42 protein-coding genes (2 of these 42 cut by a window edge) are annotated in these 57,671 nt (G+C 33.3%); 18 read left to right on the forward strand and 24 right to left on the reverse strand.

Annotated elements, in window-relative coordinates; translation table 11 throughout:
- Positions 1-146: the 3' portion of a P-loop NTPase family protein gene (locus LEP1GSC059_RS09005; RefSeq protein ID WP_017213513.1), read on the forward strand. Its footprint begins 805 nt before the window's first position; the window shows 146 of its 951 coding nt (coding positions 806-951); the start codon falls outside the window, past its left edge; the stop codon is at positions 144-146.
- Between the two features lie 127 nt (positions 147-273).
- Here LEP1GSC059_RS09005 and LEP1GSC059_RS09010 read toward each other — a convergent pair whose 3' ends face one another.
- The 3 genes from LEP1GSC059_RS09010 to LEP1GSC059_RS09020 all read right to left on the reverse strand — a co-directional run bounded on the left by LEP1GSC059_RS09010 (position 274) and on the right by LEP1GSC059_RS09020 (position 4,098).
- Positions 274-804 carry a DUF1564 domain-containing protein gene (locus tag LEP1GSC059_RS09010; RefSeq protein WP_017213512.1) on the reverse strand — a complete coding sequence of 177 codons (531 nt, stop codon included), beginning with the start codon at positions 802-804 and terminating at the stop codon, positions 274-276.
- Positions 805-1,225: 421 nt separating this feature from the next.
- Positions 1,226-1,618, reverse strand: coding sequence for a hypothetical protein (locus tag LEP1GSC059_RS09015; protein WP_017213511.1), 393 nt, complete (start codon positions 1,616-1,618; stop codon positions 1,226-1,228).
- Positions 1,619-2,493: 875 nt separating this feature from the next.
- Positions 2,494-4,098, reverse strand: coding sequence for an EAL domain-containing protein (locus tag LEP1GSC059_RS09020; protein ID WP_017213510.1), 1,605 nt, complete (start codon positions 4,096-4,098; stop codon positions 2,494-2,496).
- Positions 4,099-5,222: 1,124 nt separating this feature from the next.
- Between LEP1GSC059_RS09020 and LEP1GSC059_RS09025 the strand changes: the two genes are divergently transcribed.
- Both LEP1GSC059_RS09025 and LEP1GSC059_RS09030 read left to right on the forward strand, forming a co-directional pair.
- A complete protein-coding gene (locus tag LEP1GSC059_RS09025; protein ID WP_020980663.1) occupies positions 5,223-6,329 on the forward strand; it encodes an AraC family transcriptional regulator in 1,107 nt (368 codons plus the stop codon).
- Positions 6,330-6,600: 271 nt separating this feature from the next.
- Positions 6,601-7,746, forward strand: coding sequence for a helix-turn-helix domain-containing protein (locus tag LEP1GSC059_RS09030; protein ID WP_017213508.1), 1,146 nt, complete (start codon positions 6,601-6,603; stop codon positions 7,744-7,746).
- Positions 7,747-8,094: 348 nt separating this feature from the next.
- Here LEP1GSC059_RS09030 and LEP1GSC059_RS09035 read toward each other — a convergent pair whose 3' ends face one another.
- Both LEP1GSC059_RS09035 and LEP1GSC059_RS09040 read right to left on the reverse strand, forming a co-directional pair.
- Complete coding sequence (locus tag LEP1GSC059_RS09035) at positions 8,095-8,664, reverse strand: FlgO family outer membrane protein (RefSeq protein WP_002180084.1); 570 nt, start codon at positions 8,662-8,664, stop codon at positions 8,095-8,097.
- A gap of 209 nt (positions 8,665-8,873) precedes the next feature.
- Positions 8,874-10,100: a TraB/GumN family protein gene (locus LEP1GSC059_RS09040; protein WP_020980688.1), complete on the reverse strand. Its 1,227-nt coding sequence runs from the start codon at positions 10,098-10,100 to the stop codon at positions 8,874-8,876.
- 180 nt (positions 10,101-10,280) lie between these two features.
- Here LEP1GSC059_RS09040 and LEP1GSC059_RS09045 point away from each other — a divergent pair, with 180 nt between their 5' ends.
- From LEP1GSC059_RS09045 to LEP1GSC059_RS09060, 4 genes are all read left to right on the forward strand, one after another.
- Positions 10,281-10,787, forward strand: a complete 507-nt coding sequence (locus tag LEP1GSC059_RS09045; protein WP_002155807.1) for a chemotaxis protein CheD — start codon at positions 10,281-10,283, stop codon at positions 10,785-10,787.
- Positions 10,788-10,792: 5 nt separating this feature from the next.
- Positions 10,793-11,644: an HDOD domain-containing protein gene (locus LEP1GSC059_RS09050; RefSeq protein ID WP_017213507.1), complete on the forward strand. Its 852-nt coding sequence runs from the start codon at positions 10,793-10,795 to the stop codon at positions 11,642-11,644.
- Positions 11,641-12,180, forward strand: coding sequence for a shikimate kinase (locus LEP1GSC059_RS09055; protein WP_017213506.1), 540 nt, complete (start codon positions 11,641-11,643; stop codon positions 12,178-12,180). Before LEP1GSC059_RS09050 ends, LEP1GSC059_RS09055 begins: the two co-directional genes overlap by 4 nt.
- 114 nt (positions 12,181-12,294) lie before the next feature.
- Positions 12,295-13,194, forward strand: a complete 900-nt coding sequence (locus tag LEP1GSC059_RS09060; RefSeq protein WP_020980655.1) for a tyrosine-type recombinase/integrase — start codon at positions 12,295-12,297, stop codon at positions 13,192-13,194.
- A gap of 50 nt (positions 13,195-13,244) precedes the next feature.
- Here LEP1GSC059_RS09060 and LEP1GSC059_RS09065 read toward each other — a convergent pair whose 3' ends face one another.
- From LEP1GSC059_RS09065 to LEP1GSC059_RS09075, 3 genes are read right to left on the reverse strand one after another with little or no spacing between them, the layout of a single operon-like run.
- A complete protein-coding gene (locus LEP1GSC059_RS09065; RefSeq protein WP_017213505.1) occupies positions 13,245-14,057 on the reverse strand; it encodes an SDR family NAD(P)-dependent oxidoreductase in 813 nt (270 codons plus the stop codon).
- Positions 14,058-14,073: 16 nt separating this feature from the next.
- The gene (locus tag LEP1GSC059_RS09070) at positions 14,074-15,171 is read right to left on the reverse strand and encodes an MBL fold metallo-hydrolase (RefSeq protein ID WP_017213504.1); all 1,098 of its coding nucleotides are present in this window, start codon (positions 15,169-15,171) and stop codon (positions 14,074-14,076) included.
- A 53-nt stretch (positions 15,172-15,224) separates the two neighbouring features.
- Entirely contained in the window at positions 15,225-15,593 is a 369-nt protein-coding gene (locus LEP1GSC059_RS09075) for a hypothetical protein (protein ID WP_036027005.1), read from the reverse strand.
- 535 nt (positions 15,594-16,128) lie between these two features.
- Here LEP1GSC059_RS09075 and LEP1GSC059_RS09080 point away from each other — a divergent pair.
- The gene (locus tag LEP1GSC059_RS09080; protein ID WP_017213502.1) at positions 16,129-16,398 is read left to right on the forward strand and encodes a hypothetical protein; all 270 of its coding nucleotides are present in this window, start codon (positions 16,129-16,131) and stop codon (positions 16,396-16,398) included.
- 654 nt (positions 16,399-17,052) lie between these two features.
- On the opposite strand, the gene LEP1GSC059_RS09085 is transcribed toward LEP1GSC059_RS09080, so the two are convergent.
- Entirely contained in the window at positions 17,053-19,206 is a 2,154-nt protein-coding gene (locus tag LEP1GSC059_RS09085) for an adenylate/guanylate cyclase domain-containing protein (RefSeq protein ID WP_002179730.1), read from the reverse strand.
- Positions 19,207-19,374: 168 nt separating this feature from the next.
- Between LEP1GSC059_RS09085 and bcp the strand changes: the two genes are divergently transcribed.
- From bcp to LEP1GSC059_RS09100, 3 genes are all read left to right on the forward strand, one after another.
- The gene (gene bcp, locus LEP1GSC059_RS09090; protein WP_002179995.1) at positions 19,375-19,851 is read left to right on the forward strand and encodes a thioredoxin-dependent thiol peroxidase; all 477 of its coding nucleotides are present in this window, start codon (positions 19,375-19,377) and stop codon (positions 19,849-19,851) included.
- Entirely contained in the window at positions 19,844-21,577 is a 1,734-nt protein-coding gene (locus LEP1GSC059_RS09095; protein ID WP_017213500.1) for a M61 family metallopeptidase, read from the forward strand. The genes bcp and LEP1GSC059_RS09095 overlap by 8 nt, the downstream gene beginning before the upstream one ends.
- Positions 21,578-22,167: 590 nt before the next feature.
- Positions 22,168-23,055: a leucine-rich repeat domain-containing protein gene (locus LEP1GSC059_RS09100; RefSeq protein WP_017213499.1), complete on the forward strand. Its 888-nt coding sequence runs from the start codon at positions 22,168-22,170 to the stop codon at positions 23,053-23,055.
- Between the two features lie 180 nt (positions 23,056-23,235).
- On the opposite strand, the gene LEP1GSC059_RS09105 is transcribed toward LEP1GSC059_RS09100, so the two are convergent.
- From LEP1GSC059_RS09105 to LEP1GSC059_RS09115, 3 genes are all read right to left on the reverse strand, one after another.
- The gene (locus LEP1GSC059_RS09105) at positions 23,236-23,886 is read right to left on the reverse strand and encodes an NADPH-dependent F420 reductase (RefSeq protein ID WP_017213498.1); all 651 of its coding nucleotides are present in this window, start codon (positions 23,884-23,886) and stop codon (positions 23,236-23,238) included.
- Positions 23,887-24,662: 776 nt separating this feature from the next.
- The gene (locus tag LEP1GSC059_RS09110; RefSeq protein ID WP_017213497.1) at positions 24,663-25,682 is read right to left on the reverse strand and encodes a hypothetical protein; all 1,020 of its coding nucleotides are present in this window, start codon (positions 25,680-25,682) and stop codon (positions 24,663-24,665) included.
- Between the two features lie 306 nt (positions 25,683-25,988).
- The gene (locus LEP1GSC059_RS09115; RefSeq protein ID WP_002179815.1) at positions 25,989-26,810 is read right to left on the reverse strand and encodes an acyl-CoA desaturase; all 822 of its coding nucleotides are present in this window, start codon (positions 26,808-26,810) and stop codon (positions 25,989-25,991) included.
- Positions 26,811-28,141: 1,331 nt separating this feature from the next.
- Between LEP1GSC059_RS09115 and LEP1GSC059_RS09120 the strand changes: the two genes are divergently transcribed.
- Entirely contained in the window at positions 28,142-29,365 is a 1,224-nt protein-coding gene (locus LEP1GSC059_RS09120) for a helix-turn-helix domain-containing protein (protein ID WP_002180026.1), read from the forward strand.
- A 1,000-nt stretch (positions 29,366-30,365) separates the two neighbouring features.
- Here the strand turns inward: LEP1GSC059_RS09120 and LEP1GSC059_RS09125 are convergent.
- The 4 genes from LEP1GSC059_RS09125 to LEP1GSC059_RS09140 form a co-directional block, all read right to left on the reverse strand.
- Positions 30,366-30,767, reverse strand: a complete 402-nt coding sequence (locus LEP1GSC059_RS09125) for a hypothetical protein (protein ID WP_017213496.1) — start codon at positions 30,765-30,767, stop codon at positions 30,366-30,368.
- 1,109 nt (positions 30,768-31,876) lie between these two features.
- A complete protein-coding gene (locus LEP1GSC059_RS09130) occupies positions 31,877-33,601 on the reverse strand; it encodes an EAL domain-containing protein (RefSeq protein WP_002180020.1) in 1,725 nt (574 codons plus the stop codon).
- Between the two features lie 518 nt (positions 33,602-34,119).
- Complete coding sequence (locus LEP1GSC059_RS09135) at positions 34,120-35,715, reverse strand: sensor domain-containing diguanylate cyclase (RefSeq protein ID WP_002179976.1); 1,596 nt, start codon at positions 35,713-35,715, stop codon at positions 34,120-34,122.
- 378 nt (positions 35,716-36,093) lie between these two features.
- Positions 36,094-37,656, reverse strand: a complete 1,563-nt coding sequence (locus tag LEP1GSC059_RS09140; protein ID WP_020980702.1) for a sensor domain-containing diguanylate cyclase — start codon at positions 37,654-37,656, stop codon at positions 36,094-36,096.
- 392 nt (positions 37,657-38,048) lie between these two features.
- On the opposite strand from LEP1GSC059_RS09140, the gene LEP1GSC059_RS09145 reads away from it, so the two are divergent.
- Positions 38,049-40,574 carry an ATP-binding protein gene (locus LEP1GSC059_RS09145; RefSeq protein ID WP_020980727.1) on the forward strand — a complete coding sequence of 842 codons (2,526 nt, stop codon included), beginning with the start codon at positions 38,049-38,051 and terminating at the stop codon, positions 40,572-40,574.
- Between the two features lie 297 nt (positions 40,575-40,871).
- Here LEP1GSC059_RS09145 and LEP1GSC059_RS09150 read toward each other — a convergent pair whose 3' ends face one another.
- The 4 genes from LEP1GSC059_RS09150 to LEP1GSC059_RS09170 all read right to left on the reverse strand — a co-directional run bounded on the left by LEP1GSC059_RS09150 (position 40,872) and on the right by LEP1GSC059_RS09170 (position 45,031).
- Entirely contained in the window at positions 40,872-41,573 is a 702-nt protein-coding gene (locus tag LEP1GSC059_RS09150) for a FecR family protein (RefSeq protein ID WP_002179689.1), read from the reverse strand.
- A gap of 42 nt (positions 41,574-41,615) precedes the next feature.
- Positions 41,616-42,023 (reverse strand): hypothetical protein, encoded by a 408-nt coding sequence (locus LEP1GSC059_RS09155; RefSeq protein WP_002180037.1) that lies wholly within the window; start codon positions 42,021-42,023, stop codon positions 41,616-41,618.
- 351 nt (positions 42,024-42,374) lie between these two features.
- Positions 42,375-43,379 carry a patatin-like phospholipase family protein gene (locus LEP1GSC059_RS09160; RefSeq protein WP_002179769.1) on the reverse strand — a complete coding sequence of 335 codons (1,005 nt, stop codon included), beginning with the start codon at positions 43,377-43,379 and terminating at the stop codon, positions 42,375-42,377.
- Positions 43,380-43,633: 254 nt separating this feature from the next.
- Positions 43,634-45,031 carry a high affinity choline transporter 1 gene (locus LEP1GSC059_RS09170; RefSeq protein ID WP_017213493.1) on the reverse strand — a complete coding sequence of 466 codons (1,398 nt, stop codon included), beginning with the start codon at positions 45,029-45,031 and terminating at the stop codon, positions 43,634-43,636.
- Between the two features lie 556 nt (positions 45,032-45,587).
- Between LEP1GSC059_RS09170 and LEP1GSC059_RS09175 the strand changes: the two genes are divergently transcribed.
- The gene (locus LEP1GSC059_RS09175; protein WP_002179902.1) at positions 45,588-45,959 is read left to right on the forward strand and encodes a hypothetical protein; all 372 of its coding nucleotides are present in this window, start codon (positions 45,588-45,590) and stop codon (positions 45,957-45,959) included.
- Positions 45,960-46,295: 336 nt separating this feature from the next.
- On the forward strand, positions 46,296-47,756 hold the full coding sequence (locus tag LEP1GSC059_RS09185) for a CsgG/HfaB family protein (RefSeq protein WP_017213491.1): 1,461 nt from the start codon (positions 46,296-46,298) through the stop codon (positions 47,754-47,756).
- A 221-nt stretch (positions 47,757-47,977) separates the two neighbouring features.
- Here LEP1GSC059_RS09185 and LEP1GSC059_RS09190 read toward each other — a convergent pair whose 3' ends face one another.
- The 4 genes from LEP1GSC059_RS09190 to LEP1GSC059_RS09205 all read right to left on the reverse strand — a co-directional run bounded on the left by LEP1GSC059_RS09190 (position 47,978) and on the right by LEP1GSC059_RS09205 (position 53,004).
- Positions 47,978-48,259: a TIGR04454 family lipoprotein gene (locus tag LEP1GSC059_RS09190; protein WP_000757100.1), complete on the reverse strand. Its 282-nt coding sequence runs from the start codon at positions 48,257-48,259 to the stop codon at positions 47,978-47,980.
- Entirely contained in the window at positions 48,256-50,220 is a 1,965-nt protein-coding gene (locus LEP1GSC059_RS09195; protein ID WP_002179678.1) for a glycoside hydrolase family 5 protein, read from the reverse strand. The genes LEP1GSC059_RS09190 and LEP1GSC059_RS09195 overlap by 4 nt, the downstream gene beginning before the upstream one ends.
- Positions 50,221-50,335: 115 nt before the next feature.
- Positions 50,336-51,214: a patatin-like phospholipase family protein gene (locus LEP1GSC059_RS09200; RefSeq protein ID WP_002180053.1), complete on the reverse strand. Its 879-nt coding sequence runs from the start codon at positions 51,212-51,214 to the stop codon at positions 50,336-50,338.
- Positions 51,215-51,792: 578 nt separating this feature from the next.
- On the reverse strand, positions 51,793-53,004 hold the full coding sequence (locus tag LEP1GSC059_RS09205) for an MFS transporter (protein ID WP_017213490.1): 1,212 nt from the start codon (positions 53,002-53,004) through the stop codon (positions 51,793-51,795).
- A 432-nt stretch (positions 53,005-53,436) separates the two neighbouring features.
- Here LEP1GSC059_RS09205 and LEP1GSC059_RS09210 point away from each other — a divergent pair, with 432 nt between their 5' ends.
- From LEP1GSC059_RS09210 to LEP1GSC059_RS09220, 3 genes are all read left to right on the forward strand, one after another.
- Positions 53,437-54,726 (forward strand): acetyl-CoA hydrolase/transferase family protein, encoded by a 1,290-nt coding sequence (locus LEP1GSC059_RS09210; RefSeq protein ID WP_002179868.1) that lies wholly within the window; start codon positions 53,437-53,439, stop codon positions 54,724-54,726.
- 158 nt (positions 54,727-54,884) lie between these two features.
- On the forward strand, positions 54,885-55,343 hold the full coding sequence (locus LEP1GSC059_RS09215) for an LIC_20196 family exoprotein (RefSeq protein WP_002179694.1): 459 nt from the start codon (positions 54,885-54,887) through the stop codon (positions 55,341-55,343).
- Between the two features lie 12 nt (positions 55,344-55,355).
- Positions 55,356-57,671, forward strand: partial view of a C1 family peptidase gene (locus LEP1GSC059_RS09220; RefSeq protein ID WP_017213489.1) — the 5' portion only. Its footprint extends 78 nt past the window's final position; 2,316 of the gene's 2,394 nt are visible here — the first part of the coding sequence; the start codon lies at positions 55,356-55,358; the stop codon falls past the right edge of the window.

Below are 57,671 nucleotides of genomic sequence, written 5' to 3' on the forward strand. Positions count from 1 at the left end.
CTCTTCAACTGAAAAAATGGATCAAAAGCGAATTCGGCAATTTCGGCTTGAAGACCATCGAAAATCTTCCTTTCCCCTATCCTTCAGACTTTGAAACCTTAGAAGAAATCGCTCTGGAAATGATTCGTAAGAATCTACTACTTTAGTTGATCGTTTCGATTTCTCTTGTGCATAATTTAAATGTAGTCTAAATTTCTTTTAGAAAGTAGTAATTCCTACATCTCTTCTTTTGTTATTAAAATATTAAAATTCTTTCATATAAAATCTGGAAGTCTAAGAATCTAATTCCTGTAAATAGTATGGGTATTTGTCTGTCATCGGGTTTGGTTCAAATTGTAATTCTCTTGAAATGAGATTTTGTCTCCTGTTGATCTTCCAAGTCATTTCGTAAGTCCAGTGAAAGCTAGGAACTCCCCGGTTTAAACTTTTCACAAAAAAATCCTCCTTGTCCTCCAACCAAAGCATGTAATTAAAAAGATAACACCTCGAAACCCCATGAGCCGCCGCCAACACACCTAAGGTCACCCAAACACCAGTATGAACCCGAATACTAAACTTTTTCATTTTGCCAACGTCCCGATTGTATTTGATTTTACCCGCCCGGTTATGAAGACGTTTCATAGAAGCGATCTGCTTAGAATATTTTCTCAATAGAAAAGGAAGTTTGCCCCGAAGTGCTTTTCTTTCCTGAAGATTCAAACGATTCCAATAAACATCTGGAACCAAAAGAGAATCTGTACCAACAGAATCTTCTACCAAAGCAGACTCAATTTTTTGACCGTCGTCCAATAAAAGAATGTCCATACCAGAAACGGTTCTTAGAACTTTCCAAGCGGAATGGTTTATAGAAAAAATTTTGAATCAAACATAGATTTTAATTTAGTATATTCTAAATTCCAAGTCCAAATACACTCTTAACAAAACGTGGTAGTTCCCACAAATTAAGTCACATTACAAATTCTTAAATATTTATTTTTTGTATGAGTTTCAACATTTTAAGAATTGATCCACAAAGTTCAGACCCAAACTTTTTTAGAAAAATGAAATTCCTTACGCCAAACTTACGTTATTTATCCCCTTTCTAGGAAAGACTATATAGTTCTGAGTAAAACTTAAAATATAAAAATTTGGTTTTTAGAAATTGTTATCTTTAGATTTTTAGAGAGGTTTTATTTTAAAAATCGGTTTAAAAAATTTCTTCTTTTTTAACTGAACTTGTAAATACTCAATATCCGTCTTTGATTAAATAATCCAAATGCAATCGAATATCAGATTCATCGTTAGAATTTTCCACAAAATCATCATGTACAACTTTTTCGTTTAAGACCTGAGTCAATTCAGCATCACTTTTGACAAGATATACTCCATTAAAAATCGAATAATTTTCAATCCATAACTCCAATTTTTTAGATTCAGAGAATATAATACATTTATGATTTATGCGTATTGAATCGGAAAGCATCTTTCTAAAATTGGTAAGATTGATAAATTCTTCATTTTCGATTCCATTCAAGTTTAAAATATATAATCCGATAAATTCTTCTAAAATGGATAAAATAATATCTCGAACGTTCAAGATAGAACGGTTATCTACAACCCCTGACAACTTAATCAACATTACTTTGACAGACGCTCCGTGTACGTTGAATATAACGAACTCATTACTAACTTGCATTCGTATTCCTCATGTTTTAAATTTTATACTCTTACGCATAAGAATGCCCAACAAATATCAATAACGGATTCAATACAAAAATTGCCCCTACTCCATTTAAAACTTAATCTGGATACTATAAATTAAATATATAGAATATTCTATTTTTTAAATAATTGAATCTGAAACGAACACAAACCAACTTATCATTTTTGAAAAAATTTAGGTTTGTCCCAGTAAACGGAAACACATTTAAGATTAAATCTGATTCACAGAAAAGTTAATTCTTTCTATGGCGAAACAACTAAAATAATTTCAAAAAATAAAGTGTTTATTGAGACTTTTTTGAAATGAATTTTTAAATTTACCATATTGAAACACTTTCTAAACTTTAATGTATTTTCTAAAACATTTGACATAATTTATAGTTTATAAAATTCCACGAGACCATTCACAGCATTCTATAAAAGGACCACTTTTTTACGATTCGCCTTTTTATACCTACAAAACCCACAACTCATTTAGGATTTTATGTTTTTCTAACTTATCAATTCGAATTTACAATTAGAATTCGAATACTTTACTTTGATAATTTCACAGAACATTTAAATCGAAAAAGATTAATTCTATTTTTATCATTGATTAGAAACATTTCAATTTTAGGATTTATAGATATTCAAAATACAACTGAACAAGCAAAAAAATTTTATGCTGTCTTAATAAGATTGAAGCCTTAAGCTTTTATGATAAAAACTTATCTCAAAGCAAATTTAGATACTCTGTGTTATATATAGTAGTCTGAGAATTTAAATTAGTTTACTAATTTCTAAATTAGAAACTTAGCTTAAGGAGTTAATCTGAAATTGAAAAGAAGATAAATCTGTAATTTGTGTAGGTTTTCCGTAATAAAATCCCTGTAAAAAATTCGCTCCGTAATCAATCGCAATACTTTCCAATTCCGCGTTTTCAATTCCTTCAAAAACCATTTTCTTACCAAGGGAAAAAAGAACCTGAGAAATCGCCTTTAAAACACTTCTTTTACTTTGGTTTGTATCTACTCCGATAATTAAACTTTTATCTAGTTTTACGTAATCACATTCAATTTTTTCAATTCTAGAAAAATTAGAATTCCCGATTCCAAAGTCATCAATTGCAATCTGAAAACCAAAATGTTTTAAAATCGCCATTTGTTCGATGATGAGGGAAGTTTCTTCATAACGACTTTCTGTTATTTCCAAAATGACGGAACTGGGATGTAAATTTAACTGAGAGAAATAGGAAATCAAATTGTCTGCAAATTCAGGATTTTTCAACTGAAACGGTGATATGTTGATCGAAATCATAGGATTGAAAGAAAAAGAATTATTTTTTCGGATCTGAGACAAATCTAAAAGAGCGTTTTGAATTACCCAGGTTCCGATAGAACTGATCAGGCCCGACTCCTCCGCCAAAGGAATAAAAATATCCGGACTGATCATTCCTTTGGCAGAATGATTCCAACGAGAAAGAGCCTCTAAAGAATGTAAACTTTTGTCTTTTGAATTTACGATCGGTTGGTAATACAATAAAAGTTCTTTTTTATGTACCGAATTTCTAAGAGATAAATAAGTTGCGATCAAATTGGAAGAATCATTTTGATTTTGAGTAGCATATCTACTGAAAGGAGAATCGATCACTTTTCTAAGATTTGCCCTTAAACCTTTGAGGATATTGAGAGGACTTACATTCGTTTCGGAGGTATGCAATCCTCCGATGGAAAGTTTTAGATGAAACTCGTGATTGTCTATTTGAATCGTATTTTTCATGTAAGAAATCAAACTAGAAGGAATCCAATTGATGTCTACATCCGGCTTATTGATTTGATACGCAAAAAAAATCTGATTTGTAGAAATTCTAAGACCTACGTTTTGACTATTCGTAATGGTCAAAAATTCAGTATGTAAATCTAAAAAAACTGCTTCATATATTTGAGTTTCATATTTATGAAGAAATGGATGGTTATAAATTTCAATATTGATGAGATAAAAGTACGTTTTTTCTAATTTTAAAGTGCGAACTAAATCATGTTTTAAAGATCGAAATCTTTGAATTCTATTTTTCTCTGAACTGGATAAATTGCGTGTAGTGGATTCTATATGAGCAAATACGTAACCCCCCTTTGTATTGATTTCAAAATTAACTTTGTAGATTCGATCATTTTCGGATCGAACCATAAGTTGAATGTTTCTATCATTCTTAAATCTTCGAAACGTAGAAACATTAGAATTGCCATAATCGATAAATCTTTCCACAGCTTTTTTAAGTTTTGGATCTAAATCTAATAAAGAATTATAATTTGGTTCCGAATAAAGTTGTTTTCCCTCAAGATTATACAACGAATAACTATATGTATCCGATGTAAGAGCTTTATTTTCGGTGTAAAGATCGCTGTACTCAGAAATCATGGACTTTATTATATAGTAAAATTTACCCCTTTCTTTTCATCTTATAATCTAAAGTTCAAAAGAAATTATCCAATCTCAGAAATCTACAGATAAGTTCTATTAAGATTCTTAAACTTGTAACTGAAAGAAAGTAATGTAAGATTGCAAACGACAAATCTTTAGAATCGATTGCTTCAAATTCATATTCAAAAAAGACAAAATTTATTTTATCAAAAACACATCTACATTTGGAAGGATTCTGTTTAAACCGAATGATTCGTTTATTCTACTGCTTATAAAATTTCGCATTTCATAAAAATTACAAGTAACCTTAACGACTATAAACCTGTAAAAGATTTCAAAAGCAAATCGTAATAAAACGATAAAATTAAACTTTATTCTCAAAACGATGAGCCTAAAAAAAGATTTTTAATCTGTAAAATATATAAAGCGAAGAGATCCCATTTTGTATTTTAAAATAGCTTTAAATATTTTCTTGTTACGAATGAAATTAATTAGTTTATTATTTTCAAATCTAGGAAGTAAGATAAATTGACTTGCAAATAAATAAAATTCAAAATAAGTATCCTTGAATTCGACACGATTTAATTTATTTGGCTATGAATCGCCTTAAATAGATAGAAATGATTCTTTTTAATTTCATGAATCAACAGAACGTTAGATACAATTAGACCTTTACTGAATTTGGTGTATCACTTTCGAAAGCTCTAAAGCAATTTTCAAAATACTTAAACCGAAGTAGATAGTGTTTTGAAGACTAATTAAAAAATGAAATGTATTTATTTAAAATTGAATATCCTTATATTATAAATAGAAAAATTTAAAGGTATTTTAATGATAAGTGTTCGAATTTTTTACATAAAAAAGAAACTTTTCATCTACTGAAGCAATCTTTATCTATAAAGTTAATAATCAAAATAAAAGTATCCACGAATATTAAAAATTTCTTTTACAATTTAAATGTCATTTTCACATTCGTATATAAAATGATTCCTTTAAATTGAAATCGAAGTTCAATTTAAAGGAATCTTGGGTGAGCTTGCTTAAATTTTTAATTTAGAGATGCATTTTGATTTTCTCGAAAAAATAAATGTAAGAAAACAAAAAGCGAACAATGGATTATGATGAATATTTTAGATTCGATATTAAATCAAGAGATCTTATTGAGCTTAATAAGATTTGGTGCGGGCTTCGCTTTAGTTTTAGGAATTGGAAATTGGATTCGAGCAAGAAAACAAATCGATTATCTGATATCGTCAGTTTTAATCCTCACTGCAATTTTTCAATTTATAGATGAATCCACGTTAAATATGATTCCCCAAACTTGGCTTCGCAAACTTCTCTTTTTAATCGATATTGTCGCTTTGGCTGCAAGTGGAACCCTTATCTTTTTAATTTCCACTATGAGTTTTAAAAGATATTCTAAACTTCCTTTAATCTATTACTGGAACCTGATCGGCCCTTTGATTCTTAGCCTTCCAATCGCCACTTTTTATGAACAACACGGAAATAAAGAACTCGAATTTTTCCTTTTTGCAGCGGATTTATATGTATTCGTATATTTCGTGATCGCAGTTGCGAACATCTTCATCGATAAAAAATACGAATCTTCCACGATAAGTTTCAAAACAATTCTGAGTTTGGTTATTTTAATTTCTCTTTGTATTCCTCTGGAAATCCTGGGAATCGTCTTTGAAAACAAATCCCTCATTTTACTTTCCAGTGTACACACTACATTTACTGTCATTTTCTATTATTTTCTAACCTTAATTCGTCCCAATTTGTTAGATATAATTTCTTCAGAATCTGGAAAAAACTTTGTTAAACGCTCCCTTTTACACGATGTAGACATAAACGCTCTCGAAAAAAGACTAATCCATATTATCAAAGAAGAAAGAATTTATTTAGACGAAGACATCCGCCTTCCGGATGTTTCAGAAGAACTTGGGATTTCTGTACATCAACTTTCTTTCTTTTTAAACAATCATCTAGGTATGAATTTCAACAATTATATCAATCGATTTAGGGTCGAAGAAGCAAAATCGATGCTTATAAACGACCCTTCTCGATCTGTGGTTTCCGTAGGAATTGCAGTCGGCTTTAATTCAAATTCTTCTTTTTATAAAGCTTTTCTAAAAGAGACCGGAATGTCTCCAAAACAATTTAGAGAAACCCAAACAAAGGTAATCCATTTTCAGTCTTCCTCTACAGATATTCAATTTAGAAATTAAATTTTGTCTATGATTAAATTCGATCTAAGATGGAGTTTTTCAAGGCCTCTTTCTCTGGAAAATTTCAAATTAATAGGACATTCTAAAATAGCATATCTGATATTTATAATTTTCCTATTTCTAAATTATATTTACCGATGACCAGATTCAAAATTGAGCGTTATAATGAAATCAGTGGAAATAAATCGCCTTAGCGGAACGCCATTGCCGCAAAAATTCCATAAAATTGCGGTTTGCGTTTTCAAAAATTTTCTCAAGGGAATTCATTCTAATGTTCAGTGCAAATAGTTTATTCAATGTTATATTCTCTCTATTTTCAGAAATGAACCTGTTCTACGCACATGCGACCGGAGTCGGGATTGGAATCGTGATGGCGATTACGAAACTCTACACCGGAAGAAAAGACGAATTCAGTAAAGCTTATGGAACCATTCTTTTAAGTGTTAGTATCTTTTTAATGGCAAACAATAGAGTAATCTTTCCACAACAAATAGATCCAAGATTATTGAAAGATTCCTTGTTTTTAGGAATTTACTTTGGTTTGGTTTTGTATGCTTCTGCGGCGGTTTTAGTTTGTATGATGTTCATTCTAGATCGTCTTCAAAATCCTTGGTATTACTGTAAGCGACTGACTGCAATCATTCCGCTTGCATTGATCACTGCATTTTTTTTACCCGGCACAGTTTATATCTGTTTTTGTGATTCAATTGCAATTTTAATCACACTCTACACATCTGGTTGGTCCATTTACAAAATCCGTTCTTCTCAAAAGTCGAACGTTTTTTTCAACTTCCCGTTTGTAACACTCATGATTACTTCTTCTTTGGTTTTAGATTTAGTTGGAACTGTAATTCAATCTACAAAGATGCTTATGTTTTCCGAACTCATTCCGGGATTTATGATTGCTTATATTACTTTAATTGAACGTTTTTTCCCAGTACTTTTCGGCAAAGCTTATGGAGAACCCAACAAAGTGTTGATGGATCAAGAACTTATCGATTTTTCGGATGATGATTTACTGGAGTCAGAAGAAGAAATTCAATCTGAATCTACTAGAAACATTTTAGAAGGTGTAGAACTAGAAAAAATTGAAGAGAGAATTAATTCTTTTTTACAAGTAAGAGGTTATGCGGATGAAGAGCTTAGATTGCCCGATTTTGCTTCTTATTTAGGTCTTTCTACTCATCAAGCTTCGTATTATCTCAATAAACACATGTCGATAAAATTCGCAGATTTTTTGAATATGAATCGAATTGAAGACGTTAAGCGAAATCTTCGCAATAAGTCTCACATGAATTTACTTCAGATTGCGTTAGAGTGTGGTTTTAATTCGGCTTCTTCATTTCACAGGGCTTGCGTAAAATTTACCGGTAAGTCTCCAAGAGAATTCAGAAAACTTATCAATTCCGATAATTAAAATTCTATTTTAATTAATAGGGAAATAGTTTCTTAATCGTTAAAAGTTTATTCAGAGTATTCCGATATATTCTAGATTTGTAATAGTTTCCACAAATTACGTTTTTTATCCTTTTTTTAATTTTAAATCTTACCCTTTACGATAAAACTCTTCAAATAAGTTTCCACTTTCAAAAAAACTCTGCCTCATCTAAAAATCAAATTTACAATAAAATAAGGAATCCGTTTCTATTTTATTTACATATATCTTTTTTCGTTTTCTTAAACTGGACGACTTACGTTAAATTATATTTTCAGAATATAGAAATATACGATTAAATCACATAAAAATTTTTACTTGAAAATTCAACTATTGCTGTGACTTTACAGTACGGTATTGATTGTATAAAGAATCGTCTGAATCAAAAACAGATTCTGTCACCGCAAGAATTTCCCCAGATTGCAAAGACACAATTCTCAATTGCAGTAAAAATGATTGATCGTCAAATTGTACCGTTCCTAAAAGTATCAAATCCGCTCCGGATAACCTTCCAATCTCTAAATTTTGATTAGAAAGTACCAATCCCGATTTTTGAAAACTTTGTTCGTCGATCAACCGTCCTAATTGGGATTTTTCCACTAGTAAAATTTTCCCGGGATCGTACATTTTGGTGATAAGCCGTGAGGAAATTGTTGTTCCCAAAGCTGTAATCAGACCGTTTTCATTAAACAAAGGTAAAACAGCTAACTTAAACATATTCTTCTTTTCAGGAGAAAGATTTTTGCTACTAGTTTCAATTTGTTTTTTTAATAAATCAGAAACTTCTTGTAATACAACATCTAACGATTTTAGAATCTTCTTTTTTTCAAAACGATGCCCGTTTGTACATTCAACTAGAAACGACAATAAAAAAAATATAATAAAAATATAATATTTCATTTAAAATATTTTACCGAGGCAACTGATCCCAACCAAATTATATTTCACTAAACCAAAAATGGAAAGTACAAATACAATCCCATTATCGTTTTTATTTTCTTAAGATTCTGCGTTCTCAAGATTTTAGAGTGAATCAATCCTTATACGTTGTCCGTAATTTTAGAACTTACTTTCTGTCAGGAAAGAAAATAATCATAGACTACTACAAATTACATGAGTCCCTTGAGAATCCTAAATAGATCTGCGGTTACTATAAATGTGCCAATACTACTTCCTATCTGAGGAAGCATAAATACTAGAAAAATACGTATGACATTATTTTTCCAATATCCTTTCCAGTGTTCTGAATCCTGTGCAATTTTTTCAAAATCTTCTACTAAAGGTTTACGCAACCAAGACTCACATAACGCAGCAACCCAACCCGGTTTGATAATTGGATTAAAATTACCTATTGGAGCCGCAAGAAAAGCAAGGATTATAGATAAAGGATGAGCAAGTGAAACAATTGCACCTAACGCGGCAAGGCCTCCTTTGACCAAAATCCAACGCAGAACAAATTCTTGTCCTTGTTGTTTCCCTCCGAAATAAAAAACGGTCAAAATCAAACCTAAAAAAATTCCAGGAATTAATAGACCTTTCCAACGATCTAAGATCGTTTTTTCCGGGAGTTCATCCAACTTGGAAATATCTTTTTCTTTTTGGACGTGATTCAGAATTCCTTGTAAGTGACCTGCTCCCACAACTGCAAAAACTTTTTTTCCTTCTTTTGCAGAGTCTCTAATTTTTTGAGCAAGATAAGAATCCCTTTCGTCTATGATTACGTTTTTAATCGACTCATAACGTTTTGGAAGTTGAGAAAAAAGATCTTTGAGAACGTCTTCGGATTTCATCTCTTCTATCTTTTCTTCCGATATGTCCTCTTTTACAAAAAGAGAAGTCAAAAGTGCAGACAGAAGGAACAATCGATTGAAAATTCCTATGTTCCACCAGGCTCTTTTTAAAGTAGTAGAAACTTCACGATCGATTGGTACGATTTTCGCACCTATTTTTTCGCCCTCATCGATCGCCATTCTCATTTCATCTCCTGGACGAATAGAACCCTTACCTAATTTCTTTTGAAACGCCGAAAGGATAAGACTGGAAAGAAGGAGATACATTTTTCTTTCTTTAAAAACTTTGAATATATCCAATTTCTTCCAGTGTTCACTGTCTTTCAGAGAACGTATTCTGGAATCACAAAGTTCGACACAAACCGTATCCGGTTTTTCTTTTCGAATAATCCTTTGAACCTCGTCTATACTTTTCTGGCTGATATGCGCTGTGCCTAGAATTGTTACATTCGTTTTACCTAATTTGAAAGTTTCGAACGGTTCTTGCGATTTTGAAACTTTTTTACGTTCTGATTTCGTTTTAACTTTAAGTGTTGTTTTTGCCATCCCAAAGCAAAATATAAAATCGGGATCCGAGAGTAAAATGAAATTCTATCGTTTTTGAGTTCAAATCCGCCTTCCTAGTATTTAGCACCTCGGATCAACATAAAAAAGTATTGAAGAATTAAAGACCTTCGTATAATGTTTTGTTGCTCTTTTAACACGAAAACGAATACCGGGATTCAAATGCTTACAAAAGGATCTAAAGTAGTTAATGTAGGAATTGCAGATATGCAGGGGGCGCAGTCTCCCGAAATTTTAAGAACCACCTTAGGTTCCTGCATCGGCGTAGTATTTTACGCTCCTGATAAAAAAATAGGAGCCATGGCCCACTTCATGCTTTCTAAAGATCCAAGCGGAAAAGATTCGCAAAAGAATCCTTTCAAATACGCGGAAACCGCAATTCCACTTTTAATCAAAAAAATGAGCGAAATGGGATGTAACTCAGGAGAATATTCGGTAAGACTTTTCGGAGGAGCCTCCATGTTTAAAGGAGTTCAATCCAGTTTTTTACAAAATATCGGAGAACAAAATATTCTTACCGCTAGAGCTATTTTAGAACAAAATAAAATTCCTTTGATCTTAGAGGACGTCGGAGGAAACGACGGTAGAACAATCAGCCTATACTTAGACGACGGAAGGGTTCTTTTAAAAAAAGGCGGGTTTGAAAAGTATCTCTATAAGGTCAGGTAAAGAAAATGAAAGAAAAAATAGACCAACTCTTTTTAAACGACGCTCAACTTCCTAGAATTTCATCCGTAGTTACAAAAGTAATGCAGATGATTCAAAAACAAGACGTTGCGATTCCAGACCTAGCCAAAGAAATTTCAAACGATCCAGGTTTGACCGCAGACGTAATTAAACTTTCTAATTCTGCTTATTATCGAGCTGCAAAACCTATCAAAACCGTACAAGAATCTTTAATGACCTTAGGAATCAAAACGGTAAAAGATATAATACTATTAACCGCAACCAGAGGAATTCTTAAAAAAGATCTCAAAGGTTATCAAGTAGACGCGGAAGATAATTGGATTCATTCTCTTACAGTAGCAGAACTTTCCAAAAGAATCTGTGAGCAAAAAAAACTAAAAGTAGATGCTGACCTTGCTTTTACCGGAGGGCTTTTACACAATATAGGAAAAGTAATTCTTGCGGATTTTTTTCCCTCTGTGATTATCAATCTTAGAGAAGAGTTAAAAACTCATTCCGTATCCTTTGGAGAATTGGAAAAAAAACATTTCGGATATTCTCACGAAGAAGTAGGACAGCAACTATTAGAAAAATGGAATTTTCCAAAAGAACTAATCCACGTTACACGAAATTATAGCCAACCCGAAAATGAAAAGGAATTTCCAGAATTGGTCTCGGTGATTCATGTTTCTCATTCCATTGCGGTAACAGCCGGCGTGGGAATCGACATCGCGGGTTTAAGCATTCCAATTTCCAATAAAGCTTTGCAGATTTTAGAGATCTCGGATTCTGACTTGCAAATGTATTATACGGTTCTTCCAGAAATACAAAAACACATCCGTGAGTTAATCCAGGCTTGAAAAAAAACTTCGCTCTGATCGGCCCCAGAGGAGTCGGAAAATCTAAAATTTCTCGCAAACTTTCTAAAATTACAGGGATACCAGTAGTATCTACCGACATGATCGCAGTCTACGAGATTGGTGGAATGTCAATTCCTGATTTCATCCAAAAGAATGAAGGAGATTGGAGACCATTTCGAGATTTAGAATTTGAAATTCTTACTAAACTTAAAACCTCTCAAGGAATCATCTTAGATTGTGGAGGTGGCATTTTGTTTGATTTGGATACCAAAGGAAAAGAAATCCTAAGTGATCGTAAAACTACTCTTTTAAAATCCATTGCAGTGGTTTTTGGTCTTTCCAGGCCCACAGAAATTTTAGTAGAAAAGATCCAAAGCGATCCTACTCGTCCTCCCTTGAGCGCAATTCAATCTTATCGTACTATCTTAGAAAGTCGTTTACCTCACTATCAAAGCATTTCGGATTATTATTTAGAAATAGATGATCTGAGGGTAGAAGAGATTTGCTCTATAATTCTACAGAAAATTGAATATTGAATTGACACACTTTGGATATATTTGGTTCCCTTTTTTCAAAGCTTTTAGAAAAAGAATATCAAAATCGTATAAAGGCAACTAACGGCCTCAATACAATATGAACAGGGAATTAAGATGTCAGAATTGGAAGTGCCAAAAAAGAACAAACATTCTATCGAAAGACTGATCAAGATAATCCGTCAGCGAAATTATAAAAAAGCTACGGCTTATACTTACATGAAGTATAACTTGGATTTTCTTCACTTTGCGGATAAACCCGCAGAAAAAATCACAGTCAAAGACCTGAATCGTTATATGGATCATTTAAAGAAAAGGAAAGTATCCTCTTCTACGATTCAGATCAACGTAAGTTCCTTAAAAATGTTTTTCGAAGATGTCATGAAGATGAATTTATTCCAGGACTTTCAAAGACCCGTCCGGGAATATAACAATCCCAATGCGATCACCTATAAGGAAATGCAAAATATTTTAAAAACCGCCTCTTCCAATGCGAAACATGAATTGATGTGTGGTCTGGTTTATTTCGGAGGTCTTCGTGTAGGAGAATTGATTTCTCTTCGGTGGGCGTATATAGACACAAAAAGAAAGTCGATTCAAATTAAATCTCCAATTCTTTCTCAATCTAGAACCGTGGAAATTCCAACCGAGTTAGGATTTTTGATTAAGAAGTATGAAAAAGAAGTTGCCAACTCTTCTTCCAACGCATATTTGTTTCCAGGAAAAAGTTTAGGATCTCATACTACTTCTAGAAATGTAGAAAGAATTATTTCTGAAATTGGTAAAAATTCAGGTATTTCAAGTCCCGTTACAGTTTTTACTCTTAGACATAGTAGAGCTTTACATCTAATCGCAGATGGTTCTTCTTTAAATCAGGTGAAGGATTTTTTAGGACACAAAACTCTGGCAAGTACTGAATCTTATTTACCAGTAAAGAAAAACCTAAGAGCTGCCGTCAGAGAAAAATCAAGACAAGACGCTCTTAAAAATATTCGTAAGAAATTTAAAACACATTAAAAAAAATAGATATAGATTCAAGTGAGTTTTCTTCTCAACTTTTCCACTTTCTAACCCTTCTCTTTTACATAAGAAGATTGTTTTTTTAAACCTTTTTTTCGTAATATCGGACCCAAAATAAACGCTGTCGCAGGGAAAAAATTTCCGATCTTTGCAAGAATTCCCCGACTACTTGGAATCAAAACTTCAAGAGGTTTTTTACTTAAAACCTTACCTAAAATGAGTTTAGAAACCTCATCCGCAGTTAAAAATGTATTCCCCGAAAAAGTCATGGAAGCTTGTTCATAATCTTTTTGTAAATCTAACATTGGAGTTTTGATCGCATCCGGACAAACAACGGTTATATGAACATTCTTTTCTTTTAATTCTTGAGCGATAGCAAGAGTAAAACCCCTCACTGCAAATTTTGAAGTAGAATATAAAGAAATTCCAGAAATAGGAGCCACTCCCGCCAAGGAAGCGATGTTTATTATATGCCCGGATCCAATGGCCACCATTCTGGCAGCGGCTTCCCTGGTTCCATACATAACACCCTTTGTGTTGATGTCTATATGACGATCGATATGATTTGTAGGAACCTCGTAAATATAACCCGGTAAAAGATAACCAGCAACGTTCAGAAGTACATCTATCTTTCCCCATTTTTTGATCGCAAGATCCATTACTTTTTTCCAATCGCCAGGAGACGTAACATCTAACTTAGAAACAAGCACTCTATCTTTTTCATTTTTCCAAGGAGCTGCAAACTTTTTAAGTTCTTTCTCATTGATGTCAGTAATCAAAATCGAATGTCCCGCCGCAAATGCTTCCTCGGCTAATTTTTTTCCAAGTCCACCTGCACATCCGGTGATAAATAAAATCATATTCTTTTTTCCTAATTTAGCTTATGGGAGAACCAAAAGACAATTTCCCGAAACTGAATGTGGGAGCTGTCCCAGGAAACAACCAATAACTTGTCATCTCAGAAGACGGCATAACGTTATAAAAATCAGAATTTCTAGAAGATACACCTGCGATTTCTTTTTCTTGAACCATAGAAATGTATTGGTCTAATCCGATTTCGAGAGTATTTCCGTTTAATATGACTTCCATACCGGTCGCTTTTGCAAATCTTTTTACACCTGGAATGTTAGACTTTAACGGAGAATAACTGTCCGCACTCACTCCGTTTTCACTCGAAACAAAAATTCCCTCGGGAGTATGAGCCACAAGAGAATGGTTACCTGCAGTGTGTCCTGGTGTACTAATCAAAGCTACACCTTGGCCGAGTTCAACATCTCCGTCTAACACCAAAATACGGTCACTTGCAACTCCACCGGTTCCATTGGGGCAATACCAATCAGATTGAGGAGGAAGAAGCCCTTGAACCGAATCCCATTCCTTTTTCATAATTAAAAGTTTTGCATTTGGAAAATATCCCCTTTCCCCGTTTGCTCCTAACCATTTACGAATGTCTTGGGTATGTAGATGATCATAGGAAATATAATCGACTTTTTCGGGAGAAATTCCTGCGTCTTGTAAACATTCTTCCACAGTGTTTAAAATAGGAGCGATAATCTTTTTACCGATGGATTGAAACGGTCCAAAACTTCCAGCAAGCCTTTTAAAAAAAGGAGTTTCTGCATTTGCGTCAATATCAGAAGGAGAAAATAAAAGTGTTTTGATTCCATCCGAAGTTTTATACTGAACGATAAACAATCGATTCAGAATGTGCATATACGGAGTTGGAAGACTATAGGCATTCAAAAGCGCATAACGTGTTGGATAAGGAACCCTGACTAAGTCATAGGATCTATAAAATACTACTTGGGAACCAGAAAGCATTTTTTCCCTAAATTTACGGGCCCTTTTACGAACGTCTTCCAGACGATCCACTGGATGTGGTAAATCTCTTGAACCTAAAAAATCGGAAATAGATTTAATTGAAGTATCTTTTTTTATCTTGGAAGCGGTCTTAGTTGTAGATGCTTTTGCCATGTATTTTTGCTCCTTATAGAATTTTGTTATTAAAGAACTTTATTTGAAAAAAATTAAAAAGGTTTATAGATTACGATATAAGTTACAAGAAGTCCTAATAAAGGAAAACCGAACCAAAACGTTTTTCCCAAAGTAGGTTTTTTATAAACTAGAGTCAGAAGTCCACCATAGGCTAACCAGATTATAAATTTTGCAACTACCCAACCGGGCCAAGGCCATATAATTCCAAGCCTTGCAAGCATTCCAAATCCACCTAATAAAATTAAAAAAAGACCAATTCCATGTGTAATTGCTACTATTTTACGATTGTCAAATTCTTTTGTACCACCATTTAACACGTGTAAAGTTACCCCTCCCAGCGCCGTAAAAAGCAGAAAGATTCCAAAAATGTGAATCATTTTATAGATTGTATAAGAAATCATAGACTCGTTTTTCCCCATTCTTAATTGATATGGTCCAGAGAGTTCAAAAACCATGATGTATTTTTTGAAAAACATAGGACCAAACATTTCCTAAGTCATGTCGCACACCAATCTTTATGAAAGAACTGACTTTGGCAACGATTGTTTATGAAAAATATAAACTTTCTTCAAACATATAAAAAATCCAAAGAATTCTAAATCAAAATGTTTTGAAATTCTTATAATTTTGTCTGTCGCCACCTATTTTTTTATATGACCATTTATTTTAAAACACTATGTATTAAAAGCACTAATACTCTAATTATTAACAAAGCTTATTTTCTATAGCTTAAGAAATGAAGAAGTTCTTTAAATTATTTTCACTTCTAATTATTTTTTCTGAAAAGGCGCATAACTTCACATAAAGAAGTCATTCAAACTCAATTAGGTTTATAATTGGCTAAATCAAACATTTGTCAATATGTCAACAAATCCTCAAAAATTATTATCTTGTATTATATTTTCCTTATGAATAAAATTTCTTTAAAAGATTGAAATGCATATTAAAAAAAGTATAATATTCTTAATTACTTTAGCAACAGGCATTGGGGACATCTTCGCACAAAATGTAGACATTACAAATCCTATTTTAAAAGATAAAGACTTTGAAATGTTTTTTCGGATAACAAAAAATAACGTCGATTCTGCAACAGTAAAAAACGCTTTGTTAACTCAAAACTCTTTAGTTTTCAATCGTTCCTTAGGTGGTATTAACTTATTTTTTGTTCCAAAAATGGGAAATTTCAAAGGGAAAGGATTTGAATAGGGAATGGGAATTCAACACGGTTTTTATAAAAGTAATATTTCAGCCTCCTTTGCAAAACTAAAATCAAATAACCTTCAAGATAGCAAATTGACAAATACTTCACTCGCTGTTGAAATAAATTCAATAAGGAACCAGCTCGATAAAATTGAAATAACAAACTACCTCTATAATTCTAATCAATTGAATACTACGAAGATTGGGTTATACAGGTAAAGTTTCTCTTGGTATGAAAGTAAAAATAAATTTCTTTCCAATCTGGGATTTCGTATTGGCGTAAAACTAAATCGTAACTTTACAAGATTGAATTCCTTTTATGAAATTTATTCTTTGGAAAAAACACTAAAAATCTCTACACTACCCGCACCCATTCAAGAAAACTTAACAGATCTGCTTCCTACACAAAAAAAATTGATTATTATGAATTATTTTTAAACGGAATCATAGAATTAAATTATACTTTTGAATTTTCGAATAAACATAAACTATCTCTAAATGTAGAACACTTTCAAAGTATAAAGAATAATGGAAAATATACCTTTGAAGAAAAAACTTTGAAATTCTGCCGTTGTCGGCTCTGAGTCCTTATCTATCTAGTAGAGATATAAGATCGCAAATTTCAATTGCGGCTATTCTTCGTTATTAAAACGAATTCATTTATTTTTCTAGAAGATGTTGTACGCCAACCCAATTACCGATCGGAGGAGATTCAATATATTCCTGACATCTTTTACGATAAAGAATTGGAACAATGTCTTCCGGAAAAACCTTGAGCGCTTGTTCAAAGTTGATCAAAGCTTCTTGAAAGTCGGCAACCTTGTACAAAATGATTCCTCTCGTAATTAAAGATAGAGTCGCATCTTTCAGTTTTCGTACAGAAGGCGCATCCGCTTCATAAATCTCATAGATGATAATCGGATCTGTTTTTCCTTTTACGACTACGGAATCAATTTCACGAATCGCAAGACTATCTGCGATGGTCATTGAAGAAAGTGTACTTTTAGTAATCAATATATCCGCACGGTAGAGATTAGTTAGACTTTCTAAACGAGAAGCTACGTTTACCGTGTCCCCGATAACAGTCGTGTCCAATCTAGATCGACTCCCTACGGTTCCAAGCATTAGATTTCCAGTATTAACTCCAATACCTATCTTTAATCCTTTAAAGTGGGAATCCTTCGCTTGTGCATTAATTGTTTGAACTTTTTTTTTCATTTCGATTGCGGCGAGAATCGCTTTATCCGCAGACGTTTGATGAGAACGAGTATTTTCCCCATCTCCGGAAAACAAAGCAAGAATTCCATCTCCCATAAACTTATCCACAAAACCTTCGTGTTTTTGAACGACCGGTTCCATACTTGCTAAATAGTCGTTGATAAAACGAAAGTTTTCTTCTGGAGTCATCTGTTCTGAAATTGCAGTAAAAGAACGAATATCCGTAAATAAAACGCTCATTTCTTTCAGAACAGAATCTCCTAAATTAACTTCCACCGCGGAATCTTTACCAAGAACGTTTAAAAATTGAATCGGAACAAAACGAAAAAACGCATTTTTTTGTCTCGCTAATTCTAACTTCTGTTGACTGAGTTCTATGTTTAAGTCTTCAGATTGGCGATACAAAGAAATGAATCTGTTGGCTAAAATGGTAGTCAACGCGACTACAAAAAGAAAATAAGCAAACTGAGTAAAACGGATTCCAGATTGAAAGAATATGGAATCGATCACGTCGTAAACCGCAATAAAAACTACGGTAAACATACTAGTCGCAAGAAGAATGGCGTCCTTTTTGCGAAGATAAACCACCTTACTCATGAAATAAAGAAGATAAACAAGAGTGGGAAGTATGGAAATCTGCCAAAGCCTCAGACTTGTCATGGTATAACGAAACGGCTCTACTAACGTAGCCATAGCAATCACTAAGTTTAATATTAGAATTGCAAATAGTACTTTCGAAAACTTTGCTCTTCCATAAAAATAATCTTGCATAAATAAAAGAAATAAAGGAGCCAGAAGGGAAACAGAGGAATATTCAATTCTTGTAATCCAACTAGTATCATAAATTACTTCAAACGCGATATTAGATCTTGAAAGAGAATATAACGCCATAAAGACACTGAAGATTCCGAAATAGAGATTGTATAAATCTTCTCTTCTTTTTACGTAGATCAAAAGATGATAAAGACCAAAAAAGACGTATATCGTATTCAGACAAAGGTTGATTAAGGTAGAAATTTCGCCCGAAAGTTTTTGTTCGGTCGTAAGAGAATAGTCTCCGTCTATATAAAAACCTAGATCCACGTTTTTAGATAAAAACGAAGCGGGAGCGTCTCCAATCAAACGAAACGTCAGAATATTTTCTCCGTATCTCAAAAGACTGGAGTCCACGGGAAGACGGAAACCACGAATCGTTCTTCTTAAAATCATTTCGCGAGAAACATCTAAATGAATTTCTTGAACTAAAGAATGATCATTTAAAAATATTTCCCAATTTTCTCCAATGGATTCTAAATACAAAAAAATCGGTTTATAAACTTTTGTTTTTTGAAAATCAACTTTGATCTGAAATTTGGTTTGTAGAGTATATTCTTTCAAACCGGTTCCAACTGAGGTTTCGAAAATTTCGTTTAAAACAATTGGGAAGTCAGAAATTTTTTTAGATTTCGGAAAGGTAGAATCAATTCCATATAGGTATTCTTTTTGAAAACCTTCGACTGCGATCCAGTTCCCTTTTCTCAAATCGATCGGTTCTTGACTTTCAGCAAGGATCCAGAAAGGTATGATTATACAAAAAAAGAATAGAATCGTTTTCAAAGTTAATGTTTTCCGTTTGAGAAAATGTGGTTTTTAATAGAAAAGTATATAAATTAGAAGTTGATGTTGTCTAATTTTCAACATTTTTATTTAAAAACTTTGGCATGATCTTTCTGCTTTTTTGGAAAATCAATTGTATTCTATATTTTTAATTTGGAGGAAATTGAAATGTCAGATTCATTAGTAGGAACGAATCTTCCCGAGATCAGTTTAGAAAGTACGGAAGGTAAAAGAGTAAAACTTCCGGAAGATATTCAAGGTTCTTGGACCCTTCTCTATTTTTATCCCAAAGATGATACTCCTGGCTGCACTAAACAAGCCTGCAATTATCGAGACAATATGGGAGAATTTAAAAAGATAGGGGCCAAAGTTTACGGAATCAGTCTGGATGCTTTAGATTCTCACGGGCAATTTATCCAAAAGTATTCTTTGAATTTTCCTCTTCTATCTGATCCGGATCATAAACTTAGCGAAGCTTTGGGAGTTTATGGCGATCAAGAATGGAAAGGAAAAGTTTTCAAAGGACTTTCCAGAGATTCCTTTTTAGTTTCTCCGGATGGAAAGATCCAAAAAGTTTGGAGAAAAGTTGACCCGACAACTACGGTGCAAGAAACTCTCCAGGAGATTTCCAAGTCCATTGTATAAACTTCACTTTTTAATTCAGGAATATCAACTTACAGGACACTATCTTCAAGTAGAATTGGAGGTAGAGTCCTCTCAAAATGAAACCATTTTTTGTCTCCCTGTTTGGTCTCCCGGATCTTATATGGTCAGAGACTATTCTAGGCATATTCATAAACTAGAAGCTTTTACTTTTGGAAAAAACGGAAAGAATCTAGAAATTTCACAAATCGGCTTGGACTCTTGGAAAATTAAAGGCGAAGAGAAATCTTTTCGTCTGCGTTATGTGGTCTATGGCTACGATTATTCGGTTCGTTCCAATTACTTTACCACAGATTTTTGTATTTTACATCCACCTGCTTTATTTTTATATCCAAAAGACCAAATAGTTTCGGAAATTACATTAGAAATTTCAAATACTCTTCCATTTGAATTCTGTCACTCCGGTTTAAACGGCAAAGGTAAAAAACGTTTTTCTAAAAATTTAGACGAATTTTTAGACGCACCTATTCTATTGTCCAACCGAGAAGCAATCCATTTTCAAGTAGGAGAATGTGATCATGAAATTGTTCTTGAAGGAGAATTATCTAAGTCCGTTCAAAAAACCTTAATCCCAGATCTTCAAAAAATTACCGCGGAACAAATCCGTTCTATGGGAGTTTCACCAAACAATCGTTATTTGTTTATTTTAATTCTTTCGGAAGGGACCTACGGTGGCTTAGAACATTTAAATTCTTCCGTAAATATGTATGATCCTTTGAAAGCAGTTTCGAAAGACGGATACTTAAAACTTTTGGAACTTTTATCCCACGAATACTTTCACCTATGGAATGTTAAACGAATTCGTCCCATTACTTTGGGGCCCTTCGATTATCAAAAACCTAGTCTAACAAAAGAGTTATGGATTGCAGAAGGTATTACTTCCTTTTACGACGCGTATTTTTTAGTTAAAACCAAACACCTCAATCCGGAATCCTATCTTACAAAAGTTATGGAAGATTTACAAAGTTTAGAAAAATCGGAGGGAGAATCTTGGATGAGTCTTGAAGATTCTTCTTTTACCGCTTGGACTAAATTTTACAACCGCCCGAATGATCCCAACGCAAATAACACTGGAATTTCCTATTATGTCAAAGGTGGGATTTTAGCTCTTGCCATGAATCTTCATCTTTTATCGGAAACTTCTGGAAAGTATTCTCTTTTAGACGTGATGAACGAAGTCTATCAATCCTTTCACGTAGGCAAAAATAGAGGTTTTACAAAAATTGAATTTTTTGAAACCGCAAAAAAACGTACCGGAATCGATCTAAAATTAGAATTCGGAGATTATCTGGATAAACCGATTTCAATTCCGATTGAAAAGTATCTTCACAAAATTGGTGTTAAACGATTAGACTCCAATCCTGGAATAGAACTCGGTTTTGGAACTAGAGAAGAAAGGGGAAATCTTTTTATCAATAAAATCGATTGGAAGTTTTTAGATTCTTCCGTAGATCTGAGTTTAGGAGACGAATGGATCGCTTTGAACGGGATTAGGATTTATTCCGGAAATAGAAAGGATCTTCTGAAACAGTGCAAAACTGGAGAAAAGATAGAACTTTTAATTTCGAGAAGAGGTAAAATTCTTAAACGTAAAATGAAACTTTCCAAAAGATTTCAAACGAGTCAGTTTAAATTTGAGGATCATCTTTCCGAAGAACAAACTAAGTTACGAAATCTTTTTTTCGAGTCTAGTAGTTTTAAATCCTAAGCCGATTTAAAACTACTATTCTGGATTTTTTAGTAGTTCCTAAAATGTAGGAACTACTACTTTTTTATTTTCTTCCGTAAACTTACATTTAAGTTCATATAACATGAGTTCTATAATTCTAGTTAGTCGTCCCAAAACATAAAGTCTACAAAGATTTGATGCTGGAAAGTTCGGAAACGTTCAAATGAGATTCTTTTTGTAGGAACTCTAGTGATATAATCTTGGCTATTACACTTAAACATTCATTTCCCGTGATTAGAACTTATAATAATTTCTGCATTTATAATAAAGTGCTAAAACTATAATTTATAAATTTTCTAAGAGCCTAAATTTCAAAGTTTCGTTGTAAAATCAAGAGTTATGATAGTTCCTAGATTTTCAAAGTTTTACAGTGAAATCACTTGTAGTAGTTCCCACAATCTAAAATTTTGGATCTATTTTTATGCTGCGATTGAAACATCATTCAAATTACACTAGAGTTGTTGAAAAATTAACTCTCCATCTGTTTCATGGAAACAGATCAATTGAAGAAGTTTTATTAAATTGAATTTTTCAACAAATCTACTATATAAAATCCAGAATAACAAAAAATGAAACACCATTTTGGAGATTTCTTAGATAGAACTTACGGGCACTGGACAATGGTGCCTAACGTAGAAAGACACAAATATCATCAAGACGATTGGTCTCAGGTTAGAAATTCGGTTTCAGTTGCAACCATTTACGGTAGCGATTTAAACTGGAAGTCAATCGGGGCTTTACCCAAACTAGAAGAACTTACACTCCATCAACCAAATAAAGAACAGTTAGATTTTATACCCACTCTTTGGGGACTCAAAAGATTAAGAATTACTCATGCTCGCCCCAAGACGATTGACTTCCTAAGTAGACTTCAAAACATAGAAGAGCTAGTTTTAGAATACGTTTCCGGTTTTGAAAGTATGGGGCCGATCGGAAAATTAAAAAATCTCAGGGCTCTACATATCGAAAACGTTCGAAGAGTAACTAACTTTTCCGGACTTAGCCTCGCCAAAGAACTTCGTTATCTCAGTATTTACGGCACTTTAGATTGGAATCAGCCGATTGAGGGTTTTGATTTTCTTTTCGAATTAAAAAAATTAGAATGTTTTCATCTTGCATTTGTAAGATCACTTGCAAAAACTCCGGCTTTAGAAGCCTTGGCACGTTTAAAAAATCTTAAAGAAATTTTTATACCTGATAACATTTTCGTTTTATTAGATTACGCTTTAGTAGAAGTAGGTTTACCTAATGTAAAAGGTTCCACTTTTCTACCTTTTGAAAAGTCCAAATCAAGCCTTGATATAAACGGAGAATGGTTCAATTTATTAGGCAAAAAAGCCGGAAGAATTAAAAGCACTTCTCCAAAAGCAAAAGAGAAATGTGAAGCACATTTAAAAGCCTACGAAGAAGCAAAACAAAATGCACGCAAACTTTTAGGCAAATCCGCCACAAAATAAGACGGCAATAAAAGTCACTTTGTAAACATTATATTTTTTACAATTAGAAAAGTAGAAATTCGTTTTCTTCCCAAACACATTCAAAAATAATGATATATTTAGCTCTGAACAACAAACTCGATATAAAAATTTATGGGCATTCAAAAAAGAAAAACTATAATCTTTTTACTAAACGTTAAGTCATTTTAAAAGTTTAAACGCATGTGTCCAGGATTGAGATAAAAATCCGGGAATACACCAAAGAATACAAAGTGGTTCGATCGCTCTGGCCGCTTCTACCTTTCCCATGTCCTCCGTATCCCAGCCGAAAGTATCTAAAATTTCCTTCGCTTGTTTTTTAGAAGAATTTTCATTCCCACAAATAAACATACTCGGCCTACCACCTTCAAACTGAGGATTCACCATCAAACTACTTCCTACGGAACTAAAACATTTTACGAAATTAGCTTTAGGAGCTTGTTTTTGTAATCTTTCCATTAAAGATTCGTTATACGATGTAAAAAAATTTAGAACACCGTTTTGAGGGGGTATTTCCGAAATAGGATTGGTTGTGTCAATAATCGTTTTTCCGTTAAGAGAATTGATTCCAGCTAACGTTAGCACTTCGGAAGCCACACTCCCTTTAGAACACAATACTATAATTTCACCAAAGCTAGCTGCTTCCGAAAATGAACCGATTGAAGCTCCTGTTCCCGTTTTTGCCAACCAATCTTTAAGTTTTTCAAAATCTCTCGTACCAATTTTCACTTCGGCTCCGTATTTCAAAAATCCATTTGCAAGAGTTTGACCAACAATTCCGGAACCTAAAATTCCTATTTTTTTACCTTTCATAAGCTTTCCTTTTTCATTCTATTTTGATTTATTATTTTCAAGGAATCACATAACAAAAAACTTATAGTATTCAATTCTATAAGATTAGTAAAACTCAAAATTTACTTCTCTAAAATAAAAATTCATTATTATTAACGTATGTTATCGAACTTCAAATTCTTTTTGTTCTGAGTTTGTAAAAATAGATTTTTAACTTTTATAAGATCTGCAAAACTTATTTGGACAAAACCCTTTTTAGATTTATAAAGGTTCCCAACAGTAATATCAAAAAAAATCTTCGATCACGTGGAACTATTAACTTTCATTCAAAACAAGTTCAGTATAAAAAAATCTGGGCGAATCCGGCGTTGCCGGACCGCGCTTTCAGCTCCGATCAATAAATTGAGGGTTTAATTGAAAACAAAATCTCTTTCTGAATTCAATTTATTGATCACGCCTCAATCGCTTTCGCATTGGATTATCGAAAACACGTTAATCGGCTCTTAGTCACAACATTTATTATGGGTACTAAAATTTATAGGAATCAATAACTATATCAAACTTACGTTATTTAGATCTATAAAACAGAGTGTTCAAAGTCATAGTATTATATATAGGAATGAAAAACCATAAATTGGCACAAATACATCCATCGCCGTATAAAAACTAGAAATATAATTTCATCAGCTTTTAGAAAATTTTGTTTCTCCAAATATGGGAAACATTAATTCATTTTTTATGAATTAATAGAATTATTAATTTAGAAAATATTAATATCTCTTCTGAAGAGCCGATCGTCAACCGTTAGACCAGGTAATTCTGGCAATTGTACCCGAACGAAAAACAATGAATATAACATCCTTTTGAACGACCATTTCTAAAACGTGATGAATGATTTGATTCGAAAAATTGGGATGACCTTCTATATCTGGGAATACAAGAACCGGACCTGATTTTAATTCCCCGTTTTCCGCAAATACACACACTAAACTTTGTTCAAAACTTTTGTTAGATACTATCGCCCAAATTCGATTGGACTCATCCACGTCAAATGTTCTGACAAAACGATTATTCAACACAGAACCGGATATTTCGAATTTTTTTCCCACTTCGTTTAACAAATGAAAAGCCGAAGACACGTGATATTCAGTTTCACAAACGATCCAGGGAGTATGGGAAACGAATTTCCACTTTGAATTTTTAATCTTTTGTTTGAATATACCTCTGGGAGATTTAAAATCTGAAACGTTAAAAACAAATAATTCTTCGTCTCCGGTAAAAATTATGGAATCGTTATGAATGGCCGCATCTACAATCCAGGTGCTATTAAATCCATCGTTAGCTATAACCTTATCTTCTTTATGCGATAAAATATCATGCAAACGGAATTGTTTTTTGCTCTTATATTCCGTATTATCATAATAGTTTGAATAATAAAATATAAGATTTTCCTTAAGAACCGCCAAGGCCCACCCTTTTCCACCTTGATAAGAGTTTTCGAGAGATAAAATCCCTTCTGCAGAAAGTTTGAATTTTAGATAACCTTCTTCATAATAAATTAGAATATCTTGATTTTCAGAAATATAGATGTGTGGTTTTCGGATATTTTTTTCCGTAATTGGGATGGTCGACACTTTCTGGACCTGATTGGAAGAAATTCTCCAAACGGACACGGCTTTAGTGCTTAACGTTCCACCGTGTAAAACGATAAAAAAGTCTTTTTCCTTTGATACCTTACAAGCTTGAATATCCGGCTCGTCGATTCCGTCTTTGAACGAATTGAGTATTTCGATAGATTGAATTTTTACTGAGTCCATAATGTTTTTCTATCTTCGTTTTTGAACATTTTCAAATTGTAATCATTTGTTTAAATTAGAACGAAAAATTTCATTGAGTTTAAATCCCAAAGAAATTAGAGCATTCACTGCGATCCTTAGAAAACATCATCAGTTTTTATTCGCCAAGATTTTCTTAAGCCAAATTCGCATTAAACTAAACCAGAAATTGCTAATTCAAGTTTTACACAAATAAAAGAGAAACAAATCATAATCTCAGAATATAAAAAATATATGATTGAATCTCTTTATTTGGAAAATATTACACAAATTCCACCTAATATATAATTAGGCGGCGACCGTAGAAGCGGATGTGTGTTCCACAAGAACTTCCGAACCTCGGAGTATTTTTTTCCCTTTTTCGGTCCAAACTGCTCTTTGGATTTTAATAATTTTTAAAAGATGTAAAATTTTCATAATTTGATAAGTAAAATCCAATTCGAACCAACGAAACGCGAAGTTCGGAGAATTTGGATGAGCGTGATGATTGTTTTGGTATAATTCTCCTGCGATCATAAAATCCACAAATAAAGTATTCTTAGAGTTGTCCGGATTTTTTTTATGATTTCTATATCCATACATATGACCACACCAGTTAACGATTGCTCCGTGTAACGGCCCCATGAGCCAATGAATCGGCAAAAGTAGATACCAAGCATATTGCCCTTCAGGGACAAAATAAAAATAAAATAAAGTATAAAGTGTTCCACAAAAAAGTCTAAAAGTCCAAGAATTACTGAGAACGTCAATTGCAGGCCATTCGGGATAATTTCCTTTAAACTCTTTCTCAACGCTTGCTGTTTCTTCTAAAATCGATTCATAATTGAGCGCAGTTTTCCACATCATATCCAAAAAACCTTTAGAGGTTACAGGAGAATGCGGGTCCTTACCTGTATCGCTATAAGCATGATGTTGTCTGTGCATAATCGCATAAGCGCGTGGGTTTAAAAAAGAAGAACCTTGGGCTACACAAGTAAAAATATAAAAAAACTTCTCCCAGAATTTGTTCATTTTAAACATTGCGTGTGCTGCATATCTATGAAGAAAAAACGATTGAGCAAAAGCGGATAAAAACCAGTGCCCAATGAAAAAAGATAGAATGATTCCCATTTGGTATTAACTCCTATTGAATAAATAGAGACTATTGATGGAATAAGGTTGCGAATTATTTCGAAAAAAGAGAGTTTTTTTACTTATTTTTTCGAAAAATCAAAAACTCGATACTTTCACTTGAACAACTATCTGATGATTCTCTGTAATTTTTCTTTAAAACATGGGATTATCTGCATGAAAAAACAATGAAACGTTAGAAAAAATATGGGCGCTCCTGCGCTTTTATAAATCGTAAAATGAGACGGCAGCGTAAAAGGCGCAGGCCAGGCTCTCAGCTCTGGTCAAGTTATTGTAATCATAATATGTGAATACATTTTATAATTCTTAAATCTCAATAACTTGACCTCGCATCGATCCCTAGCGCTTTAAATGATCAATTTTATCGGAATCAATAACTACTTACTACTTAGACTCATGAAAATATTACTAAAAATTCCAGATCGATTTTACCAAAGATATGACGTTTTCAATAAATTGTATTTAACTTCAATTGTTGACTTTTAAGGAGATCTCACATTTTAAGTTTTGAAATAAGTAGTACACATTCCTTACCGAATCTCATAATCTTCACGTAGTCGACCCAATCCCTCTACTCAGAACTCAATAGAAAATACCCAAACATTCATTCTGAAACAGGATTCTGTGATAAAATTCAAAGTACTCAATTTTATAGAGATTACGAGAACCGAAATAATAGGTTGCCAAAATTCCTGCTTCTAAACGAGCAATTCAACTACAAATATTAAAGGTGATACAGTAAAAGCCATCTTAAAAATACTTTATCTTTGCTTAAAATGCCGAGTCTAATTTATTCCTAAGATATTTTTGAGATGGCTTGTAGTAAAAATTTTGAAGGCACAAAATGAGCTTTTTTATGAAAAAGTTCATTTCGGTTTAAAATTCCTCTAAACTTAAAACGTATCAAAACATAATTTCCAATAAAACAAATCTATTCGATTTTTAATTTCTTAGTTTACTTATATCACCCCTTAAAAGACATGGCTAATAGAGCCCTTTCTTAAGGAACGGTTTTAGTGCTTTGCAAGATCCAAATGATTCACAAGTTATAGAAGGCTATTCGTATTATGTGATTTTGCCACATTTAAGTAAAATTTGGATTTTGCAAAGAATGCTGCGACTGCTCCTTTCGACACCTTGTAATTGTAAATCGATTCTTAAATTATATATTTCACTCCTTATAATATAACTGAAAATACGACCAAAATGAAAAAGATGAACAAGTTAGAAAAAAAAGGAAATCAAATTTAGAAGTTTCCTATTTGAAGATTCAACATTCGAATCCCATAATATTAGAGAGTTTATCTTTTATGAATACTTACATTGAAAGTTTTTTGAACCGTGTATATAGTTCTAAAATTCTATCGAATTTTGAAGATAGGATTTTTTTAAAGTCTTCCTTACAAAAATGGATTGAGAAAAATATTTTTTCTACGTTTCTGATTTTCTTCGGCCTTTATTTAATGATCTGGAATCGAACCATTCCAGAAATTTTGATGTCGGAAGATTTATATAAATTCAAATTGATTTCCATAATTTGCGGAATTTCAATTTATTCCTTTTTATTGCTTAGACTTATTATACTCGGAATTTTCGAAATACAAATATCCTACCATTATATCTTTAAAAACGCGATAACCGCAATCATTCTTTCTTTTGCATTTCTAATGTATTTTGAAAAACCATTTTCCATGATGATAACGGGAGAACTTTGCTGTTTCGGGATCTGTATTTATACTTTATTAGAATCAGGTTACCTAATTTGTTCTCGTCCCTATAAAAAAGAATATTATTTTTTATTTCCTATCTTGGGAGGAATAGGATTTGGAATTCTGGGAAATTTTATCGGAACCGCTTTTTATAATATCGAGTGGAACAGTATTTCATACTATTTTTATGCGTTTTTTATTTTTACTCTTTATCTTTTAAAAAGAAGAATAAAGACCCAAAATGAAGGAGCAACTTTGCAAGACTCAGTATTAAGTTTAAATTCAGAAACTCAAGAAATCATAGAACAACCGTATTCTATGTTGGAAGATGAAATATTGGAACTTGTAGAACCCTTAGAAGAAAAAAATCTTCTCAAGGAAGACGATCTAAAACGGGCAGAAGAAAGAATTAACGGCTTTATTCGGGAGAAACTTTATGCGGATGATAGTATTCGTTTGATCGATCTTTCTGCCTATTTGGGAGTCAGCTTACACCAAGCTTCTTTTTATCTGAATAAATATAAAAATATGGGATTTTCGGATTTTATAAATCAAAATAGAATGAACGACGCAATCCGACTTCTTGTAGAAAAAAGAAATATGAATCTATTAGAGATTGCTTTTGAATGTGGATTTAATTCTTATACATCTTTTCATAGAGCTTGCAAAAAATGGACCGGACACTCTCCCAAAGGACTCAGAAGAAATACTATCCAATCAAATGTATCTAATTATGAACATTTCACAATATCTACAGATTCACAAAAGATTGAAATTCTAAACAAAAATTCAGAATCGAATGAGTTAGATAACACAGTAGTATAAATATATCGATTCAATTTAAAACTTTATTTTATAGACCCCATAAGATTATAAGTTGGGGATTTGCCTTAAAGTTTACTCATCTTATCTAGCGTTCTATAAGAACCAGTTAAACTTTAAAAAAAATACGGGAGCCGAATTTTAGGCACTCAACTTTATAGTTTTGAGCATCTATAAGTTCAAATTATTAATCACTGAACTTTATAAAATTAAATTTTCTCGTAAAAAAGTAAGATTGTTTTTATATTAGAGTAATTGAAAAATTAATCCCATTTGTTTCTTGATTTCTAAAGATTAAAAATAGAGTTGTTGAAAAATTTCATAGTGGAAATGGTGATTAGTAATAATGCTTCAATTTTCCATTTCAATGCAATGGAAACATTAAAACCATCTCTAAATTGAAACGAAAAAAAATCTACCTGGCTAATGAATGCAAATTAGCCAAATAGACTCAGTGCTTTGTTTATGGAGATATAGGAGCTAAATTAATAATTCGCAAATTCCTATAAATTCGCGCTAATTTTATTTATAATTAAGTATAAAGAAATTTTAGTTTTATATCTCCCCTAGTTATAAACTGAAATCAATATTTGAAAGATTGATCGATAAAAACACTTCCATCCAATCACTTGTTTGAATCGAAAAATATACTATAAATTTTATTTAATCAGGTCTGCTACTATGTTTAATTTTAAATCATATTCAAAAGGTATGTAATACTTATTTATAGTAAGGAAAGGAATTAATTTATTAGTAAATTCGAATCTACTAAAATTATTTTATTAAAGAAATTGCAGGTAGTTTTATTATAAGTTTTATCTTGAAAAAAGAAATCTTAAAATTATCTATCTGGCTTAGTTATATTACAAACAAAGCCAGATAGACGAGTGTAATAGAGTGAGTTCCCTTCTACATCTATTATCATAACTTATTCTCAAAAAGAGATCTCTTCAAAATATAAGATGAATAAAATTATATTGTATTATTCAATATTTACTTCATTTTAAAATTCAAATTGTTGAATTAAAGAATCTAACTCCAAAGCCTTTCCTATTTCGTTAAAATTCATCACTGGTTTGACATCTTTTAACTGATTATAATTCATAATCCAATTATAAATCTTTTGATCTTCTGTTATAATAAAGTATCTAGTAAATTTTTCGGAAATCACATATAAAATTCCTGTAAAAGCCCGCACAAACTCAGAATTTAGATTTGTTACTTTTCTGATATCTAATACTAATATACCTTCCATTTCATAAAGAATAGAACTCAATTTAGCAGACATTCCCTTTAAAGTTTCATAATTAACTATACCTGTAAATTCGATCACTAAAAGTTTATAACGAATTGTATTGACTTGTATTTCTTTTGATTGGTGTTCAATCGCTATAGCTTGGTTCATTTTTCCTAACTCCCACCCAAAGGTCTTTGAAGAAATACTCTTTATACTATTTCTAAAAAATATATACCTTTGTAAGAAACAAAGCTTTGCAGCTTATAGTATGGATTATGAAATTTAAATACATATTCTTGTATATCGATTCAGACCAACGTTATTTTTGTAACTTTAATTGTTTATATATTTTAATTTATAATATGATTCAAAATCTAATTCAAAAAATCTCCAACCTATAAAATGAATCAACTTGCCGTCACCAAACGACGATTTTGTGCAGAATTAAATCTTTTGGATTTTTATAGAGGTTTTCTAAATTTAACTATCAGAAAAATTAAAATCATTTATTTTTTATAGTATAATTCAAATTTGGCGCAAAGAGTTTCATTAATATAAAAAATGGGTTTGGTTTTCTTACACTAAATCTATCTAATCATAGTTTATAGAGAATAAACCAGGTTTGTTTAAGTTAAATAACACAAATTTAGCTATAATTCATTTTTCTGAAAAGAGCTTCTTTGGCCACCACCTTACGATTGTTTGACGGATATTTAGACAAATACCTGTTTTTTTACTACTAAAAACTGAGATATAAACTCTAATCAATTTCTATAGGTAAATAAAAGAGAAATTACAATATCTATAAAAATTTTAAAATAAATCTCCAATTAAAAAATAAAATTTTGGATATTTATTTATAAAGTTTTGAGTAGTATTGCAAATCACAATTTTACGAACAAATTCTAAATTTGTGAGAATTTATACCTTATAGAAAATTTTTCCTTATTAGAGTTTGTTGAAAAATTAATTCTCCATCCGTTTCTGTTTTATGGAAACAGTAATTAAAACAGTTTTGTTAATCGTCACTATGGAATTTTTCAACAACTCTATTTTCTTACGCTACATTCATGTTAAATAGTTCACCTATTTTAGAACCTATCTGTAAAGTTCAGCCCAGTTGATTCTAAAAATCTTAACCCATTCGTTCCTTCAACAAAATGTATGAATTCCTACAAAGTTACGTCGTGTTATATGGTTTGTCGTTTTTTGGTATTCTTTTATATTATAATTTCTGTATGAATGAATTCCTACATTTTTTTGCGAAACTCAAGACACTAAACCAAATTTAAAATCGTTTCCTTATAAATGATATCTTCTGCCGGTTCCATCAAATAATAACCTTGTGAATAATCTATACTCAAAGATTTTACCGCTTCTAATTCTTCTTCATTAGATACGAATTCAGCTACTACTTTGGCTCCGATTGTATGCGCCATTTCAGTGATCGCCGCTGCTAATCTGTATGAAGTTTGATTTTCATGAATTCCTTGTATAAATTTACCATCTATTTTTATAAAGTCCGGTTGAATTTCTATCAATCTTTCAAAGTTAGAACGCTCTACACCAAAATCGTCGATGGCGATTTTACAACCTATTTCTTTTAATTCTTGTAAAGAACGAGTAGAGTTAGAAGAGCCGTTCCCGTTCCAATGATCGTTTTCTAAAATTTCAAAGATCACACGATCCGGAGAAATTCTATAGTGTAATAATCGATTCATTACCCAAAGAGGAAAACTTTTCTTATCCAAATCAGATTCAGAAATGTTAATGGAAAAAGAATATTCTGGATGTTTTGAGAAATATTTGAAAGTTTTCTCCACCATTAAAGGAGTAAGCAATCGAATAATTCCGGTGGATTTTGCGATCGGAATGAACATCGCCGGATTATAAATTTGATCTCCTTCCATAATTCTTGCTAAACATTCGTATTTTGTAATTCGATTAAGTTTATTGTCGTAAATTCCTTGAAAATAAGGAATGATATTTCCAGCATTGAGAGCTGAATTGAATTTTTTACCCAACTTTAGATTTGCATAAATTCGATCGACTTTATTTGTAGTTTCTGAATACGGAATATACTCTACAGAAGAATTGTTACTTGCAGTCATCATTGCAAGTCTTGCTTTATCATATACATCTGATTGATCCGAAGAAACTCCAATGGAAATTTTAACTTGAAAAGAAATCCCGTCTACTTCGATACACTCCGATCTTAAAAAGATTCGAACAGCACTGAGTAAAGAATAGAATCGGTCCTCTTCGATTTTTGTAAGAACTGCAATCATGTTATCGTAAATATGAAAGATTTCTCCATTATAACCGCCTATAAAACAATCAAGTACGGATAAAAATTCGAATAACATCTTACGATATGTTTCTATTCCGAAATTTTCCGCAATAGAACCAAAGGACTCAATACGAATAAGCGCAAGAATTGAATTTTCGTTTTCAATTAATCTTCGATCAATTCTTCGTTTTAAATTTTCAAAGTTTGGAAATAAGGTTTCTCGATTGAATAAATACGTTTCTTCTAATTTAGAACTAAGTTCCGCAACTTTTCGATTTTGAAAGTAAGCCTTTACCGCTTCGGAAATGGTAAGAATCAAATCCTCAGAATCCCAAGGTTTAGTAAGGTATCGATAAAGATTCGCTTTATTAAGAGCGTTTCCAAGACTTTTTGCGGATGCATAACCGGTGAGCATCACTTTATATATCTGCGGATATTCCTGATGTATTTGAATCAGTAATTCGTCCCCACTTTTTCCTCGTAACACTTGATCACAAATTACGAGAGGAACATCTATTTGTTCCGACTTGCATCTGGCTAGAATTTCCATTGCGGAATCAGCATCTTCCGCCATTTCTATATCAAAACGATTCCCAAAACTGAGTTGAATCGCATATTTGATACTTCCGAGTATGATAACTTCATCATCTACGATCAATATGACCGGTTTGATATTTAAACTTGTATTTTGAACGAATTCACTGTTTCCCATAATGGTTCATCTTTATTTTAAATTTCATCCTTTCATTTTACAGTGCGCCCAAAGACCTATTGTAACTTTATCAAAAAGACCAAATTAGGTATCCTGCTACGCTCGATTTCGACTAGTTCTACCCCTGTGATGACTCTCATAAAGAGTGATCAAATTGAGTTCCACAATTTCCGCAAAGAGTGTTGTGGCATTGAGTTTTTGGAACAGATTTCTTAGTAAAAATAGAATGATCCAACAATTTTGATTTTAAACTAAATACTTTTCTTTCTTCAAATTCAGAATTCTATGATCGTGCCAACTATTACATCTAATTACTCAATCTTTACAATATGGAAGTTTCTATCAACTAACATTGATTTTAAAAATTCTTTTTTAATCAATCGTGTATTAAAAACTTAGAATATTTTTAATTTGGATTTAAAATTAAAAAGGAATTCACTGCTTTAATTTTTTGTAGAGTTATAATTTGAATTGAGAAAATAAATTCTAAACGTCCAAAGTATTTAAATTAGATTTAGTTATTTTAAAATTGGCTGTAAAAGATTAAAAGCACATACCCGGTTTCTTCCGGAAGTTTTTGCTTGATACAACGCTTGGTCCGCATTTGTAAATGCTTCTTCTAAATTCTGCTCTCCTCCAGAAACTCCAATACTCAAAGTGACAGGGTTTCCATTTTCTAATCGAATTTTATTTTCCACTTCCTTTCGTAATTCTTCAGCGATGTTGATAGAAATTTCCTGGCCAACTCCACACAAAAAGATTGCGAATTCTTCTCCTCCCCAACGACAAACCACATCCGTTTGTCGAATTGAACGACTGAGTACTTGTGCTACTCTTATTAAAGTTTTATCACCAGCGTCATGTCCGAACTTATCATTTACTTGTTTGAAATGATCAATATCAATCATTAAAATTGCCCATCCGCTCTTATGTCGATTTTCCAGAGCAATAGATCTTTGGGTCAATTTTAAGAAACCCCTCCGATTCCAAATTCCAGTTAATGGATCTGTATGAATCAACTTAGATACTTGATTCATCGAAGAACGTAATTTGACATACAACACTAACACAATAAAGAAAGTAAATGCAAGCACCCAAAAAGGAAGAAGATTCTTTATAACATAAATTATATATTCAAAAATTTGAATTTCATGAACTAACCAAATCTCTTCTTCCTTAATTTTGACTCCAATCCAAAAACTTCCTTTTTGGATAAAAAAAGATTTCTTAGATTCTAATATCGAGGAAAATACGGAAAAAGGTAATTTGTCATTTAAAGCGAAATTACCTGGTTGAGCGACAATCTTTCCGTTTTCATCTATGAGCATGCTTTTTCCAATACAATCACCGCTTTCTAATATTCTCTGCATTGCGTCTAAGCCTATATCGATTGCAGTAACCCCCACAAATTTTCCTTTTACATACACGGGTTCAGAAACCGAAATCATCAAACCTTTTCCAGCGATATCTTCATAAAGATCCGTGATAATTTGACGTCCGGTTGGATTGGAGATTGGGTTCGCTTGAGTCCAATAAGGTTCCGCGTAAAGATCGTCTGTAAAATAATAATTTTCATCTTTAAATTTTGGAGTGATATATAAAAATTTGCGTTCTGATAAATAATAAGCCCAGACCACTTCACTTTGTTTTTCAGTTAAGGATTCAAATTGACCTCTTAAATTTAAAGCGGCTTCTATTTCCTTGAGAAGAGAAGGATTCAATTTATAAATGGAACCTACTGCGGTTAAAGTACCCGCATCCGGACCTTCCTGACTTTCTCGACTGATATGAGGAATTCCAAATCTGTTTAAGTTCGGATAATTTTTAAATCTTTTAATGAGATCTGGATTTATAGGTGTGTCTTCGTAAAAAGTTAGATAATCTGCAACGGACAACCCTAAGGCCCTTGTTTGTGATCCAACTTTACGAATGTAGTCTTTCATTACGCGAGCTCTCATACCGACAATTCGATCGATTTCTTTTTCCATTCTGAAGTTTTCATAAATCAGAAAAAGAAACATGAATATTAGAATAATTGCTAAAAGCGAAAAGATGATTCTTTTTTTGACTCTTACATCTTCGACTTGTGAATTAATTTGAGTCTTAAATTGCAATTGGGTCACCTCTATAAACAGATCGCTCTCGTGGAAAGATGACATAGGTTCTACCGAAAAAGAAATCTAAATTCTTTTTCATCAATTATCAAAATCAAATTTGAGAATCTATATTGTAAAACGTAAGTGAATCTTCAAATTTTAAGGTGAAAAAAGATAAAAAGACAAAAATTTGACAAAAATAAAATCTTTTATGATTTATAAACGCTTCTTTTGATTACAAAACTTATGGTCTTTACGGACGCTTCTATTTTTTTGTAACAACAGTAATTTTATGAAATCTTTATATTGCGCTAGAATTGTTTTGTTAAAAATTACAGAAATATTTTCGTTTTATAACAAGAAAGGATATAATATTCAATAATTATAAAACTTGGTTTAGAACGTTTCCGTTGTAGTATCAAATACACAAACCCGATTTCTTCCCAAAGTTTTTGCTTGATACAATGCTTGATCAGCACAAGCAAATGCATTTTCTAAACCGTTGTTCTTCCCGCTTTTTCCTTCGGAAATTCCAATACTTAGAGTTACCGGTTTTCCATCCTTCAGTATAACTTTATTTTCAACTTCTTTACGAAGATGTTCTGCGATATTCATCGAATCTTCCGGAGTAACCCCAAAAAGAAAAACCGCAAATTCTTCTCCACCCCAACGACATACCACATCCGTTTGGCGTATATTAGCGCTTAGTATTTGAGAAACTTTAATTAGGATTCTATCTCCGGTATCATGCCCAAATCGATCGTTTACTTGTTTGAAATGATCTATATCGATCATCAAAATTGTCCACGATTGTCCGTGACGATGAACCGCCGCTAAAGATTTTTGTGTAAGTTTTAAAAAGCCACGTCGATTTGCAATTCCAGTTAAAGGATCGGTATGAATCATTTTTGAAACTTGTTCCATAGACGCTTTCAATTTTATGTATAAAATGGAAACGATTCCAAGGGTGCATATCAATCCCCAAAATGGGAGTAAGTTTAAAATGACCGAAAATAAAAATTCTATCGCCGAGATTCGATGTACTAATCGTACTTCTTGATCTTTGATTTCGAAAAAAGCCCAATAGTATCCTTTTTTCAAAAAAAAATTTTCCGAAGGTCCGTCTGGGAGTTGAATCGTTGAATCATTCATATCAATCCAAGATTCCTTTGCGATAATTTTTTTATTTTCGTCTATAAGAATACTTTCTCCTATACAATCGCCTACAGCTAAAACTCTACGCATCGCTTCAAGACCTATATCGATTGCCGCAACCCCAATGAATTGATTTCTAAAATATACTGGTTCGGAAATGGTAATCATTAACCCTTGTCCACCAAGATCGTTGTAAAGTTCCGAAATGACTTGTTTACGCTGAGGATTCGTTTTAGGAGTTGCCTGAACCCAAAAAGGCCTTTGATAAAGTCCTTCGTTAAAAACATCCTTATACGGCTTTGATGTAGGTGCAAAGTAAAGGAACCTCTGTGCAGATAGATAATAGGCCCAAACTACTTCACTTTGTGTTTCTACCAAGGTTTCAAATTGTCCACTGAGCCCTAAAGCAGCTTCTACTTCTCTCAAAAAAAACGGAGTAATAGGAACAGAAGTTTTCAAAAACTCAGAAGTAGAAGAATTTGTTTTTATTTGATTTTTATTTCCAAAAATTTTTAAGCTAGAGTATTTTTTAAATTTGTGAAATGCACGTTTATCTAATATAGAATCTTCATAATAGTCCATAGAATGAGAAATTGAAAGTTTTAGAGCTTTGGTTTGATTACTGATTCTTCGAATATAATCCTGAGTTACCCTCGCCCTCATCCATACAACACGATGAATTTCACTTTGCATCTGTTTTACTTCGTAAACAAACGTTCCAATCATCAAAACCGGAATAACGGCTAAGATCATAAGAATCTTCTTTTTTTGTATCCTGGATTCTTTTTGTTGATATACGTTCATTTCAGTTCAAACTCTTCTATAATACAGAATCTTATAGAATTTGATTCTCCGCAAATGTTTATTGAATTTGATTTCGACTAAAAAATACTATTCTATATTTTAAGAATACTTGGAATTATTGGGAATAAAACGAAATCCCCGAAAACGTCATTTTTCCTAGTGAGCTTGGTAATATAAAAAACAAACCCATTTTTAAAAAAGTAGAACTTACTGATACCTGAGGCTATAGTCGGTTTAAATTTTGATCCGATTCAGCAAAGAAATTTCCAGAAAAATATTTCCTGCCCAAAAATTCTGAATCAGATTTTTTGAATATTTTTAAAATTGAATCGCAATCCTTCTAATTTTTTGCCATAATTCTACTTTATATTAAAAAGGAATTATTGTCAAAAATGATCAAGTCTTTGCGTATTTCCTGCATATTTTTCATTCCAATTTCTTTTCTTACTTTTTTATTGAACTGCTCCCAATTCATACAAAACGATCCGATTGCCTTAAACGGTGTCATTGATTTATCTTCTTGGAACCCTAATATTGATTCAGTTAATTTAAAGGGGGATTGGGAGTTTTGTTGGGATCAATGGATTCCACCAAATGCAGAAGAATCCAAATGGAAAGAAAACTGTAACGGATTCTATCCAGCCCCTGCGTATTGGAAGTTTTATAATATTTCTGGAAAAAATTTATCCCCTTTTGGTAAGGCTACGTACCGATTAAAAGTAATTTTACCAGCTTCTTTTCACGATTCCTATGGTATTCGATGGACCGAAATTCTATCTGCATTTCAAATTTTTATAAACAATAAATCCGTTGCACAGGTTGGTGTTTTGGGAACCGACTTCAAAACCATGATCCCAAAACTCAAACCAGATAGGGCTGAAATTGGTGCACATAACAGTCCAATGACGATCGTCATTTGGGTCTCGAATTTTAATCATCAAAATCACGGCTTTTGGCAACCTATTTATCTAGGTAAATGGGAAACAATCAGAAATACCCAGATGAGACACTTGATGATGGACATAGCAAGTTTTGCATCCGTAGCCTTAATTGGATTTTATCATTTAGTTTTATTCCTTTTTAGAACACGTTCAAAAGAATATTTATTTTTCGGGCTTTTTTGTATTTTTATGGGGATTCGTCAGCTTAGCGTTGAAAATCACGCTTTTATGATATTCTTCCCCAATATAGATTTTGATTTTTACATTCGTTTTATATATTTTACGGTTCTATTGATTGGAATTTTTATGTGTATGTTTATTAAATCTTTATTTCCGGAAGAAGTTTCTTCTTTTTTTATCAATTCGGTAATCGGAGTTTTTGGTTGTTCCATTTTTACGTTAGCCTTACCGGTTCGTATTTTTACCGAATTTTTTAGTATTATATTTATTTTAATCTCAAGCCTCCCTTTGGGTTTAACTCTGTATCTATTTAAAGCACATAAAATGAAACGAAAAGGTGCTATTCTTATCCTAATTGCATATCTTATTTTTTCTACAGTAGTATTAAACGATATTCTTTTCACGTTAGGATATACTTCTACCGGCTATATTTCCTATATTGGAGTGACCGTTTTTATTTTTTTTCAAGCTGGGGTTTTAGCTCAACAGCTCACACAAGCTTTTAATCGTTCGGAACATTTAGCCCTGGAGTTAAAATCGACTTTACAAGAAAATATTGAAACTCATAACGAATTACTCGCACTGAAAGAATTACAAAATACGAATTTAGAATCTCAGGTTCAATTCAGAACGATAGAATTACTCAAGGCGCGCGACGATGCTGAATTTGCAAATAAGGTTAAATCCCAATTTTTAGCCACAATGAGTCATGAAATTAGAACCCCTCTCAACGGAATCATCGGTTTGATTGAACAGTTTAAATCGACTCCTCTAAACGAGAATCAACAGCATATTCGAAATTTGATTCAAAAAAGTGGGGAAACTCTTCTTAAAATCATCAACGATATTTTAGATTTTTCTAAATTAGAAGCAGATAAAATAGATTTAGAACTACACGAATTTTGCTGGAAAGAAATTGTAGAAGAAACAATGGGTATTTTCCTTTATCAAGCGACTCAAAAAGGTCTCGTTTTATCAACTGATTATTCTCCCGATTTTATCGACAAATCCATAGGAGACAAACGTAGAATTACACAAATTCTTTCCAACCTGATCTCAAATGCGATTAAATTTACTGATTCTGGTAAAATTCAAATTCGAGCGTTTTCTGAAAGGATAGAAACAAAAATTGAATATACGATTCAGGTAATAGACTCAGGGATTGGAATTCCCAAAGAAAAAATCGATTTGTTATTTCAGAAATTTTTTCAACTCGATTCGAGCATTTCTAGAAAATACGGTGGAACTGGCCTAGGTCTTGCGATTTCTAAAAAACTAGTAGAATTAATGAACGGTAAAATTCATGTATTTAAAAATGAATCCCAAGGTTCCACGTTTGAGTTTACGGTTTTATTATCTGAATTTGTTTCCGAGAATCATCCCACTTATTTTCCAGAAACCACAGACCTTTCTTCTCTATCTTCCAACACTTACATTCTAATCGCCGAAGACGATTCCACGAACATTTTTCTTTTATCCGGTATTCTTAAAAAACTCAAGATCAAATTTGAGTTGGCTAAAGACGGTTTAGAAGCAATCACAAAGGTTAGAATTTCAAGGTTTGATTTGATTTTTATGGATATAAATATGCCTCATTTGGATGGGATCAGCGCTTCTAACTTTATTTTGACGGACCCTATGATTTCTCCTAAACCTGTAATTATCGCGGTAACTGCGGACGTTCTGCAAGAAGATAAAATCAAATGTAGACAAGCAGGGATGTCCGATTTTTTAGGAAAGCCTTATTACAAAAAAGACATAGAACAGATAATTTACAAATGGCTTGTAATTCATTAATTATATTTAATGAATATTTTAATATTATTTTTCTCGATATTAATAAATTAACATGATTTTTTTCGTAAAAATAAAATGTGAGAACTACTACGCCCTTACGAATAAATTTTAAGAACTCATACTTTAAGAAAATTCTCTCTCATTTTTTACGTTAATTTAAATCGTCCCAAAACCACTCTGTGAATTTTATATAATAGGGCAGTTTCTATAAATTATATTCCTTGATGTACACATTCCCGAAACCGAGTCTTATAGCAAAACACATTTATAAAAGTTTTGAGACGGATCTAGATTTTTCTATTCAATAGATTCCAGTTTCTTTTTTGCCAGTTCATAAATGACCTGGAACTGTTCTGGAGTCATTTTATTTTGTGCTCCCACAAAAGAATTTTCAATTTCACTATGATTGTGTAAGTAAGGAACATTCAATTTTTGTAAATCACTTGGAGTGATATAAATCGTCTTATCTCCTTTTGCTACGGATAAATAGTCTGTATCGTTAATTTTTTTAGAATGATTTTGATGATTTTCCAATTCTATCTGACCTTCACAATGACAAGTAAACGTCATATCCCCGTAAACCGAAGTATAAAATTTTGTTCCTCTAACTCCGGCAGTTGTAGTAGGAGTATGAAGATTCATCTTCTCTCCTTTTAACAATTTATTTGTTAAGATCCAAGAACTTCCCTTATCCTGAAAAAAGTTTTTTTCATCTGATGTTTCCTTTACTTGAAATTTAGAATCGGACTGAATTTCTATTACAGTCGCGTTATCTCCAAAAACAAGAGTGGCGATCGACTTAGGTCCGGTCAAAATCATATCTCCGTTTAAAATTTCTTGAGAGACAACCGCCTTAAACTTTTGTTCTCCTCTTTGAACGGAAGTTTCTCCTTTTAAAAACACAATTTTTCCTTTGGTCGGATCTGATTTACTTTCTTTACAATGAAAACTTAAAACGATCAGACTCACTAGAACAAATAACATAGATACTTTTTTCATAAATTTTACACTCCGAATTTTAAACGATCTTCTATATGAGGTTTATTTCCGCAACAAGGTTCCTGCAAGATAACCCATAGGCAGATACGCGCCCACTAAATCTAAAACGGTAAACCATAAAGGCGAAGGAAGCATTATCGTATTTGCAATTCCACCGACTAAAAAAAGAAGCCCAATCCCCATAGCAAGTTTAACTTTATGATTGAAACTTACCTTTGCGGTCAATAACGCTCCAGCAAAAGTACCAAGCGCATGAGCTAAAAACGGTAGAACAAAATGTTTAGGTTCAAATAAATGTAGGGATGACTTCAGTCCTTCCATTGTAGTTACATCCACCCCAGTAGGAGGAGGAATGATATGCCCACTAACCATGATAATTCCCATGTTTACAATACTACCAAAAACGGCTCCAGCAACCAAGGCGATGGTGTTTTGAATGATCGGATTCATATTCTATTGTCCTAATTTTATTTTTTGAATCAACTGACTTGCTATTTATTTTATAACTCTTATGGGTCGATCTTTTTTACTACAAAAAAACAAAATGTGATCTTGAACTTTCCTCTTTTAAAATCTATTGTATTTATCAAATTGATAATATAAGGTATTTTTGAAAAATTAATTTTCCATCCATTTCTGTTTCATAAAAACGGTCTATTGAAGCAATTTCATTGATCTGAACTAGGGTATTTTTGAAAACTTTAATAAAATGAATTTTTAATTTGCTGAGGTCGCAGAACAGCGATTTAGTGCAGAAATTTGAATTTAAAAGCAATAGAATGAAGAACAAAAATTAAATCATTATTTTAATTTCAAAGAAGAAAAGGTTTTTACCCAATCTTTTTTTAGATATTCTAAAATTTTATGTTTATTGAACCGAGCGTCTCTTTTTCCGAGCTCATAGGCCTTTCTGGCTCCGATCGGATCCGTATAATCGAAAGAAGTGATTGGTAAAGGTTCCGAAGGCGTTTGTAAATAACACCTTTCTAAAAGTTTTGGATCTTTTCCTATAATTGTAGTAGGTTCATAATAAATTCCTATCGTTTTCTTATCCGGAGGAAACGCTTCTAAAAGTAAATTGTTTGTAAGTCCACCATCGAAATAATATTCTTTTTCAAGGGTCTGAACCGAAACAACTGGAGGAACTGAAGAAGAGTTAAGAATAATCTGCTCTACCGTTTGTTCGTTGTCGAAATCCTTTTCCGTAAATAAGACTTCTTTCATATTCCAATTTCTGAGTATTCTTTGCATCCTTTCCGTATTCAAACCGCGTTTTCTATCTCTTTCATCCTCTAAAAAAGCTTTTGCAGTTTCTGCAATCAATCTTGCCAATCTAAATTTATTCTTTAGAGAATCTTCCTTAGGGATCGCCCTTAAAGTATGAATATACACTTTAATCCCAGATTGAATGATCTTTTGAAAATCCATACCAAATCGAATCGTTTTTCGATACATCTCTTCATGCGGAAAAGCTCTTTCTCCTTTAAAAAGTCGACTCCAGTAAAAGTTGGCTGGATTTTTTCGAACTATATTTTCAAAGAAGGCAACACACTCCTCTTCGCCTCCAGAAATCAAACAGAGTACCATCGCAGCCCCGGCAGAAACTCCGGACACTTCCCTAAACTTTAAACCCCAAGATTTGATTTCATGCCCAAAACCCAATCCGTATAAAGCCTTACACCCACCTCCAGCAATTGCAAAACAAATTTCATCTTCCAACCAAAGACCTTGAAATACTTCCCCTAATCGTTTTTGAGGTTCTTGTTTTTTTTCAAATGCGACAGAATCGTCTAAAATGGGCGGCATTCATTTCTCCGAATTTGTATTTTTACCATTTTCAGATTCTATTTACTTTTATGGAAAGAAATTATTTTGTTTTGCTAATAGACTTGAATTTAATTCTTTTCGATTGATACAAAATATTTTGAATAAATCGAATACATTTGAATTCAATTTCAAAACACGAATCGATGAAACACTTAAATATTATCAAGAAAATAGAATGTATCGGAATAAATGATTAAAAAATTTTAATGCGAAGTTTTAAAACGATTTATCGTTTAACTACTATTAGTTTTTTTCTGGATATAACCTTTGTGCTCCAGCCAATTCCCAAACAACAAAGCTACCCAGCTAGAAGTTAATCCTGGGATTGAAGCTGGTATTTCTAATGAAAGTATATTACATAAAAGCCATATACAAAATCCTACGATCATAGAAAATATAGCTCCGGTAGAAGTAGAATTTTTCCAAAAAAGTCCGGCAACAAGAGGAACGAACAAAGAAACAAGACTCAAAGCGGATGCTTGAGATACTAACTCATAAATATTACTTTTAGTATTTGCCATTAAAAGAGAAACTAACGTTATTGCTATTACAGAAAGTCTAAACAATCGAAGAAGAGTTTTTTCATTTGTCTTTTTAAAAAAAGGACGGATTACGTTTTCCCCCAAGACGGAAGCAGATGCAAGAATTGCTCCACTGGCTGTGCTCATTACCGCAGATAACATAGCTCCAAAAAATAAGATCTGAGTAAAAAGCCCAGTATGTGTTAATACAGTTTTGGGAAGAATCATCTGTGTGTCTTCTTTTGCAATTTCAGGATATATTTTTCTCGCACAAAGTACGGCAAGTAAGGGTAAAAAAGCCACGCTCAAATAAAAAAACGATCCTAATAAAGAAGAATAAACGGCTACTTTCTCCGATTTAGAAGCCATTACTCTTTGAAAAATATCTTGTTGTGGAATCGACCCTAGACCGATCGTCATCCAAGCGGCGAGATAAACGAAAATACTTTTAACATTCATCTCTGGAAAAAATCTAAAAAAACCGGGTTTTGTAGACGCAAATACCACCTCGATTCCACCCGCTTTAGAACTTAGATCCCAAACTAGATAAGAAAGTCCTAATACGATTAAAACTGTTTGTAAAAAATCGGTAAGAGAAATCGCCCACATTCCTCCGATTACAGTATAAATCAAAACGACTCCGGCTCCCGCAATGATACCGGTAGATACAGGAATATCAGCTAACGAATGAAAGATGATCCCTAAAGCAACAAACTGTGCTGCAATCCAACCAAAATAAGAAGGAATCATAAATACACTCGATAAAATTTCAGCCTTTCTTCCGAACCGATTTTTATAAAAGTCTCCGAAAGTAAGTATGTTCATTCTATAAAGAGGTCTTGCAAAAAATAAACCCACAAGAAATAGACAAAGTGCAGCCCCGAAAGGATCTTCTATAACTCCTAAAATTCCATCTTCCACAAAACGAGAAGAAGCTCCAAGTAAAGTCTCGGAACCGAACCAAGTCGCAAACAAAGCGGAAGACGCAAGAAATAAAGGTAGTCTTCTACCTGCGAGCACATAATCCTTTGAATCGCTTACAAATCGAGAAGCAAGAGCCCCGATTAGTATCGTAGTAAATAAATAAAGAATGACTGATATTGCGAGCAACGGAACCCCTTTTTTATATTTTTCTCAGGAATGCAATCCATTCTTGTATCACAAAAACAAGTTCGATTTAAAAGAAACATCTATAAAATAAATTTTCTATTGAACAACGATTTCATGAAAAAATTAATAGGAAAAAATTTTTCCATATTTTATAGAAATTACCTTAAATTTAAACTATAGAAAAATATCTATTTGGTTTTTGAATGACTCTCATCTTACAATTTTACTACTAGGACACATGGAAATCGTACTAAAAAATTAATAGGAAAAAATTTTTCCATATTTTATAGAAATTACCTTAAATTTAAACTATAGAAAAATATCTATTTGGTTTTTGAATGACTCTCATCTTACAATTTTACTACTAGGACACATGGAAATCGTACTAAAAAATTAATGATCGATTTTACCAAAGATACAAAAGTTTTCAAAAATTGAATTGAATCCGGATTTGTTGATTTTTTTGAAGGGGATTTTACATTCTAGAACTTTGAAACAAAGTTCTTAAAAATTTCCCTTTCGAATCCCAACATTTTTTTCGATACATGAACTAAGAATGTTCTCCAAAAATTTAGATTCTCCTTCAAACGAACTCGTACAAGTTCAACGTTCCATTAAAAACACATTTAAAATCAAAAGAAAATTTGTTTTATTCTTTATCATAGTAATTCTGTTAGACGCTATTTTTTTAAAATCTTTATTTCCCCAAACAAATTCTCAGGAAGTCGCAGAAACAAAACCTTTGTTGAGAGTTTTTCCCTCTTATCGAAAGGAAGAATGTGACTGGGCAATTCGCTGGGACATTTGTTTGAGTTGTTTAAGAATCGGTAGAAGATACGCACAAAAAATTCATTTTTATCCTTCGGGCCCATACCGAGAACATGGATGTTACTCAGAAGAAGAAGGATTTTTTTTAATGGAAGAATAAAAGCATCGGCTTTCATGTTTTCGAAGGACCGATTTTTTATCAGAATATTCTTTAAGAAAATAGTTGTCGTCAATTTGAAAACAATTCTGATGTTTTCAGGGAAACTTTTCAAAGTGAAGAAAATTTGGAAATATGATCCAACAAATAGTGATTTAATCCGTTATTTCAATCTAAAATTGTTAGATCATTTTTAAATTGAATATAGATAGACGTCTGAAACAAATCCATTTGCTTAGAACTAAAATTTCTCTATTATAAAATTATTAAGTAACAAGTTGTCTAAAAATCATTTTTTGAAGTTTTAGAACAGTTTTTAGCGAAGGAGTCATGACATAAATGGTTATATTACGTTTTTTTAAATTTAAATTTATTTATATTTCTCTGATTGTATGTGTTATTCAATGCGCCACAACTGGGAATTCGCCCGTCGAATCCGTAATTTTAAATTTTAATAAAAATAAAAAAAGTTATAGAATTGGGGTGATAGATTTTATTCATTCTGAAAAGCAAACGAACAAATACGATTCTATGATTTCAGATTTGTTTATCGTAGAATTATCAAAAGATTCTTCTAATGTTTTAGTTGAAAGAACAAAACTTGCGGAACTATTAGCAGAACATTCATTAGAATATTCTGGTCTTCTTGATTCTGACCAAGCCAGGAAATTAGGAAAAATAATTCCGATAGACCTCATCCTTACTGGATCTTATTCAATTCAAAAAACACAAACGCAGGAAGAAATTAAAATATCAGGACGTTTTATTCATGTTGTAACGGGTGAAATCGTTTACGCTTTTAATACTGCGATTACTCAAGAAAGCCAAGACTCAATAACCAATCAAAATTTTCCTCAAACGACACCAGAAAAAAAATGCCCAGGGAATTCGGAAATAGAAACTCTTTTAAAGGATTTATCTACGGAATCTAAGATTCAAGAACTCGTTCAAAAAGCAAAGAAGATACCTTTTCAAGAAGAATGTGGAAAAATTCACAACCTGATACTTTCCAGTTTTATTCGCCATAAAATCGGCTCAAAAGAATATAATATTTTTTTAATAGATTCTTTGAAAAAATTTCAAAATCCGGACGAAAGTTATCGAGTCTTAGATAGTCTACGGTATTTTCAATTGGATAAACATATAGACGAAGAAGAATGGTTATCCGGGAAAGACGTGATACAGAGAGTTTCAGTAGGCGGCCTAACAAGATATATTATATATTTATTGAATATGCAGTTTGAAATAAATAAACAACTCATTCTAAAAAGAGCAGACGAAATTATGGAATTGGGAGTTCAAAAGAAAATAGGAAGACCAGTCGCCATACGCAAGGAAGAAATTTTACTTTCTATTCTATATGCTCTACAAGATCCTAAAGCGTTTTTGGACTCAGATTTGACCGTACTTGTATTTTTTGATAAATATAAAAACATCGTATTTGATACTTCTGCAGAAACGAATAAAGTTTTTTCTACTTTTGATTTTTTATCCAATCACTATTTTAAAGAAACGAACGAAAATAAAAAAGAGGCAATCTTTTTAAGAATTCAAGATTTCTTAAGTTCTGTAAATACTTCAGAACAAAAAGAAAAAAAATTAGACGACTTTCTTGGAAAACTCATTTCGGCGGCAGGTAGATCAAAAACATCCGAAGCGATTTTGTATAAAACGAACTTTAAAAATCTTTTTCGATCTTTATCTAAAGAAATTTGTGCGGTTGTGGATAAAAATCCTTATCCAATGCAAAAAACTTCTAGAACCAAATTTCTTTCGGAAAACGAATGTATTTGCAAGTAATATAGATTCGTGATAGTTCCTACAAATTAGTTACATTACGAACTTTTAAACATTTTTTTTGAGTGTTTGAAGTTCGTTTGTATGAGTTTCTACAATTTTGGAAGAAAAAAGAATCTTACTGTAAAATTGAAATTTGCGGAAGTTCCCACATTTTAGGCACAACTATTATTTTGAAAAGAATTTTGCACCCCGCCATTTATACGAGGTGCGAAAGGAAAGATTTATTTTTTACAAGCCTGAATAGCTGGAATACTTTTTGCAGACTTAAGACAAGTAAGATCAAATTTGCCAGACATACATTCTTTTTGTAATACTGGAACTAAAGTAGCTTTCATAGTCGCAATGTTTGCTGCATCTTCAGGTTTTTGTCCAGCGGTCAGATTGGTCAACATTTCGTCTACTATAGGAGCGCATTCTTCAGCTGAATGTTTAGCCCCTCCACACATTACGGTCAATGAAAGAACCGCGGCTACGCTTAGGGAAATCATAAGAACTTTTTTCATTGAATCTTCCTCTTTTGAGTCTTGGGGACCACTCTAGTTCTATCTTGTTCCCTGGAAAGTGATTTTTTAGACGGGTAAACGGTTATTCCATAATCAAGGATTCCTTTTTCTCCTTTAAATTTTAATACCTTGTTACGAGAATCATATTGATATGTTCCAGCGTTAACTAAAACCTCAAACCCTTTTTTATAATGAACTTCCGGGATAAAAATTTCGGTTTCCGGAAACACATTTCCTTCTTGTCGAAACGCATATTTAAATAAAGATCTTTCCATATCAAAAGTTAAGGCAACAGGAAATCCTTTGGTTCGTATCGGATAAGGACGACTAAAAGCCCGAACCGCCCTTCCTCCATCTTCATCGTAAGAAGAAGGTGTGTCCTGCGAATAGATAGATAAATCTTCTTCATTCCATCTATCTCCCAAACTATGAGTATGATCAGGGGTATAATTCCACAACGCCAGATTTACAAAATTTTTTTCCACTGCTTTCATAATTCGATCAAGAGCCTTTTCCAATACACCGTAATCATTTTTGAGATACGCTACTCTGTGATTAAGGTCCATAGGAATTCCGGTTTCTCCGATTACGGTAGGACAATTGCCCATCTTTTTTTCAGACATTTCCCGGATCATACGAATCGTTTCTTCATAAGCATTGTCTATATTTTCTTTTCCGAATATTGCTTTTTGCTTAAATACATGTACTCCGAACCAAGGGAAATAACGTTTTAACATAAGAACAGATATATCGTACCAATGTGTCGCGTTAATCACAGATCCTTGATTTTTTTTGGGAATTTCTTTCCACTCCAGTTCGAGTTTAGAAGGATCACTTTCGATAAAGATATGAAAGCGGTTTTCTAATTTTTGTACCCTTTCTTTAAATTTTTTAATAAAAGGATACATAAAATTGGAATAGAATTCGTATTTTCTTCCATTCTTCTTATAAAAATATTCCGGTTTTAACATCATTGGAGCGCCATTCGGATCGTAATCCCAAACCCCGTGATTTCTCCAAATACACTGATGTCCTCGTCTCCAAAGTGGAACCCCTTCCGGATTCAATCGAACCTTACCAAATGGCAAACTCCAAAAACCCAACATATACGCTTGTTCTGCGGAAACTGCACGTCCCTCAGAAAGATACATTTCTTGAAAGGGAGAAGACTTTACTACTTTTCCAAATCCGAATCCGTCAAATTCTCCCAGATTTTTTTTGCCGATCCATCCTGGAGAAGGTTCGTTTAACGTATCAAATCCAATTACGTTTTTATATTTTTTGAGTTTGCGAACGATCTTAAGTATAGAATCAATATAATGATCTTGTAAAAAATCTTGAGCGTTCTTTCCGTCTATTTTTGTGTCCGGTGCAAATTCTTTACCTCCGAAGAATAAAGAGAACATCGTCGCGCACGCATATTTCTGGTAGTTTAAGGGCCAGGACATTCTTCTATAATTTTTTCCCTGATGATGGTGAACGATCGCCGTTTCAGAATTTCGAATTTTGGAAATATTCATCCCTAATTCTTCTAAGGTCCAACCAGGAGCGCCGTCACCTCCGGTAAATCGAGACCATACGTCCTGATGCGGATCTATAAAAAGATAAAGTCCTTTTTTTGCCGCGAGAGAAACCATTCTTTCCACATAGTCTATATATTCGTTGTCGTATTTTCCGGGACCTTTGTGTTCAATCGCTTCCCACGTTATGAGAAACCGTAAAAAATTAAATCCCCATTTCCTCAACCTGTCGAAATGTTCTTCTGCTTGATCTTCTTTCAAAGGTCTTCCTACAAAGGACACATTTTTATGATTGTCGAATGTATTTGTCTGATCGAAGTGTGTGGTACCATCCGGTTTTAAAGGAAGTTTTGCGGAACCAGAAAGATTAACTCCGCGTAATTGATAAATCGCTCCGTCTTTAGAGGCGAAATGTCCGTTTTTAACGAATAACTCTTCCATAATATTCCCCGAATTGAATTCCTTTGTTTGTTTACTTTTATTATGTTTCGATCATAAATAGAAACATTGAGTTTTAAGAGTCAATCGTGGCGCTACTCTTTGGCAATTTGGCGTTCTATTCCCTAAATTGAATTCTTGCATCCTCGTATCCACGGCTGATTAGATAGTCCGCTTGCACTTGAGAAAAGTTTAAAATACTTCCAAATCCCAAAGAAGTTCTGGGACCGATCGTCCTAATTTTAAGTTCAGGTCGATCCGCACTCGGAATGGATAAAAGAGAAGAAAGCTTAGATTTTTTCCCTTTTTTCTTTTTTTTCTCAAAGTTTAAATTGGACATCACGGTTTGATAGGATCCGATGAGTGAAAGTTCAAAAACTCTTTCTAATCCTTCTCTTCTTGTTTTAGGCAATCCCATATCGATTCCTCCAACGGGAGAAAGAAGTACTACAACAATATCAGTCGCTCCTCGTTCTACAGCAGGCAATATCGGCGTATTTGCCATAACACCTCCGTCCCAGTGAGGTTTTCCGTCCACATACTGCCAAGGGAAAAACATGGGAATTGCAGAAGAAGCCATTACATGTTCTATATCAATTTCCTTATTTCTAAAAAATACAAGTTCCGCAGTGAGAATATTAACCGCAGTAATGATCACTTCTGTAGGATTTTTTCTCAAATTACGAAAGTCCAAATGAGAATAGAGTAAATTTTTAAGAGGAGTTGTATCAGTCAGAGGAGAATAACTTTTGACGAAAATATCTACTAGATCGTTCCAGATAGAGTAGCGCATCACTTTTTTAGCTTCGATGGATTTCCATAATTTTGTGATTTCTGCGGAATTCATTCCACATCCCATTGCTGTCGCTGTGATTGCACCAACAGAGGTCCCACAAATAATATCCGGCTTGAATTGAATTTCTTCCAAATATCGAAGTACACCCGCTTGATAAGCGCCTCTGGCTCCGCCTCCGGATAAAATAAGGGCTCGTTTCATTCTACCTGAATCTCAAAGGTTCGTAAAAAAGAGAAGGATTTTCGTTTTCTGTATGTTAGAAAGATTTTTAGGAGAAACCCTCTGAGCGACTGCATCGTTTTTTCGACATCCATCTGTCAAAAATCGGAAGCTCTTAGAATGACCAGTTCTAGAAACTCAGAAAGTTCAGCGGTCTGATTGGATTGCAATAGCCACAACTACGGCTTTATTGCAAGTGGTACGTACCCTGGCTATTGCTCAGCCACCTCACAGGTCAATTGTTTACAACAACTATCACTCACTAGACCACCTCCTTTCGTGTAACAGCAAAATATTCTGTCTCATTCAAATGTCAAGAACTGAGCGGATTTTTTGGAGCCAATTTTCAAACTGCTTGAATTTGAATTCCTATCATAAAAGTAGTAGTTCCTACAAAAAAATTTAACTGTAAAATCGCAATTTGTGAGAGTTCCTACGTTTTTGAAATATCATAGAACTTAGTAAGATAAAAGCCATTTACAAATTGCGCTGTTCAGCACAAACAACTACTAAAACAAACATAAACTCTAGATCATTTAACTAATTCCAGACGAACACATTCAAGAAACTGCTTTTACCCTGGAAATCAATATAAGTGCAATCAGATTAAATCCCATCGCCAAATAACCAGCTATGTCGTAATTTTGATAAGGAGCAGTAGGACTCGCAGCCACTAAAATACTTCCTCCGATTGTAGCACCTAAACCGGAAGCAAGATTTTGTAACGCAGAAATTACGGTCATAAAACGACCACGATCTCTTGGCTCCGTCGCAGAAGTAATCAATGCCAAAGCAGGAATCCATCTTCCGGAGACGATCACCATAAAAGTTGTAGTTAGAATCAGTACATTGACTAGAGTCGTTTGACCTAAATTGGTCATGATAAAAATCGGAATACAAGATAATGGAACTAGAATATAGAATATCTTATGCTTTCCAATTTTATCCGAGGCAATCCCGATCCCTCTAGAAGAGAAAAAAGTAACAAGTCCTCCGAAAAAATAAATCCAAGAAATATTTTCTTTAGGAATTCCTACATTTCTTTCCATATAAGGCGCAATGAAAGGAATTACAGTAAAACCACCAAGGATTACAAACATAATCAACATATAAGAAGCCATATATCTTTTATAGGTGAAAATTCTTAAAAAATCCTTAATTGGATCTTCTCCTGTAGGCTGAAACGGAGGAATACTAGGCAAATGATAATACATCAAAACTAAAATCGGCAGACTCAAAAGAACAATTCCTGCAAAGGACATATTCCAGCCATAAAACTCAGCCACTTTTAAACCTAAAGGAATCCCAACTACAGAAGAAACGGAAAAAGCTCCCATAATTGCACCCATTGCTCTTCCCCTTCGATCCATAGCGATTACGTCTCCTACGATCGCAAAAATGACAGAGCTTAAAATTCCTCCAAACGAACCCGAAATGATCCTAGCGATCAAAAGAAAAATATAAGAATCGGCTATGGCACAAAAAGCAGTTCCAATAATAAAACCAGAATATAAAAAAATCGCTGCAGACTTTCGGTTGAATCGATCAATCAACAGAGCCCCTACAATTCCCGCACAAAAAGCACTATACGTATAGGCGGAAATCAACAATGAGAATTCTTGCGGATTGATATGAAATGATTCTTGAAAGTAACTCCCCAGAGGCATCATAATTACAAAATCCAGAATATGGGTAAATTGAATCGATGCTAATACGAAAATTAACATCGGCTCTGATTTTACGTGAATGTTACGAATAGGATGGGAAGACATATGGATAAAGTTGTGAAGTATAGATTTTCTGTAGATATAAAAACAATAAAATGAATTGAATGTGCTTATTTCTTTTCTATAAAATTCTCTAAAAAGTTTCAGGATTCTATAAATTTTTGGGTTTAAAATAAACATTTATTGTAATATTTGAGATACTAAAATACAAAATAAATCGAAAAAACTTTGAACTCTATTTCACTTTTATAAAAAGAAAAAATAGAAAAGTTCAAGTGAAAACTGAATGTATTATAATTCCCGGATTAACCATTGCTGATTAGTTGAGTTATTGAATTTCTAATACCAATAAAACCCAAGCAAAACATTTTTCCTAACTCTCCATAGAGAGGCGTGTTCGCTGAGTTCATAATGCCGCCTTAAACTCAGCGCTTCGATGGTCGGTATTTAGATCTTATTTTATAGCAAGGAGAAAAATTGAAATTTAAAACCAACAATCCATTCATTTCAGCAAACTTAGCTATTTCCTCTGTAAAATCAGGACAAAGGGTTTTCGTTCACAGTGCCGCCGCCGCACCTACTCTGCTAATCCAAACCTTAGTCTCTCGTGCAAACGAATTGACCAATGTCGAAATGATTCATCTTCACACAGAAGGTAAGGCTGCTTATGCAGAACCTGGTATGGAAGGAAAATTTTTTACAAATTCTTTATTTGTAGCAGCCAACACCCGAAAAGCAGTCGAAGAAGGTAGAGGGGATTATATTCCAATTTTCTTAAGTGAATGTCCTTTCTTATTTCGAAAAGGAATTCTTCCTATAGACGTTGCGTTGATACAAGTTTCCCCTCCCGACAAACATGGATTTTGTTCTTTAGGTGTGTCGGTTGATATTAGTAAAGCGGCTGTAGAAACTGCAAAAACAGTTATCGCACAAGTAAATGTGAACATGCCTCGTACTCATGGAGATGGAATCATTCATGTAGATAAAATTCATTCTTTTGTAGAAGGAAATCTTCCCTTACACGAACATTTTTCAGAAAAACCTTCGGACATAGAACTTGCCATCGGAAAAAACGTAGCTTCTTTAGTCGAAGACGGGGCCACATTACAAATGGGAATCGGAGCCATTCCAAACGCAGTACTAACTTGTCTAACTTCTCATAAGGATTTGGGAATTCATACCGAAATGTTTTCGAATGGCGTGATGGAACTCGTTCAAAAAGGAATCATAACAGGAATTCATAAGAAAAAACATCCTGGCAAAATTGTGTCTGGTTTTGTGATGGGAACTAAAAAACTTTATGATTTCATAGACGATAATCCAGAAGTTTCAATGTTAGATATTGGTTATATTAACGATCCTCATGTGATCCGAAAAAATCCAAAAGTAACCGCAATCAATTCCGCAGTTGAAGTAGATTTAACCGGGCAAGTTTGTGCGGATACAATCGGTACAAAACAATATTCTGGAGTAGGAGGTCAGATGGACTTTATTCGAGGAGCTTCTCTTTCCGAAGGAGGCAAGCCAATTATCGCGCTTCCTTCCACCACATCTAAAGGAGAATCTAGAATCGTTTCTTTATTAAAATCGGGAGCGGACGTAGTAACGACCAGAGCTCATGTCCATTTTATTGTGACCGAATACGGAATCGCAAATTTATACGGAAAAAATTTGAGACAAAGAGCCAAAGAACTGATTTCAATCGCACACCCAAATCATAGAGAAAGTTTAGAAAAGGAAGCCCTCTCTCGTTTTCGTATCCTTTAAAAACAAATTTTGTCTATAAAAATAGAACTTGTTAGGTGAATATAAAAAACGATTTATTAAATCCCTAAAAAGGAAGTCGCTTCATTTTAAAAAATTTCTTGCGGAGAGAGTTTAAGAATTCATACTACATTTTTGGCTTCGGCCCAACGGAGATAAAGATGAATTTGAAAGCGCTTTCCTGGATTGGTTTTCTATTATTGACCCTACCACTTTTGTCGGTTCCAACTCCCCCTACATTGGAAACTCAGGTCAAAAATTCAGACTACATTGCTTTGACCAGAATTACAAATGTTCGAGAAACAAAAATTTCAGAAACTTCAATTTCTGTCACTGCCACGGTTGAAATTCTAAAACCCTGGAAAGGCGCCGAACAACTTCCTTCTAAGTTTGAAATCGGTTTTATGATTTTTCCCGAACTTTTAGGCAAATGGCTCAAGGCTTCTCCTCCAGAAGGAGATTACATTTTATTTTTAAACCAAAAAAAGGTTAAAGACAGCAAGGGCAACGAATCTTCGTTGATCGTTCTTTACGAACCGCATCCTTTCGCGTTTAAGGAATATTCCAGAGCTATGGAAAATGAGATTGTAGAAACCGTCCGATCTCAAAAAGGAAATTAAAAAGGAAAGTATATGAGAATTTTAAAATATTCTATTTTAATCACTATTTTATTACTAAATTTCCAAATTTCTATTTTTGCACAACCTTCCTTTCGTTCTTTAGGAATGAAACAGGAATCCTCTGAACTTCTATCTTCTTTAAAAGAAACAAATCCTTATGGGATCTCTCACAGAGGACTTGCTTCCAAAGTGGATCTTTCTTCTTCTATGCCTCCCGTAGGGAACCAAGGAGAACAAGGTAGTTGTGTTGCTTGGTCCACTGCCTACGCGACTAAAAGTTTTCAAGAATATATAGAAAGAAAAAGTTCTAAAGATTGGTCTCTCAGAACCGCCCAAGGAACTCCGAACTATAGTAAAATTTTTTCTCCTGCATTTATATACAATCAGATCAACGGCGGAAGAGACAATGGATCTTTGATTTCGGACGCAATGAGAGTGATGGTGGAAATGGGAGCGGCGCCTTGGGATACTATGCCTTACAATCCTGCAGATTATAGAACCCGTCCTTCTCAAGCTGCAATTGAAGCGGCTTCTAAATACAAAGCGAAAGAATTCTTAAGAGTAAAAACCACCGATATGAACGAAGTCAAAGCTCAACTTTCGGAAGGTAAACCAGTTGTCGCCGGGGTTTTGGTTTATGAGAATTTCTTTAATCTCAAAGGGGATCAAATTTACAAAGAAGGTTTAGGTAAAACCTACGGAGGACACGCAATCGCCTTAGTAGGTTATGACGATTCTAAAAACGCAGTCAAATTTATCAATTCTTGGGGAACAGATTGGGGCGATCAAGGATATGGATATATAGACTATCGTTGGTTTACTAAAATTTGCCAAGGCGCTTTTGTAATGATCGATCAAGTAGAAACCGTCATAGATCAAGGAAAACCGGATTCTAGTAGTACTCCAGAGGTTGTAAACGATTCCAATCCTATAGCGCCCTCTTCTATCACCGCTTCTCAAGGAAGTTTTACAGATAAGGTTTTGATCAACTGGGAAATCGTTCCGAATGCGGTCGGTTACGAAATTCATAGAAAAGGCCCCGGAGATTCCAATTTTGGAAAAGTAGGATTATCTTCTACAAATAGTTTTAACGACGATGGGGTTCAACCCAACCTTGCTTATAAATATAAGATTCTAACTTTGACAGATTCTTCTGCTTCTGATTTGTCCCAAGGAGAAGTGGTTGGGTTTGCAAAAACGGAAGAATTAAAACCTCCCCCTAAAGTTTTAGGAGTGAAAGCGACTCAAGGACAATATGATAATAAAATCGAACTCGTTTGGGAGCCTGGAGACGCTTCTTCCGAATATCAAATTTTTAAATGGAATCAATCTCAGAAAAGATACAGTCCGATTGGAACTTCTAAAATCAATAGTTATGTAGATACATCCGCAGCAAAAAAAGGGATTGTTGAAATTTATGTGGTTTCCGCAAAACTAGGAGGAAAAACAGGAGAGCCTTCGGATGCAGCGAGCGGTTTTACCTCTCAACCTAAAACCCCTCCTGCAAAGCCGTTGGGTTTAGTAGCCAGCCGAGGCTCTTATCAAAACAAAGTAGAACTAAAATGGCAAAAGGTTTCTGGAGCTTCTAAATATCTAATATTTAGATACATCAAATCCGGTTGGATAGGTGGTGGTGCTTGGGAAAAAATTTCGGAAACTGGAAAGGAAGAATTTATCGATGAGAATCTTCCAGCACGTTATGCGTATTATTCCGTAACTGCAGTTAATACAGAAGGTAAAAACGGACCTTTCTCTAGTTTTGCTTACGGTTATACGGATCCAAATAAACAAAGAGGTGTTAAACTATCTTCTCCCGAAAACGTCAAAGGTGTTTTAAACGTCAAAGAAGCCAAAATCAATATAACTTGGGATCCAGTTAAAGAAGCATCCGAATATTATGTTTTTCGTAAGAAGAGAGGGGAATCAAAATGGACTTTTCTAAGTTCTGCAGGAAACAAAAATAATTACGTGGCAGACGTTCCAGAAAAAGAAACTTTATTTCTTTATTCCGTAACTTCTAAAACCGATTTAGGAGGAGAAAGTGAAAATTCACTTCCAGTCTCCGCTGTAATTTCCACAGCAGTTGTAGCGCCTAAAAAAAGAACTTTTGGAGGAGATTCTACTCTGGAAAAGTTCAAAGGACCTTGGACCGCAATGGCTTGGGACGGTAACAACGGAGTCAGCCAAGTAATTTTAGAAATAGAAAGTCAAGATAACGTCAATTATACGGTCAAATTTAATAAGAAAAAGGTCTTTGAAGGGAAATATGTAGAAGAATCTCCGATTATAGATAAAGACGGAAAATTCAAGATAGAGATCGAAAAAACG

The sequence above is a fragment of the Leptospira noguchii serovar Panama str. CZ214 genome (assembly GCF_000306255.2).
Taxonomy (GTDB): domain Bacteria; phylum Spirochaetota; class Leptospiria; order Leptospirales; family Leptospiraceae; genus Leptospira; species Leptospira noguchii.

Excerpts from the sequence above, each read along its gene's own strand:
- LEP1GSC059_RS09010 (WP_017213512.1), bottom strand. The coding sequence starts at position 804 with ATGGACATTCTTTTATTGGACGACGGTCAAAAAATTGAGTCTGCTTTG.
- LEP1GSC059_RS09015 (WP_017213511.1), bottom strand. The coding sequence starts at position 1,618 with ATGTTGATTAAGTTGTCAGGGGTTGTAGATAACCGTTCTATCTTGAAC.
- LEP1GSC059_RS09020 (WP_017213510.1), bottom strand. The coding sequence starts at position 4,098 with ATGATTTCTGAGTACAGCGATCTTTACACCGAAAATAAAGCTCTTACA.
- LEP1GSC059_RS09025 (WP_020980663.1), top strand. The coding sequence starts at position 5,223 with ATGAATATTTTAGATTCGATATTAAATCAAGAGATCTTATTGAGCTTA.
- LEP1GSC059_RS09030 (WP_017213508.1), top strand. The coding sequence starts at position 6,601 with ATGTTCAGTGCAAATAGTTTATTCAATGTTATATTCTCTCTATTTTCA.
- LEP1GSC059_RS09035 (WP_002180084.1), bottom strand. The coding sequence starts at position 8,664 with ATGAAATATTATATTTTTATTATATTTTTTTTATTGTCGTTTCTAGTT.
- LEP1GSC059_RS09040 (WP_020980688.1), bottom strand. The coding sequence starts at position 10,100 with ATGGCAAAAACAACACTTAAAGTTAAAACGAAATCAGAACGTAAAAAA.
- LEP1GSC059_RS09045 (WP_002155807.1), top strand. The coding sequence starts at position 10,281 with ATGCTTACAAAAGGATCTAAAGTAGTTAATGTAGGAATTGCAGATATG.
- LEP1GSC059_RS09050 (WP_017213507.1), top strand. The coding sequence starts at position 10,793 with ATGAAAGAAAAAATAGACCAACTCTTTTTAAACGACGCTCAACTTCCT.
- LEP1GSC059_RS09060 (WP_020980655.1), top strand. The coding sequence starts at position 12,295 with ATGTCAGAATTGGAAGTGCCAAAAAAGAACAAACATTCTATCGAAAGA.
- LEP1GSC059_RS09065 (WP_017213505.1), bottom strand. The coding sequence starts at position 14,057 with ATGATTTTATTTATCACCGGATGTGCAGGTGGACTTGGAAAAAAATTA.
- LEP1GSC059_RS09070 (WP_017213504.1), bottom strand. The coding sequence starts at position 15,171 with ATGGCAAAAGCATCTACAACTAAGACCGCTTCCAAGATAAAAAAAGAT.
- LEP1GSC059_RS09075 (WP_036027005.1), bottom strand. The coding sequence starts at position 15,593 with ATGATTTCTTATACAATCTATAAAATGATTCACATTTTTGGAATCTTT.
- LEP1GSC059_RS09080 (WP_017213502.1), top strand. The coding sequence starts at position 16,129 with ATGCATATTAAAAAAAGTATAATATTCTTAATTACTTTAGCAACAGGC.
- bcp (WP_002179995.1), top strand. The coding sequence starts at position 19,375 with ATGTCAGATTCATTAGTAGGAACGAATCTTCCCGAGATCAGTTTAGAA.
- LEP1GSC059_RS09100 (WP_017213499.1), top strand. The coding sequence starts at position 22,168 with ATGAAACACCATTTTGGAGATTTCTTAGATAGAACTTACGGGCACTGG.
- LEP1GSC059_RS09105 (WP_017213498.1), bottom strand. The coding sequence starts at position 23,886 with ATGAAAGGTAAAAAAATAGGAATTTTAGGTTCCGGAATTGTTGGTCAA.
- LEP1GSC059_RS09110 (WP_017213497.1), bottom strand. The coding sequence starts at position 25,682 with ATGGACTCAGTAAAAATTCAATCTATCGAAATACTCAATTCGTTCAAA.
- LEP1GSC059_RS09115 (WP_002179815.1), bottom strand. The coding sequence starts at position 26,810 with ATGGGAATCATTCTATCTTTTTTCATTGGGCACTGGTTTTTATCCGCT.
- LEP1GSC059_RS09120 (WP_002180026.1), top strand. The coding sequence starts at position 28,142 with ATGAATACTTACATTGAAAGTTTTTTGAACCGTGTATATAGTTCTAAA.
- LEP1GSC059_RS09125 (WP_017213496.1), bottom strand. The coding sequence starts at position 30,767 with ATGAACCAAGCTATAGCGATTGAACACCAATCAAAAGAAATACAAGTC.
- LEP1GSC059_RS09130 (WP_002180020.1), bottom strand. The coding sequence starts at position 33,601 with ATGGGAAACAGTGAATTCGTTCAAAATACAAGTTTAAATATCAAACCG.
- LEP1GSC059_RS09140 (WP_020980702.1), bottom strand. The coding sequence starts at position 37,656 with ATGAACGTATATCAACAAAAAGAATCCAGGATACAAAAAAAGAAGATT.
- LEP1GSC059_RS09145 (WP_020980727.1), top strand. The coding sequence starts at position 38,049 with ATGATCAAGTCTTTGCGTATTTCCTGCATATTTTTCATTCCAATTTCT.
- LEP1GSC059_RS09150 (WP_002179689.1), bottom strand. The coding sequence starts at position 41,573 with ATGAAAAAAGTATCTATGTTATTTGTTCTAGTGAGTCTGATCGTTTTA.
- LEP1GSC059_RS09155 (WP_002180037.1), bottom strand. The coding sequence starts at position 42,023 with ATGAATCCGATCATTCAAAACACCATCGCCTTGGTTGCTGGAGCCGTT.
- LEP1GSC059_RS09160 (WP_002179769.1), bottom strand. The coding sequence starts at position 43,379 with ATGCCGCCCATTTTAGACGATTCTGTCGCATTTGAAAAAAAACAAGAA.
- LEP1GSC059_RS09175 (WP_002179902.1), top strand. The coding sequence starts at position 45,588 with ATGTTCTCCAAAAATTTAGATTCTCCTTCAAACGAACTCGTACAAGTT.
- LEP1GSC059_RS09185 (WP_017213491.1), top strand. The coding sequence starts at position 46,296 with ATGGTTATATTACGTTTTTTTAAATTTAAATTTATTTATATTTCTCTG.
- LEP1GSC059_RS09190 (WP_000757100.1), bottom strand. The coding sequence starts at position 48,259 with ATGAAAAAAGTTCTTATGATTTCCCTAAGCGTAGCCGCGGTTCTTTCA.
- LEP1GSC059_RS09195 (WP_002179678.1), bottom strand. The coding sequence starts at position 50,220 with ATGGAAGAGTTATTCGTTAAAAACGGACATTTCGCCTCTAAAGACGGA.
- LEP1GSC059_RS09200 (WP_002180053.1), bottom strand. The coding sequence starts at position 51,214 with ATGAAACGAGCCCTTATTTTATCCGGAGGCGGAGCCAGAGGCGCTTAT.
- LEP1GSC059_RS09205 (WP_017213490.1), bottom strand. The coding sequence starts at position 53,004 with ATGTCTTCCCATCCTATTCGTAACATTCACGTAAAATCAGAGCCGATG.
- LEP1GSC059_RS09215 (WP_002179694.1), top strand. The coding sequence starts at position 54,885 with ATGAATTTGAAAGCGCTTTCCTGGATTGGTTTTCTATTATTGACCCTA.